The sequence below is a fragment of the Cerasibacillus sp. genome (assembly GCF_036516575.1).
Taxonomy (GTDB): Bacteria; Bacillota; Bacilli; order Bacillales; family Amphibacillaceae; genus Cerasibacillus.
Genome location: NZ_DATBTY010000033.1, coordinates 1 through 46283 on the forward strand (window position 1 = coordinate 1; position 46283 = coordinate 46283).

Annotated in this window: 39 protein-coding genes; 25 read left to right on the top strand and 14 right to left on the bottom strand. The window is 37.9% G+C overall.

The annotated features are described in order from the left end of the window. The first annotated feature begins 495 nt into the window (after positions 1 to 495). From wrbA to VIG73_RS05575, 4 genes are all read left to right on the top strand, one after another. On the top strand, positions 496 to 1098 hold the full coding sequence (gene wrbA, locus VIG73_RS05560; protein WP_331639800.1) for an NAD(P)H:quinone oxidoreductase type IV: 603 nt from the start codon (positions 496 to 498) through the stop codon (positions 1096 to 1098). 364 nt (positions 1099 to 1462) lie between these two features. Continuing rightward, a complete protein-coding gene (locus VIG73_RS05565; RefSeq protein ID WP_331639802.1) occupies positions 1463 to 2041 on the top strand; it encodes a TetR family transcriptional regulator in 579 nt (192 codons plus the stop codon). 164 nt (positions 2042 to 2205) lie between these two features. After that, a complete protein-coding gene (locus VIG73_RS05570) occupies positions 2206 to 2598 on the top strand; it encodes a multidrug efflux SMR transporter (protein WP_331639804.1) in 393 nt (130 codons plus the stop codon). After that, positions 2598 to 2912: a multidrug efflux SMR transporter gene (locus tag VIG73_RS05575; RefSeq protein ID WP_331639806.1), complete on the top strand. Its 315-nt coding sequence runs from the start codon at positions 2598 to 2600 to the stop codon at positions 2910 to 2912. Before VIG73_RS05570 ends, VIG73_RS05575 begins: the two co-directional genes overlap by 1 nt. Positions 2913 to 2992: 80 nt before the next feature. Here the strand turns inward: VIG73_RS05575 and VIG73_RS05580 are convergent, their stop codons facing one another. Further along, on the bottom strand, positions 2993 to 3997 hold the full coding sequence (locus VIG73_RS05580; protein WP_331639809.1) for an LLM class flavin-dependent oxidoreductase: 1005 nt from the start codon (positions 3995 to 3997) through the stop codon (positions 2993 to 2995). Positions 3998 to 4415: 418 nt separating this feature from the next. On the opposite strand from VIG73_RS05580, the gene rlmN reads away from it, so the two are divergent. The 4 genes from rlmN (at position 4416) to VIG73_RS05600 (ending at position 7497) form a co-directional block, all read left to right on the top strand. Continuing rightward, a complete protein-coding gene (gene rlmN / locus VIG73_RS05585) occupies positions 4416 to 5498 on the top strand; it encodes a 23S rRNA (adenine(2503)-C(2))-methyltransferase RlmN (protein ID WP_331639881.1) in 1083 nt (360 codons plus the stop codon). Between the two features lie 126 nt (positions 5499 to 5624). Further along, positions 5625 to 6149 carry a DUF1700 domain-containing protein gene (locus tag VIG73_RS05590; RefSeq protein ID WP_331639812.1) on the top strand — a complete coding sequence of 175 codons (525 nt, stop codon included), beginning with the start codon at positions 5625 to 5627 and terminating at the stop codon, positions 6147 to 6149. Then, positions 6139 to 6945 carry a DUF4097 family beta strand repeat-containing protein gene (locus VIG73_RS05595; protein WP_331639814.1) on the top strand — a complete coding sequence of 269 codons (807 nt, stop codon included), beginning with the start codon at positions 6139 to 6141 and terminating at the stop codon, positions 6943 to 6945. Before VIG73_RS05590 ends, VIG73_RS05595 begins: the two co-directional genes overlap by 11 nt. Before the next feature lie 18 nt (positions 6946 to 6963). Next, positions 6964 to 7497, top strand: a complete 534-nt coding sequence (locus VIG73_RS05600) for an isochorismatase family protein (RefSeq protein ID WP_331639816.1) — start codon at positions 6964 to 6966, stop codon at positions 7495 to 7497. A 131-nt stretch (positions 7498 to 7628) separates the two neighbouring features. On the opposite strand, the gene VIG73_RS05605 is transcribed toward VIG73_RS05600, so the two are convergent. The 3 genes from VIG73_RS05605 to VIG73_RS05615 all read right to left on the bottom strand — a co-directional run bounded on the left by VIG73_RS05605 (position 7629) and on the right by VIG73_RS05615 (position 12368). After that, on the bottom strand, positions 7629 to 8891 hold the full coding sequence (locus tag VIG73_RS05605; protein ID WP_331639819.1) for a GGDEF domain-containing protein: 1263 nt from the start codon (positions 8889 to 8891) through the stop codon (positions 7629 to 7631). A gap of 321 nt (positions 8892 to 9212) precedes the next feature. Further along, positions 9213 to 10001 carry a formate dehydrogenase accessory sulfurtransferase FdhD gene (fdhD, locus tag VIG73_RS05610; RefSeq protein WP_331639821.1) on the bottom strand — a complete coding sequence of 263 codons (789 nt, stop codon included), beginning with the start codon at positions 9999 to 10001 and terminating at the stop codon, positions 9213 to 9215. Between the two features lie 15 nt (positions 10002 to 10016). Continuing rightward, positions 10017 to 12368, bottom strand: a complete 2352-nt coding sequence (locus VIG73_RS05615) for an FdhF/YdeP family oxidoreductase (protein WP_331639823.1) — start codon at positions 12366 to 12368, stop codon at positions 10017 to 10019. Positions 12369 to 12749: 381 nt separating this feature from the next. On the opposite strand from VIG73_RS05615, the gene VIG73_RS05620 reads away from it, so the two are divergent. After that, on the top strand, positions 12750 to 13283 hold the full coding sequence (locus tag VIG73_RS05620; protein ID WP_331639825.1) for an RNA polymerase sigma factor: 534 nt from the start codon (positions 12750 to 12752) through the stop codon (positions 13281 to 13283). Further along, positions 13276 to 14055: a hypothetical protein gene (locus VIG73_RS05625; RefSeq protein WP_331639827.1), complete on the top strand. Its 780-nt coding sequence runs from the start codon at positions 13276 to 13278 to the stop codon at positions 14053 to 14055. Before VIG73_RS05620 ends, VIG73_RS05625 begins: the two co-directional genes overlap by 8 nt. Positions 14056 to 14121: 66 nt before the next feature. Here the strand turns inward: VIG73_RS05625 and VIG73_RS05630 are convergent, their stop codons facing one another. Both VIG73_RS05630 and VIG73_RS05635 read right to left on the bottom strand, forming a co-directional pair. Next, on the bottom strand, positions 14122 to 15198 hold the full coding sequence (locus VIG73_RS05630; protein WP_331639830.1) for a mechanosensitive ion channel family protein: 1077 nt from the start codon (positions 15196 to 15198) through the stop codon (positions 14122 to 14124). Positions 15199 to 15348: 150 nt separating this feature from the next. Then, entirely contained in the window at positions 15349 to 15519 is a 171-nt protein-coding gene (locus tag VIG73_RS05635; protein ID WP_331639832.1) for a hypothetical protein, read from the bottom strand. Between the two features lie 197 nt (positions 15520 to 15716). Between VIG73_RS05635 and VIG73_RS05640 the strand changes: the two genes are divergently transcribed. From VIG73_RS05640 to VIG73_RS05650, 3 genes are all read left to right on the top strand, one after another. Next, complete coding sequence (locus tag VIG73_RS05640; protein ID WP_331639833.1) at positions 15717 to 15902, top strand: hypothetical protein; 186 nt, start codon at positions 15717 to 15719, stop codon at positions 15900 to 15902. A gap of 108 nt (positions 15903 to 16010) precedes the next feature. Then, positions 16011 to 16505, top strand: a complete 495-nt coding sequence (locus tag VIG73_RS05645; protein WP_331639834.1) for a PH domain-containing protein — start codon at positions 16011 to 16013, stop codon at positions 16503 to 16505. Then, positions 16502 to 17995, top strand: a complete 1494-nt coding sequence (locus tag VIG73_RS05650; RefSeq protein WP_331639836.1) for a PH domain-containing protein — start codon at positions 16502 to 16504, stop codon at positions 17993 to 17995. Before VIG73_RS05645 ends, VIG73_RS05650 begins: the two co-directional genes overlap by 4 nt. Before the next feature lie 645 nt (positions 17996 to 18640). On the opposite strand, the gene VIG73_RS05655 is transcribed toward VIG73_RS05650, so the two are convergent. Beyond that, positions 18641 to 19384 (bottom strand): NAD-dependent deacylase, encoded by a 744-nt coding sequence (locus tag VIG73_RS05655; protein ID WP_331639838.1) that lies wholly within the window; start codon positions 19382 to 19384, stop codon positions 18641 to 18643. Between the two features lie 111 nt (positions 19385 to 19495). Further along, complete coding sequence (gene gdhA / locus VIG73_RS05660) at positions 19496 to 20824, bottom strand: NADP-specific glutamate dehydrogenase (RefSeq protein WP_414648373.1); 1329 nt, start codon at positions 20822 to 20824, stop codon at positions 19496 to 19498. 310 nt (positions 20825 to 21134) lie between these two features. On the opposite strand from gdhA, the gene VIG73_RS05665 reads away from it, so the two are divergent. The 4 genes from VIG73_RS05665 to VIG73_RS05680 all read left to right on the top strand — a co-directional run bounded on the left by VIG73_RS05665 (position 21135) and on the right by VIG73_RS05680 (position 26186). Further along, entirely contained in the window at positions 21135 to 22040 is a 906-nt protein-coding gene (locus tag VIG73_RS05665) for a LysR family transcriptional regulator (protein WP_331639842.1), read from the top strand. A gap of 456 nt (positions 22041 to 22496) precedes the next feature. Further along, positions 22497 to 24731 carry a ribonucleoside-diphosphate reductase subunit alpha gene (locus VIG73_RS05670; RefSeq protein WP_331639844.1) on the top strand — a complete coding sequence of 745 codons (2235 nt, stop codon included), beginning with the start codon at positions 22497 to 22499 and terminating at the stop codon, positions 24729 to 24731. Beyond that, on the top strand, positions 24728 to 25162 hold the full coding sequence (locus VIG73_RS05675) for a flavodoxin (protein WP_331639846.1): 435 nt from the start codon (positions 24728 to 24730) through the stop codon (positions 25160 to 25162). The genes VIG73_RS05670 and VIG73_RS05675 overlap by 4 nt, the downstream gene beginning before the upstream one ends. After that, positions 25143 to 26186 (top strand): ribonucleotide-diphosphate reductase subunit beta, encoded by a 1044-nt coding sequence (locus VIG73_RS05680; RefSeq protein ID WP_331639848.1) that lies wholly within the window; start codon positions 25143 to 25145, stop codon positions 26184 to 26186. Before VIG73_RS05675 ends, VIG73_RS05680 begins: the two co-directional genes overlap by 20 nt. A gap of 49 nt (positions 26187 to 26235) precedes the next feature. On the opposite strand, the gene VIG73_RS05685 is transcribed toward VIG73_RS05680, so the two are convergent. The 3 genes from VIG73_RS05685 to VIG73_RS05695 all read right to left on the bottom strand — a co-directional run bounded on the left by VIG73_RS05685 (position 26236) and on the right by VIG73_RS05695 (position 29757). Then, complete coding sequence (locus VIG73_RS05685) at positions 26236 to 27510, bottom strand: hypothetical protein (protein WP_331639850.1); 1275 nt, start codon at positions 27508 to 27510, stop codon at positions 26236 to 26238. A 115-nt stretch (positions 27511 to 27625) separates the two neighbouring features. Then, positions 27626 to 28678: a C45 family peptidase gene (locus VIG73_RS05690; protein WP_331639852.1), complete on the bottom strand. Its 1053-nt coding sequence runs from the start codon at positions 28676 to 28678 to the stop codon at positions 27626 to 27628. 71 nt (positions 28679 to 28749) lie between these two features. After that, positions 28750 to 29757 carry an N-acetylmuramoyl-L-alanine amidase gene (locus VIG73_RS05695; protein WP_331639854.1) on the bottom strand — a complete coding sequence of 336 codons (1008 nt, stop codon included), beginning with the start codon at positions 29755 to 29757 and terminating at the stop codon, positions 28750 to 28752. A 157-nt stretch (positions 29758 to 29914) separates the two neighbouring features. Between VIG73_RS05695 and eutH the strand changes: the two genes are divergently transcribed. Beyond that, entirely contained in the window at positions 29915 to 30994 is a 1080-nt protein-coding gene (eutH, locus tag VIG73_RS05700; RefSeq protein WP_331639856.1) for an ethanolamine utilization protein EutH, read from the top strand. Positions 30995 to 31153: 159 nt separating this feature from the next. Here eutH and VIG73_RS05705 read toward each other — a convergent pair whose 3' ends face one another. Both VIG73_RS05705 and VIG73_RS05710 read right to left on the bottom strand, forming a co-directional pair. Beyond that, the gene (locus tag VIG73_RS05705; protein WP_331639858.1) at positions 31154 to 32398 is read right to left on the bottom strand and encodes an ABC transporter permease; all 1245 of its coding nucleotides are present in this window, start codon (positions 32396 to 32398) and stop codon (positions 31154 to 31156) included. Further along, the gene (locus VIG73_RS05710) at positions 32391 to 33317 is read right to left on the bottom strand and encodes an ATP-binding cassette domain-containing protein (RefSeq protein WP_331639860.1); all 927 of its coding nucleotides are present in this window, start codon (positions 33315 to 33317) and stop codon (positions 32391 to 32393) included. The genes VIG73_RS05705 and VIG73_RS05710 overlap by 8 nt, the downstream gene beginning before the upstream one ends. A gap of 259 nt (positions 33318 to 33576) precedes the next feature. Here VIG73_RS05710 and VIG73_RS05715 point away from each other — a divergent pair, with 259 nt between their 5' ends. The 3 genes from VIG73_RS05715 to VIG73_RS05725 all read left to right on the top strand — a co-directional run bounded on the left by VIG73_RS05715 (position 33577) and on the right by VIG73_RS05725 (position 39078). Then, positions 33577 to 34182, top strand: a complete 606-nt coding sequence (locus VIG73_RS05715; RefSeq protein ID WP_331639863.1) for a superoxide dismutase family protein — start codon at positions 33577 to 33579, stop codon at positions 34180 to 34182. 457 nt (positions 34183 to 34639) lie between these two features. Then, positions 34640 to 35836, top strand: a complete 1197-nt coding sequence (locus VIG73_RS05720; protein WP_331639865.1) for an MFS transporter — start codon at positions 34640 to 34642, stop codon at positions 35834 to 35836. 68 nt (positions 35837 to 35904) lie between these two features. Beyond that, complete coding sequence (locus VIG73_RS05725; RefSeq protein WP_331639867.1) at positions 35905 to 39078, top strand: DEAD/DEAH box helicase; 3174 nt, start codon at positions 35905 to 35907, stop codon at positions 39076 to 39078. A 510-nt stretch (positions 39079 to 39588) separates the two neighbouring features. Here VIG73_RS05725 and VIG73_RS05730 read toward each other — a convergent pair. Further along, a complete protein-coding gene (locus VIG73_RS05730; RefSeq protein ID WP_331639869.1) occupies positions 39589 to 40863 on the bottom strand; it encodes a hypothetical protein in 1275 nt (424 codons plus the stop codon). A gap of 163 nt (positions 40864 to 41026) precedes the next feature. Between VIG73_RS05730 and VIG73_RS05735 the strand changes: the two genes are divergently transcribed. The 4 genes from VIG73_RS05735 (at position 41027) to VIG73_RS05750 (ending at position 45835) form a co-directional block, all read left to right on the top strand. Continuing rightward, positions 41027 to 42070 (top strand): nitronate monooxygenase family protein, encoded by a 1044-nt coding sequence (locus VIG73_RS05735; RefSeq protein WP_331639872.1) that lies wholly within the window; start codon positions 41027 to 41029, stop codon positions 42068 to 42070. Between the two features lie 173 nt (positions 42071 to 42243). After that, on the top strand, positions 42244 to 43233 hold the full coding sequence (locus VIG73_RS05740) for a TAXI family TRAP transporter solute-binding subunit (protein ID WP_331639874.1): 990 nt from the start codon (positions 42244 to 42246) through the stop codon (positions 43231 to 43233). 84 nt (positions 43234 to 43317) lie between these two features. Next, positions 43318 to 43836 carry a DUF1850 domain-containing protein gene (locus VIG73_RS05745; RefSeq protein ID WP_331639876.1) on the top strand — a complete coding sequence of 173 codons (519 nt, stop codon included), beginning with the start codon at positions 43318 to 43320 and terminating at the stop codon, positions 43834 to 43836. Next, positions 43829 to 45835, top strand: a complete 2007-nt coding sequence (locus tag VIG73_RS05750; RefSeq protein WP_331639878.1) for a TRAP transporter permease — start codon at positions 43829 to 43831, stop codon at positions 45833 to 45835. The genes VIG73_RS05745 and VIG73_RS05750 overlap by 8 nt, the downstream gene beginning before the upstream one ends. Positions 45836 to 46283 lie beyond the last annotated feature (448 nt).

A 46283-nucleotide genomic window follows, 5' to 3' on the forward strand; every position in this document is an offset into this window, starting at 1 on the left:
GCCTTTTATTTTTTCGAAGTCTAGTGTAAAATTAATTTGAGTCATCATAAATTCCTCCTTGAATGTTTTTTGGGTTATAAACATTGTTCCAGGAATTGTGATGGCTCATTCTCTTTTTACACAATTATATAGACTTAATCCCGTGAGAGGCTGTATTGGAGCTTCAATGCGTTGTCTCGTTGTGTTTTTTATCCCCGAGAGGCTGTATTGGAGCTTCAATGCGTCGTCTCGTTGTGTTTTTCATCCCCGAGAGGCTGTATTGGAGCTTCAATGCGTTGTCTCATCGTGCGTTTTCTTCCCGAGAGGCTGTATTGACGCCTCCGATGCACTGCGATTTCTGGGTCTGTTTCTCATATTAGGTCGCTTAAACTCCCCCTTGCCAAAACATTGTTCCACCATAAAAGATGAAAAATACAATAAGCCATGTTGCATAAGTATGCCAGAATGGGGAAACCTGTCATAAGAATAAATATTTCTAAAAGGAAAGTGATATGAATGGGGCAAGTCAAATTAGCTTGTATTTATTATAGTTCGACAGGGACGAACTACCAGATGGCAAAATGGGCTGAAGAAGCAGCAAGAGAAGAGGACGCTGAAGTAAGAGTTGTCAAAGTAAAAGAACTAGCTCCTGAAGAAGCAATTCGTTCCAATCCATCATGGCAAACTCATACTGAGGAAACAGCTGATGTGAAAGAGGCGACATCTGATGATATTATTTGGGCAGATGCGATTATATTCAGTACCCCAACCCGCTTTGGAATCATGTCCTCACAGATGAAGCAGTTTATTGATCAGCAAGGTGGTCTTTGGGCAAAAGGCCAAACAATGAATAAAGTTGTCAGTGCCATGACAGCTGCGCAAAACGATAATGGTGGTCAAGAAGCAACGATTTTATCATTTTATACTGCCATGATGCATTGGGGTGCGATTATAGTAGCGCCAGGATATACAGATTCTTCTATTATAGAAGCAGGTGGGAATCCTTACGGGGTAAGTGTGACTGTTGACCAAGATGGATCGATGCAAGAAAATGTAGAAGCAGCTGTCAAGCATCAAGCGCGCCGTGTCATTCATGTTGCTAAAAAAATGATGGATTAGTATTTAAGAGTTAAGAGTATCTAACTGACGATTTTATAAAAAGATAATTAGAATATATTTGTACTTCATCGCCCTAGACATAACAGCAGTGCTTCCGCTACGGATACTATAGAGAAAAACCTCACTCGAAGTCCCCGCGGAGCCACTGCCACGGGCACTAAATGGAAAATTCATTCGAAGTCCTCGCAAGCCATTGCCACAGTTATTCAAGAAACCCCATCACCTAATTCCCCGCGGTGCCCCAATAATGCTCTCTGCCTTTTTTCATCGATTCTTTTTGCTTTTTTCAATTCTTTCCGGTATAATGAATGACTGTCAGTCACTTTCGGTTTTAGATTACGTACATGTGGAGGGAAGACGTGGCATGGCGGATAAAAAAGGACGTATTATCGATTCAGCGATTGAGGTATTTTCCGAGAAAGGAATCGACAAGACAAAAGTTTCAGATATTGTGAAACGAGCAGGAATAGCACAAGGCACATTTTATTTATATTTTTCTTCTAAATTGGCAGTTATGCCATCCATTGCGGAAGTGATGGTTGAAAAAATTTTAGAGGAAGTAAAACAACATATCGATCAAAAAGCATCATTCTCAGAACAGCTGAAACAAGTGATTAATATTGTTTTTAAAATTACGAAAGATTATCGTGACATTTTTGCATTAATTTATGCAGGTCTAGCGTCTACGGAATATCTACAAGAATGGGAAGCCATTTATGCCCCGTACTATGAATGGATGAGTGTTTTCTTAGAAGATGCACGTAACGAAGGTGTTATTCGTCAGTCGATTCATCCTGACCAAACAGCGGTGTTATTAATCGGACTTATCGAATCTGCGGCTGAACAAGCATACTTATATTCACATGGAGACCAGGATGCCGCATCATTAAAAAAGCAAGAACTACTTCATTTTGTAGAACATGCTTTAGGATTAGCAAAGTGAATGACTCACTACTAAGCATCACTTGAAGTGAGAGACTTCTTGGCTAAGTATGTTGAAAAATGCTTGGGTTACCAAGCGTATTTTTATTAATAAAATGACTGATAATCAGTCAATCAATTATAGTAAAATATCTTGAATGAATATTAAAAGGAGCGAAAGCAATCATGGTAGTAAAGAAAGAAAGTAAAGCGAAATATTGGATATATGTCGCTTTAACGAGTTTCTTTGAATTAGTTTGGATTTTTGGTTTCAATGTTGCTTCTGAGTGGTGGCATTGGATTTTCATCATTTCATTTATCTTTTTAGACCTCCATTTCCTGGCTCGAGCAGTTGAAGGGTTACCGGGTGGAACCGTGTACGCAGTATTTGCAGGTGTTGGAACGATTGGAACATTTTTAATGGATGTGTATTTATTTGGTGAACATATTAGCTTAGCTAAAATCTTCTTCATCGCCCTCATCATCGTCGGTGTAGTGGGCTTGAAGTTGGCTGATGATGAAGCAGAAAAGAAAGAACTTAAGCAACAAGTTACCCGTGTGGAAGGAGTTGAGCAATAATGGGTTGGGTATACGTATTACTTGCTGCAACTGCCGAATTAGTCGGTGTATGGGGCTTAAACTTATTTAGTCAAAAACGTAATCTGAAAAACGCACTCATTTATTTCGGGGGATTAGGTTTATCATTTGCGCTCATTTATATGTCGTTTAAATACTTGCCAGTCAGTATCGCTTATGCTGTCTTTATGGGGTTAGGAACAGCAGGAGCAGTTATTATTAATATGCTATTCTTTGGTGATTCAAAAAGTTGGTCCCGTGTGGCTAGCTTAACCTTAATTATTGCAGGTGTCGTTGGATTAAAAGCTCTTTCGTAAAAAATAAATAGGGGAGTCTAAAAATCCCCTAAATTAAAAACAAAGCGGAGAAACAAGTATCTGTTTTCTCCGCTTTGTTTTTATGACTCCATGAACTCAGCGATAATTTCATATGAACGAAGTCGTGCCTGATGATCATAGATTTGTGAATGAATAATGAGTTCATCGGCATTTGTTTTTGCAATAAAATCTTCTAATCCACGCTTCACGGTCTCTGGGTTACCGACAATCGTTGAACCTGATGTCAATGTGTTTTCAATGGCTACTAATTCAGAAGGTGTACAAACGTCTTCTAAGTTAGACACAGGTGGTTTAAGAGGTGTTGGACGACCACGGCGTAAACTCAAAAATTGTTGTTGGGAAGACGTTGCGAGATATTTAGCATCCTCATCTGAGTCTGCTGCGATGACATTTAAACCGAGCATCGCATATGGTTTTGACAATTTGTCTGATGGCTCAAATAAATCACGATAAATGTTAAGCGCTGGGATTGTATAGTCAGGAGAAAAATGACTTGCAAACGAGAAAGGCAGTCCTTTTTCTGCAGCTAATCTGGCACTAAATCCACTTGAACCGAGTAACCAAATTGGAATATCTAAACCTTCACCTGGAAAGGCACGCACGATTCCCGTACCGGCAAAATACGCTTCTAACTCTTCTACTTGATCAGGGAATTCTTCGACACGTTGTTTTAAATCACGTCTTAAAGCATAAGCAGTCATTTGGTCAGAACCTGGAGCACGACCGAGACCGAGATCAATTCTTCCTGGGAATAGTGATTCAAGTGTGCCGAATTGTTCAGCAATCACAAGAGCGGCATGGTTTGGTAACATAACACCACCAGCACCAACACGCAAATGTTCTGTTTTTTCCGCAACATGGCCGATTAGAACAGATGTCGCCGAGCTAGCAATGCCAGGCATGTTATGATGCTCCGCCAGCCAATATCGGTTGAACCCCCATTTGTCAGCATGTTGGGCCAACTCTACCGTTTCTAATAGCGCATCCCTTGCAGCGCCCCCTTCTTTAATCGGTGCAAGATCGAGGATAGATAACGGGATATGTTGGAATGTTTTTGTTGTCAATGAAAATTCCTCCCTTAAAATAATAAGTTTATCTTCGCGGCGTTACTAAGACTCCTTCTGGCAGGGGAAGGTAGGCTAAAAGTGCCACGTCCTGTGGCAACGCCTGGGACTGCGGTTACTCGTCCCACTGAAAAGCGTTTGCATTTGCACGTCCTATGTTGCGCAGGTTAAATACGCGACGTTCTGCCGCAACGCCTCCACTAGTACGTCCTGGACGTCTTAAGTGCGACTAAGGTTCAGGAGGAGTAAAATCTCCATCTGACCAAGTCTACTTTATCTTTATTATGCAGAATACGCATATATCAGACAAATTTCTTGATTTTGGATAAATGTTTAAGTTGCGTTCAAATGATATTTTGATACTATAGATAGATGGTATACGTTTTTGCAGTGAATATGAGAAAAGAGGTTTTTTCAAATAATGAAACAGTCCATTTATGGCCTAGCATATGAACAATTACAGCAGTGGCTTGTTGAACATGGTGAGAAAAAGTTTCGCGCGCAGCAAGTGTGGGATTGGCTTTATAAAAAGCGTGTGAAATACTTTTCCGAGATGCATAATGTCAATAAAGAATGCATTGCTCTGTTAGAAGAACATTTTCAAATTGAAACGCTTGAAGAAGAACTAAGACAAGAGTCCAAAGATGGGACAATCAAATTTTTATTCAGGTTGGCGGATGGCAATTTAATAGAAACGGTCTTAATGCGATTTAACTACGGTTTATCGGTATGTGTGACAACACAAGTTGGGTGTAATATCGGTTGCTCATTCTGTGCGAGTGGTCTGTTAAGTAAAAGTCGTGATTTAACTGCTGGTGAGATTGTTGGACAGATTATGAGAGTTCAGGCTCATCTTGATCAACAAGGGAAAGATGAGCGCGTCAGTCATATTGTCGTTATGGGAATTGGTGAGCCATTCGATAACTATGACAACCTCATTAACTTCTTAACGGTTGTTAATGATCAAAAAGGTTTGTCGATTGGGGCGCGCCATATAACGGTATCAACGAGTGGTCTTGCTCATAAAATATATCAATTTGCTGATTTAAATTCTCAAGTTAATCTCGCCATTTCACTCCATGCACCAAATAATGATTTAAGAACACGCATTATGAAGATTAATCGTGCCTTTCCAATTGAAAAGTTAATGGATGCGGTACACTATTATTTGGATAAGACGAATCGTCGGATTACGTATGAATATATTATGCTTAGAGATGTGAATGACCGAGAGAAAGAGGCATTAGAACTTGCTGAATTATTAAAGGATCATCGTCATTTAGCCTATGTTAATCTGATTCCGTATAATACAGTCGATGAGCATAGTGAGTATCAGCGTAGTCACTCGGAGACAATCCAAGTCTTCTATGAAACATTGAAAAGAGAGGGTATCCCATGTGGTGTTCGCTGGGAAAATGGTGCTGATATTGATGCGGCCTGTGGTCAACTCCGTAGTAAACAAATTAATAAACGACGTCCACCAAGTTGTGGTAGAGTTTGATTTATAATCGGCGTAACAGCCGATTTTTTTGTTTTAATACGGAATGATTAAGATTGATGTTGTAAATAGTTCCCAATTGACATATATTTAAGATAACTAGTAAAAAAGTAGTTAGAAGGTGCACGTTTGAATAAAAAAATGTTCTTACAACGATTAAAAATGGAATTAGCAGGTAGGGCACCAGAAGAGATTGAATCTATTATTCAGGACTATGAAGCTTATTTTCATGAAGCTGAACAAAAAGGTTTACCAGAAGAAGAGGTTATTAGACAACTCGGAACACCCCAAGACATCGTCGATAACATTCGAAAAAATGAACACCATCAACCAGGCCAAGTAGTTATAAAAGTAATTTTACTCATATTTTTTAATATAGCGATTATGCTACCGTTATTTGCTACGGGGATTGCCTTTTTAGTCGCTTTAGTAGTCACGGTTTTCGCTGGTATCATTTCACCTCTTTTTTCCATGATTGATTTATTAAGGGGATATGGCGAACGTTTTGATTTCTTTCTTTCACTATTATTTTCAGGAGTCGGATTACTCTTTTATCCATCTTGTATAAGCATGTTTAAAAAAGTCCCTCCACTTGTTAATCGATACTATAAATGGAATTTAAAGATAGTAAGAGGTGAGCATGATGCGTCATAAAACTAGATTAATAGCGGGTATTCTAATCATCATAGGGTTAATCGGAATTATTATTACAGGAGGTGATTTATTCATGTCAAATAAAGAGCAAAGTGGTAAAGAAGTTATATCTGATGCAAATATTAATCAGGTACATATCAAAAGTGATGTAGCAACAATCAATCTTTTGCCATCAGCTTCAGATGATATTGAAGTTGCTTGGGAAGGCTCTAAGACGAGACAGCATAACCTAACAATAAGGCAAGATGATAAGACACTTGAAATCGTAGTAGAAGCAGATAGAGGTTTTTTTAGCCGTATATTTTCTTTTGGATTTTTTGATTACTTCTTAAATGTTTCTATCTATTTACCTGAGCGCCATTATGAACACGTGTCTATTAATAGTGATGTCGGTAATGTCTCGATTACTTCCTTAGATGTTAATCACCTCGTTAGCAAAACCGATGTTGCTAATATGACAATTAAAAATATAAAAGCGGATGTTATTGATGTGAAGACCAATGTTGGTAATGTCAACTTATCTAACGTCACAGGTGCGATTAATGCACAAAGTGATGTTGGTAAACTCGATTTAAAACTAAAAGAAATAACCGACCATATCCAATTAACATCTGATGTCGGTAAAATATCAATGAGTTTACCGGAAATACCCAATAATGTAAGCTTTATAGGATCATCTAATATTGGCAAAATATCCATCTTTGGGCAAAACGGAAACTATATGAATTCCCAAGCAGATTTTACTGTCGACATGCGAACCGATGTCGGTAAAATTGATGTCCATACGGCGAGATAAAGAAGTAGGTGTTATGAAATGAAGGCTTTGCTTGTTATTGATGCACAAAATGTTATCGTTAATTTTAAGGATTTTTCTAAAGAACTAGCACTCATAGAATCTGTTATTCATGATTTTAAGCAAAATAATGACCCGGTCATCTTTATTAAGCAGATTGATGAGAAGGAAGACCACCCGTTTTATAGAAAATCTAAAGGTGCCGAACTTCATCAATCTTTGGAAAAACATGTCGATAGTGTTATCGAAAAATCAACGCCAAGTTCGTTTTTTAATACAACACTGCAATCTTTCCTCGAAGAAAAAGAGATTAAACATGTGTTTATCACAGGATTTAATACGGAATTTTGTTGTATGTTTACGGCAATAGCTGCATATGATCGTGGATATCAAGTGACATTCATTGAACCAGCGACAGGGACGGTTAATGACGCAGAAGTCTATGAAATGGAAGGTTTGGATGTAAGAGACTTCGTTGGAACTGTCTTGCACTGGTCAAATGCAATTGAAGTCCTTGATGAAGTCGAGTACGCCGAGAAGTACAAGAATGATTAATTTGGGAATAAATCTTAGTAGGGTTATCATTCGAAATAGAAAGCGTATGATTATAATATTATTTAAACGCTGATGCTCTAATGTCACTTGATTTCGCTTGTGATCAAGTTGGAGCATCAGCGATTCACTTTTTAATCAATCCGTTGTGTAAGAGGCAAATCAATCAGCCCATTTCGGCTACAGAGCTGGTTTTTCCCTTTTCTCTTTGCTTCTAATAAGAGTTGGTCAGCAAACACATAGGCTTTTTGTATGTCCAATGCTTCACATGCTTTATAATAATACATGCCGATGGATGCTGTATGATTAACGGAAATTGTTTTCCCTTTGAATTCCGCAATCGCAGGTGTATTAGCAATTCTTTTGCGAAGTTCTTCTAGAAATGTGATGCTTTCGGTATAGCTCCGCCCGTGTAAGAACAGTGTAAATTCTTCACCGCCACTCCGAAATAGAAAGTCCTGATCAGAAAGGTTTTCACTTAGCATTGCTGCAATATGTTGAATAACCCGATCCCCAACCGAATGGTTATACGTATCATTCACCTTTTTAAAGAAATCAATATCAATCACAACAATCGCTATTTTTTCCTGACAGTGATTGAGTTGGTCCATTGTTTTAGCCATATATGCTCGATTATATACTTCTGTTAAAAAATCTGTGTATGCCATTTGTTTGAATTTATCGCGTTCCATTTTATGCTGCAGACTCTTATGCTTCTCGGAAAAAGAATAACTAACAAGATAGTTTAGTATAAATAAAGCTATAATCATATCCCAGCGTTGCTCCATTAGAAAGACAAACAATAATCCATTAGAGAAAACGGTTTTTCCAAGGTCTGCGATACTTCTCGTCCGGATAAAATCAATCGCTTCACGTACGGTTTTTATTTCGTTTCCCAATATAAAAATAACAATCAAATTAAGATCGGATAATAAGGCAGTTAATGAAACGAGCATAATGATTAATATCCAAAACCCGAAAGGAACGGATGAAAAAGTTGGATATAAATATGTGAATAGATAAAAAGCGAGTGAATGGATAAAGGCAAAAGAACCGATATTGTAAAACGTATGGGCAAATTCATCTTCATCAGCTGTATGAGTAAATCTTCTTGTAAAATATGTAATAAACCGCTGCACAAACTCAAAAATAAAAATTCCCAATGGTCCCGCATATAATCCTAAAGATAAACTATAATGAATGCCATAATCAATGGTTATGTTTCCTTTCGTCATTGACACGTTAAGGTGTGAATAAAGGCTTGTAAATACCCAGTAAATAAGTACAGCCTGCATAAAAACATACGGATCGCCAGCGAATCCCCCATATGTGAGAGCGATAAGTAAAGACGCAATAAAAAGGATTAGTTGAAAACATAGTGTTAGTTTCTTTTTCATAGTCTTTTTTGCTCACCCCCACTTTCAAAACTAGGTATTTAGAACTACTATAATCATAACATAAAACGATTATACTAGATAGGTGAATTTGGAATTGTTTAACAAAGGGGCGTGTAACATCTATCAATGGGTACTAATATGATGATTGGAAGTAATAATACATTGCATTACTTCTCCTAACGCTCAAATCAGATGAACAGCATTGTTAATAAATAATAACAAGCGGGGAAAACAGTTCCCCGCCAATATATTTAGCGAATGATCGCGGAATCTGTCTTGTTCAACAACCTATTATAATGACAGACGCCCTATGTCTACTTTCTAGCCATTGACTATCCGTTCAGGATGGGAATACACATTCATTCTTTCCCCGCGGATAAAGCCAGCTACTGTAATACCTAAATCATTCGCTAATTTAATAGCTAAATCAGTTGGAGCGGATTTTGATAGTAGAATACCGACTCCGATTTTAGATATCTTTAACAAGACCTCCGAGGAGATCCTCCCACTAAACACAATGATTTTATCACGGACGGATATGTGATCTGTTAATATTTTTCCATAGATTTTATCGAGTGCGTTATGCCGCCCAATATCATGGCGCATAAATAGGACTTTATCAACCGTACATAATGCAGCATTATGCATGTTTCCCGTTTGTTGAAAGATATCAGACATCGCTTGCATCCGATTCATTAATTTGTAACAAGTAGATGGCGTAATTGTTAGTAAATGTTTTATTGTCTTGGCTGTTCGAATATCACTTTTAAAATAAAATTGCCGACTCTTGCCACAACATGACCCGATAAAGCGTTTTGAATGATCGAAGTGAGAAGGATCAATGACACGATTTAATGTTACATGGGCAAATCCACGTTCCATATCGACAGATAGTTCTTGAATGTCATCTAAAGTGTATATAATCCCCTCAGATGCCAAAAAGCCGCATACGAGATCTTCCAAGTGGCTAGGGGAACAAACTAAGGTGGCAAATTCGTTTCCATTTAACTGAATCGTTAGTGGTGATTCAACCGCTAACGTATCTTTTTTATGAATAGAGATATTCTCTTCGTAACGTATGATTTCCCAACCATCATGAGTGATTCGCAATTTTTCCCCTCCATTCTAATTCGGCTCTGTTTCAAGTTCAGCAACGCGTTTTTCAACATATTTCGTGTCTTTTTGAGCGTAATATGTCTCGGCTTTTTCTACTATAGCTGGTGCCTGATATTCTGGAATCCCAGCAAATGTTTCATAAACGCCTTTTTCTATAAGAACATTTCCCTCTGGCCAATGTAGACCAACATTTCCTGTTTTAATCGGAGCAAACTTAGCACGTCCTGTAAATAACCCGAGCTTGTTGTAGACAACAATGGCATCGCCTTCTGATATATTGAGTTTTTCCGCATCGTTTTCATTCATCAATACATCATAGCGATCTGCATCATTAAACGGGTCTGTTTCCCCATAAATCATCGAATTAAATTGTTTACCGCGGCGGGTTGTTACATAGAAATGCCCTTCAGGTTTCCGTAGTTCCGGAATTTCAACAGGGATTAAGTTGCCTTTTCCATCTGGTGTCGGGCACACCCCTCCTTCACACAGCCAAGCACCGCCCCACTGAAATACATCGCCTTTTTCTTTTAAATGTTGGATGCCGTCGTAATTAGGTGCCGCCTTGGCAATTTCTTCACGGATTTCTGCTGCATCTTTAAAATCTATTAAATGGGCAGATTCTGGCTTCATGCGTTTGGCTAAATCAACATAAATTTCCCATTCGGACCGGGCTTCCTCAATTCGTGGGCCTTTAATTTCTGGTGAAAAATAGACCATCCGTTCAGTTGAAGTCGATGTTCCACCTCCAGGTTGTTCATAGCGTGTCATAGCAGGAAGGACAATCACGGCTTCTTTCGCATCTACAAATGTTGATGTGTTAAAAATAATATCTTGATGCACACGAATGTCAACTTCAGATAAACACTTCTCTACAAACTCAGGGTCAGGCATCGTTTCTAAAAAATTCCCACCAGATAAATAATAGAGTTTTAGTTTTCGTTCATGGTCTTCCGGTAGAAGGGCATTTTCCAGTGTCACACCAACGATATCACCTTGCCATTTAGGAATCTCAAAGCCCCATACTTTCTCAACTCGTTTGCGGTTTTCTTCATCCATATTTCCACCTGGAAGTACGAACGGGTCAGCTCCCATTTCTCCAGAGCCTTGGACACCTGAATGACCACGGATTGGCATCAGACCACAATGTTCTCGTCCTATAAAACCTCTCAGCAGGGCGAGATTAGCCACTTGTGAAATATTATCCGTACCGAAGCGGTGTTGTGTTAATCCCATGGACCACACGAAGACAGCTGATTTGGCATGAGCGAGTAGTTCTGCTAATTCTTTCATCCTTTCTCGAGATAGACCAGAAGATTTCTCTAGAATCTCCCAATCGTAGTTCATTACATTTTCGCGTAATGCGTCATAATGATTGACATGCTCATTAACGAAGTCATGATTAACGGCTGAGCCATGCTTTTCTTCCTCCATTAAAAACCAATGTTTCATGATGCCATGCATAAAGGCGATGTCACCACCGATATTAACTTGATACACATCGTCGGCAATTTTTGTCCCGAATAATGCCGATTCAGCAACAGAAGGAATCCAATATTTCTCCATGGATGGTTCATAATAAGGGTTAATGATTATAATTTTCGTTCCTTTTCGTTTCGCAGCATACATATATTTCGTTGATACAGGTTGATTATTCGCTGCTACAGAGCCCCAGAATAGGAGGACATCTGTACCAATCCAGTCTTTATAATTGCAACTTGATGCACCAATTCCGAGTGAACGGTTTAATGCTGTTTTTGATGGTGAATGACATATGCGAGACGCATTATCAATATTATTCGTACCGAGAAAGCGTGCGACTTTTGCCGCGGTATAGTACACTTCATTCGTAATGCCGCGTGATGTTAAGTAAAAGGCATATTGCTTCTCGTTAAGCGCTTTCATTTTGTCGGAAATTTTATCCAGAGCATCATCCCAAGAAATCCGTTGAAATCGGCGTTCTCCAGGTCGACGAATAAGCGGATATGGTATGCGTCCCAGCTTTCTTAACTCCGTACTAGAAAGTTGTCGAAGTTCGTCAATGTCTTTATGAATGATCTCTTCTTTCATTGGTCCCATCGTATTTAAACGGAGTACATTTAGTCTCGTTGTACACAGATGTGGTCCTTTTAATGTTTGATCTTTCAGCCCAGAAACACCTAGAGCACATCCATCACAAACCCCTTGTGTTAAAATGCGTGTGGCGTATGGGAGATTACCTTTGTTTTCCCAAATAACTTTTAACGTATCACGCACATGATGCGGTTTAATCTTACCTAAACCAAAGGGCACTTTACTGACCCAAAGACTTGGGTCAGGTTTTTTAGAAAGTTTTATTGGCCCTGTATGTTTTGTTTTTCCCATGTTAACCCCACCGATCAAAGATATTTATAAAGAGAAGGTCTATTATTTAGAATAATACTACAATTAATCTGAAAATGAAACCTTACGAGTAGATTCTTGTTGTTTCTTTTTCAGTTTGTTTAAATCGATTCGAATCCATAAAGAGGCAACTAATGCAATTCTAAAAAGAATCGTGAATATTAGCATTGTTACATTATAACTATTCTACATATCGCAAATGAATGACAGTAACAATGGACCAGCTATTCCAGCCATCCCCCAAGCGGTTAAAAATTTTTTTGTTTTTAATAACATAAATAAAATATTTAAAAACTTTTTGTCTGTTTTACGGGTATATAGAGTGAGAGGGAAGTTTTTCTGATTGGAAAGGAGGCCGAGAGAATGGACCAACAAGAAAAAAAATTACTACGCAAGCTCAAAAAGGGAAATCGCAAATCGTTTAGGCAGTTATATCATTTATATGCTGATTATGCTTTGCGTACCGCCTATTTACTGACACGAAGCCATAGTGATGCCGCAGATGTTGTTCAGGAGACATTCGTCAAGGTTTATCGCTATATCGATTCTTATCAAATTGAAAAGCCGTTTAAGCCTTGGTTTTACCGTATCTTAATTAATGAATGTAAACGCTGCTTAGCTAACCGAAATGATTTACAGCTCGAAATCGATGAGCATATTGATCGACTAGCGGATGATCGTAGCTATGAACAGCATGCCGTCTCAGATTTAGACATAGCACTTAATATGTTAAATGAACACGAACGCACATTATTAATCTTGAAATATATAAACGGATTCACGGAAAAAGAATTAGCAGAATTATTTACGATCAATCAAAACACATTAAAATCACGTCTCTACAAAGCGAGGCAACGCTTAAAAGAAGTTCTTTCAGGAGGTGTTTTAGATGAATAAAGAAAACTGGGAAATGGATGTGAAGCAGCAGCTGATGCAACAAACAGAAGACGTGACAAGACAAAAAACAGCCGTCTGGCTTGAGATAGAAGGCCGGATATTTAGAAAAAAAAGACGATCGATTCGTATTTTGACTACGGCCATTACTGGGGCTGTTATACTCGCATTGTTAGTAATGAGTGTTCTTTACCCACCAAAAGAATCGGACCAAGCGATTGATCCGCCAAGGAATTCAGAACATGTGCCAAAACAAGATCTATCGGAACAATTTGCTCGTGAGAAAACATTAACAATCGAATTAGAGGGACAGTTAGAAGAAGTGGCCGTTCATCTCGAGATAAATGAAGCGTTAAATCATGTGATATATGTAGATGAGGAACGTTATATTTATCAAAGTGACAATCAAATGGCTCGGATTGAGCCAAAAGAACCGCTTGGAGAAGATGTACCGGAAGTCGCGATGGAATTTTTCCAAAAAGATGGGATGACTCAAGAAGAAGTAATCGCCTATACAAAACAAGCGATGGAAGAAGAGCGTATGTCATATCAAACGACGGAAAACGTGTTAACTCCTTTTGAAGCGACACAGCTTGTAGCTTATGGAGAGAGGGAGGACTGGGATATGCCAATCCATCGTTACTACCTTATTGATCGTGGAGGAGGAACATGGCTAATCATTAAACAAAAATATTTCATGATAGCAGAGGAAGGTCACGCAGTCCGTTTTGATTCGATGTTACAGACGCTTGAGTTCATTGAAAATAGCCAATGAAGTAAAAACAATGCGATGTCTCGCGGAGAATCACCTTGAGACATCGCAATGTGCTTGATTATATGATTAACCGTTCTGCGAATCGACTTCCTTATCATTCATCAATAATCTGCGACTTGGAATGGCAATTGTAACGTCTTCGTTATCGATGATTTCTAAAATATCTAGATTAATTTGTTGGCGAATATTTAAATACTCTTCCCAATCTGTTGTATTTGTAAAGAAATAAAGGAAGATATCAATGCCATCTTCTTGATACGTGTCTACGGAAACGAGAATCGTCTCCGGGTGAATATCCGGATTAGATTTTAATAGTTGTTCAATCCGTTGAACAATGCGTTTAATTTTCGAAACTGGGTTATCATATGTCAGGCGAATCGTAAACTTAATTTGCCGTTTGCCCATTTTACTCCAATTGGTAATTGGCTCATTCGCTAATGTCGCATTTGGCACAGTGACAACTGCTTGCGAGAAGGTACGTATTTTCGTACTGCGGAAGGAGATATCTTCAACGGTACCTTCCACACTTGGTGTCATGACCCAATCTCCAATCGTAAATGGCTTTTCAGTGATTAACACGATACCCCCGAAAAGGTTGGCTAATGCTTCTTTAGCAGCTAAAGAAATGGCTAAACCACCGAGCCCGAGTCCAGCGATGAAACCGTCAATTTTATAATCAAGTTCTTGTAAAATGACACTAATTGTTAGTGCAATGACGATAAACTGCAAGATTCGTGATAGGAAGGGAATTAAGATATCATCAATCTTAACCGATGTTGTTTCATTTATTTTTCGAAAGAGATGATGTGATCCAGATGATAAATTAAAGAAACCCCAGCCAATTAATGCGATGATTGATGCACGTAGCAACTTACTAAAGCTAGCACTTTCATGGTTTAAATACGGATAATACCTGACAGCGACATATAATCCGATAATGATAAATAGCCACTGTAGCGGTTTTTTAAATGATTCGAATAAATATGAGAAAAAATCGTTCGGGGCTTTTTTACTTATACGTAATAGGAAAGAATAAATATATTTTGCAAAGATCTTTCGTAACAGAAGGAACAATAAGAATATACCGATGGCAATGCCTAATTTTTTCAAATGTTGCTCTGATAAAAACAATTCCCAAGTCATCTGACACGTCCCCTTTCAATGGTTTAATATGATGAATGGGGTATACACCAATGCGATACCTTTTCTCTTTATGTTCCCTTATTTTAAGGAATCACCTTGTTTTATGTCAAGTATCGGTGTATCGTTCAGATGACTTGATTCTATTATGAATTAATATTTATGAGCAAATCGAAGACGCTCTTGCTCATAATCATAATGCTTAAGCTTAGATTGAAATTTAAGTTGTTTTTGTTTCGGACGCTTTTTATGATAGGTGTAGTTCTTCAACTTTCTAATCCGTTCATGTGTAACACATTTAAATAAATCATATTCGAATAACATGGTACTCCTCCTTTTTTTCAATCACCCTACTATGTCTATGTTAACTTGGGGAAAAAGATTCGTCGTCTGTACATAGTTTGATTTTTTTGTACAAAAAAACAACAGGAAGACCGAGTTGTCATACAACTTTGGATGGAGTCATGAACGTATGGTAAGATATTGTAAGTTATAAAATGCGTTATAGAAAGGAAATAGGAATGGAGAAGTTTTTAATCATCATCGTCATTCTAACATTAGGGTTATCAATGATCTTATTTACAGGGCATTTTATCAAACATGGGATTTCAGGGAGTTTACGTTTAAGTGGTTTATTAAAAGGTGCAATCATTAGCTTTATTATTTATGTCATTACCTTTTTAAGTTATTTGTTTATACTTAACTAAAGTGAGGGGGGTGTCGAAAGCATCCTCTCTTTTTTTGCTGAAATGAAACTTTTTTACTATTTCAATCGTAGCATACGATGTAGATCTTTTTTCACAGGAGTGTTACCTATGTTTACAGTTAATGAACCAACAAACCGAATTTCAAAACGAGCTATTCATGTCTGGCGAATCAGTAACCTTATTGGTCATCTCATCCTTTTAGCTATTTTAGCTGGATTGATTTGGTCGGGGTATCATTTTACGTGGTATCTCTGGATCATTGTTGTCCTTTGGGTATTAAGTGGTTTAACGTTAATATCAGGCATATGGTCTGTTTTCGTTGAACCCCCTTTATTGTATAAGTACTGGCGTTATGGAATTGATGAAGAGTATGTGCGTTTAACTCATGGTGTGATCACCCGAAACCATCACGTCATTCCCATGACAAAAGTGCAATATGTCGGTGCTGAACAAGGCCCGATTCTTAGAAAATACAATCTTTACACTGTAACAATTGGTACGATGCGTTCATCGCATGAGATTCCCGCTCTTCCTGAAGAAGAAGCATTTAAACTTCGGAACCAAATCGCAAGCCACGCCAAGATTAAGGAAGTGGAATCATGATGGTGACGGATATGAAACAAAAACGGATGCACCCGCTTAAAATGTTGGATGCCTTAATCGGGCTTATAAAAGACGCGTTTATTCCTGCTCTCTTTTTGTTTGTTATTGCCAATCCAAATGGTCGATTCATTCCTTATCTCAAACTGATTTTTATAGCCTATTTAGTGATTCGGTTAATCGGAATCGTTATAGGTTGGTTAGTGACAACTTATGAAATAAAAGATGATGCAATCTATATATCAAGGGGAGTTTTTAAAAAGAAAAACCGTACTGTGCCGATTGAACAGGTGCAAAACATTCAAACGAAAACTCCTGTTTATTTTAAACCTTTCCATGTCACATCATTAACGCTTGTCACAAGTGTTTCTGGAGATGAAGCTGCATTGAAAATAGAAGCGGTCAAATGGGAAGAAAAAGAGCGCATCGAAGACCGTATTCTCGCATTTCGTCAACATGAGCGGGATGGCCAGAGTGAACATACCCAGGAAGCGGAGACCTTTGAGACAGCAGTGCCAAAACGCATGATCCACTTCCGACCAACGCGTAAAGATTTAATTAAAGCATCATTTCTATCACTCAGTTTCTTAGCGCTTATTCCTATACTGGCAGCCGTTTTTGAAAAAGCAGAGGATATATTTGACTTAGAAGGGACACTTAATAATATCTATCAATTCATAACGAGTTCATGGTATACGGTTGCATTGACGATTATTATCTTTATTCTTATCTCCATTGGTTTCGGTTTAGTGCGTACGTTTTTAAAATATGGGAAATTTGAGATTGCTTCTGATGCGGAGCGTATTTATATAAAACGCGGTACATTAAATGAACGGACACTATCGATTCGAAAAGACCATGTACAAGCAATCGAACTGATACAAAACCCAATCAAAAAATGGCTTCGTTTAACAGAGGTTAAACTCGTTAGTGCTACAAGTGATGAGGGAGAAGAAGCAGCAGAAATTAACTCGTTATATCCTTTTCTACCGACGAAGCGGGCGTATAGTTTAATGGAGGAATTATTACCAGCGTTCAAATTGTCCCATCAGATGCATCGTTTACCAAAGCGAGCTCTTTATATGAAGTTTTTACGAGTCCCATGGATTTGGCTTATTCTTTCAGGCGTTTTATTTTGGTGGAAACCGTCGCTATGGTATTTATCAATCGTTTTATTTATTTTGACTTATATGATGCGTTATTTTCGTTATAAAAACGCACGCTTTCTAATTCATGATGAGTTTGTCCAATTTAAAATGGGCGGTCTCTGGTCATCTTTATATATAACCAATCGAAAAAAAGTGATTGAAGTTGAAGTAACCCAATCTTATTTGCAGAGGAAATTAAATCTAACGACAATTGGTATAGTGAACCGAACAAATCCTATAAACTATGAAGAAATGGAAGACATACCCATTTCTTCAGCAAAACACTTTCTTACTTGGTATCATAAAAGAAGTGACGATATTCAATTAGAACAAAATGAGTCATAGCCAAGAGAACAGGACATAACAAGCATTAAATACTGATTATTATAGATTGGTACACCATCTTTTTTTCACTGGAGGGAAAGCCGGTATTTGGTAAGACTTTGTATACTTTGTTGTAAAAAATAAATCATCTAGCAATCATTAAAAATATTAATCCACTCTTTTTCTTTAAGGGTGGATTTCTTTTTTTTAGGTGTTATCATTACGGCTCAAAGCACGATTTGTATATCTTTGAATGGTCCAATATGATATAACTTCTATTAAAATCAACGACTTATATACCATTGAGCGCTTCAATGTGAGCTAACTGTACCAAACGTCACTGACATATATACCATTGAATGCTTCAATGCAATCTAACTTTAACTAACACTACTGACTTATATATCTTTAAACACTCTAATGCGATATTTTAGAAGAGACACGATAAAAACGAACAAATCGCCGGCATTGCCGGAGATCTCTCAGAGGCAATTGATAAATCTATCTATCATTATGAAAGGTATCAAGAAAGAAAAAACGGTTCTAGTTCCTTGAATACAGAGCTAAAACCGTTTAAGTCAATTTGTATTATTTCTTCTGTCTACTTGACAGGGGACAGTTCGATTCATTTTGTTCTAGCCTCTTTGGTTATGACTGCTGATAGTTTTAGATATCTTCCAAAGCGCTCCCCTTGATCAATTCATCCCATTCCTGGAGTGTTTGCTTTATCGAGAGGTCACGGATGATGTAATCGGCCATATCATCAAGCGGTGTTGCATCACGATTGACGATAATTAATTTAGCGTCGTTTTCTTTTGCGAGTATAGGGAACATATTAGCAGGGCTTACCGTTAATGAGGAGCCAAAGACGATAAATAAGTCAGCCTGCATCGCTTCGGTCTCAGCTTTCATAAAGACATCTTGTGGTAAGGCCTCTCCAAATAATACAATTCCAGGTCGAATTGTTCCGCCACACGTATCACATTGATCTATTCCATCAAAAAACTGTTGTGGTTGAAAAGCTTTTTCACATGAATGACAATGAAATGTTCGAAACGTACCATGGAGTTCCATAATATGTTTGCTACCGGCGTCGTGATGAAAACCATCAACATTTTGCGTAATAATGCTCTTAATGAGACCTTGTTTTTCCCAATCGGCTAAAATGCGATGTCCTTCATGCGGTTCATACGATTGAATCGCTTGCAGACGGTAACGATAAAAATTGATGAATTCCTCGCGATTATGTTCTAACGCATGCACATTAGCCAATTCATTAGGATTAAATTTTTTCCATAAGCCATCTTTAGCTGAACGAAAATCTGGCAAACCACTTTCCGTTGACATGCCTGCACCAGTAAATACAACGGCATGTTTACTCGACATGATTAAATGAACGATTTCTTTCATTTGCATCACCCCTTATTACCGCTATCGTACACGATTTGAACGCTTATTCCTAGTGAACACCGTTTATGTTAAATAAAAAAACCCTTCTGCAATAAAGCAGAAGGGTGTGTATTAGATCACACCGAGATCAATCATTGTATCGGCAACACGAGTAAAACCGGCAATATTGGCACCGACAATTAAGTTACCTGGTTTATGATATTTTTTAGCAGCTGTGACACATTCACGGTAAATATTTTTCATAATATCCTTCAACATATCATCAACCTGTTCAAAAGACCAGGCAACGCGTGAACTATTTTGCGCCATTTCTAAAGCGGAAACAGCGACACCACCAGCGTTAACTGCTTTAGCAGGTGCAAATGGGATATTATGATAAAGAAATACACCAATCGCCTCAGTTGTAGATGGCATATTCGCACCTTCTGCTACGAGCATGACCTTATTTTCGACGAGGAGTTTAGCTTCTTTTTCATCAATTTCATTTTGTGTTGCGCAAGGCATCGCTATATCACAAGGTATTTCCCAAATATCTGAACAATCTTCTTTATAAATAGCATGAGGATGCTCCTCGACATAATCTTTAATTCTGCGCCTTTCAACTTCTTTTAATCGTTTAACAGTTGCCAGATCGATTCCATTTTCATCATAGATATATCCATTTGAATCACTACATGCAACGACCTTAGCACCTAGTTCCAGTGCCTTTTCTATAGTGTGAATCGCGACATTTCCCGACCCGGATACGATGAGTGTTTTGTTTTCTAATGTTTCTCCGAGGTCTTTTAACATTTCTTGTACAAAATAAATGGCACCATACCCAGTTGCTTCTTTTCGTCCAATACTTCCACCATAATGAAGCCCTTTACCTGTTAAGACACCGGCTTCGTATTTACCGCGTAATCGTTTATACTGTCCGAATAAATATCCGATTTCACGCGGGCCAACACCAATATCACCAGCAGGAACATCAATATCAGGTCCAATATATTTATGAAGCTCTGTCATATAACTTTGGCAAAAACGCATGATCTCAGTATCAGACCTACCCTTTGGATCAAAGTCTGCACCACCTTTTCCTCCGCCAATCGGTAGGTTTGTTAAGGCGTTTTTAAACGTCTGTTCAAAACCGAGGAATTTTATGATACTGGAATTAACTGACGGGTGAAAGCGTAAGCCCCCTTTGTACGGTCCGATCGCACTATTTGTTTGTACGCGATAACCACGGTTAACATGAACGGTTCCCTTATCATCCATCCAAGGCACACTAAAAGTAATTAGTCGCTCAGGTTCAACAAGTCGCTCTAATATATTATATTTAACGTAATCCGTATTTTTCATGAGAACGGGGCGGATAGTAACGAATAAATCCCTTACCGCCTGGTGGAATTCCTTTTCGTATGGATCTCGACTGATCATCTGCTGAAAAACACGGTTCATATGTCGGTTAACGAGTTCTTCCACTTTCTGCATCGATAACTTCGGTTTATTTTTCAATGTCATAGGACACCTTCCTTTAATTCTGTCATAATGACGCCGTATGTATCGTACGGTATGCATGTGGATAGCAAGATAAGTGATTTTTCTAATATGATCATTTTTTCACATACTTACCCTAAGTACCATTTTAACGAATATCATTCATCTAATCAATATTAATAATAGATAAGATCAATGCCGATATGAGATAATAGAAAGGTAAGTCTGTATTAATTAGAAAGAAAGGTGATGCGTTATGGAGTTGAGGCAATTGACATACTTTATAGAAGTTGCCAAGCGTGAGCATATGACGGAAGCTGCAGAGGCATTACATGTTGCCCAGTCAGCAATTAGTCGGCAAATTGCCAATTTAGAAGCTGAATTAGAAGTTGAATTATTTATACGCGATGGTCGTAATGTTCGCCTCACCCAGGTCGGGCAAGTATTTTTAGAACATGCGGAGCGGGCTGTACATGCGATTCATTATGCGAAACGTATTGTTAAAGAACATACAGACCCAGAACGAGGAATGATCCATGTTGGGTTTACGAGTAGTTTGGCCTCACTGATTCTTCCAACCTTAATCTCTGCTTTTCGCAAACAATATCCCCATATAAAATTTCGGCTAAATCAGGCTTCCCATTATGAACTGGAAAAGCGTATCGTGCAAGGGGAAATTAATTTGGCATTGCTAGGACCCGTTCCAACGAGGAAAGAGCGAATCAAAGGGACAATTCTATTTCATGAGAAGATCGTCGCACTATTGCCGGAAGCCCATCCGCTTGCGAATGAAAAAGCAGTATCATTGGATCAATTAAGGAGAGATGTTTTCGTTTTATACCCTGAAGGTTATGTGCTTCGGAAAATGGTGACAGATGCATGTAAACAACTTGGGTTTCAGCCGGAAGTATCTTTTGAAGGACAGGATATTGATACGATTAAAGGACTTGTCTCGGCTGGGTTAGGTATATCATTAATTCCGGAAATAACGATTGCTAATGATATGCCAAAAGGAATTGCTATCGTCGATCTTACAAATCCAAATGTAAGGCGCACAGTGGGCATGATTACACCTACTGAAAGAGAATTACTACCAGCCGAAAAATTATTTTATGAATTTGCCAGAGAATTCTTCGGGCGCCTAGAGCGATTTCAATATCAAAATTTGTCGATTTAGCTTGCTGGTTTAGTAGAAGTATGACGCTTTTAATCATTTTAATAGAAAGAAATTTTAATTAATCGAAGAAGAGGATTTGTTAATTACATCTTGTAAAAATATTCATTTTATGATAAGCTAAATACACAACATCTTGATGGTTTTAAACACCAAAACACCATATGTAGTATGGTTGTCGTGTTAAATTTGAGAATTAAAAAACGGGAAAAGTCATCATAAGAGGTAGGAATGTTGGAGAACAACAGAAATTAATATACCATTTTATACAGTATAATACAAATAAATCGTACCAGAAAAACCAGTTAAACGTTTCACTTCACAAATTAGTAACAAAGCTATCAAAGTTTGAAAGAAGTGAGCGATTTTTTAGTGCAAATTTAGTCAATCTAGACAAGGAAACTAAGTTTTCTACAACAGTTCCTATAGGGACCGTTAAGATTAAGGGAGGATCTATTCATGACACAAACGCTTCAAAAAAATGAGTCGCTTGTTAAAAAGTGGGTTAATCAAGCGCAAGACGGCTTAAAAGTCGATACGGAGAAATACCTTGAGAAATCATTTCGCACCATTACAGAAGAATCAACACCGAGTTTTATTGCAGAAACATTAATTAAAAATGCGCTTGAAAACATTGATGAAGTTAATACAGATTGGACTTTTATGGCTGCGCGGATTTATTTATATGATTTGTATCGAAAAGCAGCTGAAAATCGGGGCTACGATACCGAATTACGTTACGGGGATTTTCATGAATTGATTCAAATCTTAGTTGACAAAGGCATTTATACATCAACATTATTAGAAAAATATTCAAAAGCAGAGATTGCTCATTTGGGTAAGCACATTAAGCCTGAACAAGATCGCTTATTTACATACCTGTCAATATACACACTAGCGACGCGTTATTTAGCGACAGATCATGACAAAAATACATTTGAATTACCACAAGAGCGTTGGATGATTATTGCGATGCATCTGATGCAAGATGAGCCAAAAGACAAACGAACAGCACTTGTCGAAGAAGCCTATTGGGCATTAAGTAATCTCTATATGACCGTTGCAACACCGACAATGAATAACTCTGGTAAAACACATGGACAATTATCAAGCTGTTTCATCGATACGGTCGATGATAGTTTACAATCAATCTATGATGTCAACACAGATGTTGCTAAACTATCAAAGAATGGTGGCGGAATTGGTGTCTATATGGGGAAAGTCCGTGGACGCGGTAGCTCTATTAAAGGTTTTAAAGGCATGTCCAGTGGTGTTGTACCATGGATTAAACAATTAAATAATACCGCTGTTAGTGTTGACCAATTAGGGACAAGAAAAGGTGCGATCGCTGTCTATTTAGATGCATGGCATATCGATATTGAACCGTTTTTAGATTTAAAATTAAATAACGGGGACGAAAGAATGCGTGCCCATGATATATTCCCGGGAATTTGTATTCCAGATTTATTTATGGAACAAGTGGAAAAGCGTGGTGACTGGTACTTATTTGATCCACATGAAGTTCGTCAAGAAATGGGTTATTCTCTTGAAGACTTTTATGATGAAAAAGAAGGCGATGGTGAGTGGCGTAGAAGATACAAAGAATGTATTAACAACGAAAATCTACGCAAGAAAAAGGTACCAGCAATCGATATTATGAAGCGGATTATGATTTCCCAGTTAGAAACAGGAACACCATTTATGTTTTATCGTGATGAAGTCAACCGACGAAATAACAATCCACATAATGGTATGATCTATTGTTCTAATTTATGTACTGAAATTACACAAAACCAATCACCGACACAGTTTATTGAAGAATATGTAGAAGACGAAGATATCATTGTGAAAAAGTACAAAACAGGTGATTATGTTGTTTGTAACTTAAGTTCTGTTAACTTAGGTAAAGCTGTTCCAGATAACGTATTAGAGCGTTTGATTCGTATCCAAGTACGTATGTTAGATAATGTGATTGACATTAATACATTACCAATTAAACAGACAACATTAACAAACCAAAAGTACCGTGCGATTGGTCTTGGCACATTTGGCTGGCATCATCTTCTTGCTTTAGAAGGAATTAAATGGGAAACAGAAGAAGCTGTTCAATTTGCGGACAAGCTTTATGAGAAGATTGCTTACTTAACAATCCAAGCAAGTATGGAATTAAGTAAGGAAAAAGGCCACTACTCTTCATTTGAAGGTAGCCGTTGGAGTACAGGGGAGTACTTCGATTTGCGAGGCTATTCAGATGAAAAATGGACAGACCTAAAAGAAGCTGTAAAAGAGCATGGAATCCGTAATGGTTATTTGATGGCTGTTGCACCAAACTCATCAACATCAATCATTGCGAACTCTACTGCAAGTATCGATCCTGTCTTCCAACCGTTCTATTACGAAGAGAAGAAGGACTTTAAAATCCCTAATACAGCACCAGACTTATCACCAGAAACATATGATGTCTATCGCCGTTCTGCTTATATTGTGGATCAGCGCTGGTCTGTTAAGCAAAACGCTGCTCGTCAAAAGCATATTGACCAAGGGATTTCCTTTAACTTCTATGTACCGAATTCGATTCGTGCATCTGTCCTTTTGGACTTGCATTTACGTGCATGGAAACAAGGATTAAAAACAACATATTACGTTCGTTCAACATCAACAGATATTGAGGAATGTGAGTGGTGTCATTCATGAGAGCTCTAATCGCATATCTATCGTACAGCGGGAACACAGAAGAAGTAGCTGAAATCATTGCGGATAAGTTAGTTGCAGATGGTATGGAAGTGGAGATGCATTCGATTGGGATTGATCCCCCAATCGATCCATCTCGTTACGATTACTTCTTTTTCGGCACATTTACTTGGGATGTCGGTAGTACACCAGATGAAATGAAAGATTTTGTGTTAGAAGTGGGTTATAAACCGGATAATGTAGCTGTCTTTGGCTCCGGCGACACACAGTTCGGTGGCGATGATTTGTTTTGTAGAGCAGTTGAACGATTAGCTAAGTTTTATAATAGTAGATGGGATGGTTTAAAAATTGAACAATCCCCAAGAGGATCACAAGAAGTATTAGTTGAACAATGGGTGGAAGGAGTTTTACATGATGTCAAAAGTCTTGCTTGAGAAAGCGAAAACGTTAGAACCACGTTTTCCAAATAAATCGAATGGTTTATTTGGGGGAGAGTCAAGTGGGATTTTAAATTGGAATGATATTGCTTATCCACATTGGTATAAAATGTATAAGCGTTTAGTCGGTAATTACTGGCAAGCTGATGAGGTGAATATGGGAAGTGATGTTAAACAGTTCCCAACCTTGTCTGAAGCGGAACAGGATGCCTATTTAAAGATTATTGGATTACTTTCAACATTAGACGGTCCACAAACACGAATTGCATTATTAATCTCTTTATATGCAACAGACCCGTCTGTACAGTCAATTATGGCTGTTATTGCTCAACAAGAAGCCGTCCATAATGAAAGTTATTCCTATGTCTTATCATCCGTCGTATCACTTGATGAACAAAATAAATCATTCAACTTTGGACGTAAAGACCCGGTACTTCTAAAGCGTAACGCACGTATTATGGAGCATTATAATAACTTTGCTAAGGAACCAACAATCGAAAACATTTTAAAAACAATGGTCTATACGGCACTTTTAGAAGGCTTATTCTTCTACTCTGGTTTTGCGTTTTTCTATAATTTAGCACGTAGTAATAAGATGGTCGGAACATCAACTATGATTAGCTATATTAACCGTGATGAATTAGAACATGGGCGTTTTATTTCTGAATTATTCCGTGCAACACTCGCGGAAAATCCTGAATTAAATAACCCTGAATTTATTGATTGGGTCTATGACCAATTCCGTACATCGGTTGAATTAGAAACTGAGTGGTCTGAATATGTCTTGAAAGATATAGAAGGCATTGACTTAGATGAAATGGCTGGCTATGTCAAATACCGTGCCAATAAAATGCTCCGTATGATGGGATTAAGCGAAATCTATCCCGATTATGTGGACAATCCAATGAAATGGATTCGGGCTTATGTAGATAACTTTGATGGAACGAAAACAGATTTCTTTGAACAGAAATCACGTCAGTATACAAAAACAAGTGATTTAAACGGTTTTGACGATTTATAAATAGAAGAAAACGAGCTCCCCGGGGGCTCGTTTTTTTATTTATCTTGATTCATAATTCGTTAAAGGCAAACATTTCCCCTGTTGTAGCATCTACACCATAATGGCAATCGATTTTGCCACAAAGAAGGTAGCTATTTTTAGACTTATCATAGACATAGACAGGTGTTACTTTAATATATTTGCGAAGTTTATCAAGCGCATCTGCATGGGAGATATTTATTTCATTCGCATCCTCATAATCCTGGAAATCAGTAAATAACATACTTGAATCAATATAATTCACAACATTTTTTGTTTCACTGTCAATAAAAATATTTATTTTGTGACTAAATATATGTGTGTCAGTCGCTGGTTTTAATAATGCCACTAAAAAACCTTGGTCACGTCGAATTTGTTTTAAGTTCCATTTTCTAGAAACTGCGGGATACTGCTGCCGTAAAAACAGTGTTGTTGCATTGATGCAGGCCGTTATGTCATCCTCCGTAATCGGTGCCAAATCAGGATGAGGCTCATGTTGAAGTGCCTGCTCTAAATCAATTTCTTCATAAACAAATATGGGCTCTCCGACAAATTCATTTTCTGATTGAATCGGTTCATCCCATTCAATCAGATGATTGAGCTCCACATATTGTCCATCTGATTGGAAGATCTCAAATGGAATCGTATGCTTTCCGTCATTTGTAACAAAAAGCTCTTCAATCGCATAGAATGTACGCCATTTCTTTTGGTCTATATTTGGAAACTGAACGCGTTGGCACTGTCTTTCAATAAATGTTTCGACCATATCAGGAAGTAAATTAAATGGTTCCCAATTAACTTCCTCGTCTTTTGGGAAGACACCGTTTATGGAATAGCCAGTAAATTGATCTGTATTATTAAATTGGACAGATATGACTGCACTTGGATAAACCGGTATATTGTCAATGACCCCTTTAAAAAGGAACTCCCCATTTTTTTCATGTACAAGTTGAAATTGTTTGCCCCATGTAAGTCCTGTCTCGTTTTCAATCCATTCAATCACATGGGTTAAATCACGTATTGGGAAAGCATCTCTTTTCGTCGCATAGGTGACACCACCAACAAAAATAATCGAGTGAACTGCTTTAGTATGTAAATGAACCTCTATTGCAGCAGTACCTTCCGGATTTTCTTCTTCTTTGTCCCTGTCTTTATATTTATTTGGAAACCATTCCATTGATAAATAGTATGATGTTTCCTGATGACTGTTTTTATCACGATAGAGATGATATCTGCCTAAATAATAGTCTTCTAGACCATATGTTGTTTGTGTTTCATCAACGATTTGTTTCAGCTCTTTTTTCATAGCACACCTCAATTTACGTTGTTTTTTTAGTGTAACATATTGTAAATAAGTGATATATTAGATTCACTAGAAATGTGTATAAACGAAGACAAGCTATTCCAATCGAATAGCTTGTCTAATCGACTTCTTCCATATTAACAAACGGTTCATTTGAACTGATTTCTCCTTTGATTTGTTTGATAGGAAAGTCGTAGCCTTCTAACCAGTCATCGAAGGGGAGAATAAGTGGTTTTCGATCACCACCGAGTGCGAACCAAACAGACATATCTTTAGGGAAATATCCAGCCGTATGTAATGTACCAGCCCATGCCCCATATTTATTGGAGTAGACACCATGCTCTGAATGATTGAGTAAGCGAAAGGCAGAGTAATGATCTGTCACATGGATTTGTCCTTCTTTCAGCGCTTTTTCTCGTTTTAAGGAATCATCTAAACGATAGCGATTTTCCTCACGAAGCCGTTCAAAATGGTTCGTACATATATGTCCTCGCCGAATTTTCACTTGTCGTGAAGATGCCTCAACAATCACACTATCCCCGCTCTGGTCGAGTACAATATAACTAAAAGAATGCCGGTGGGGAATGTTTTTTAATAGTGTCACAGCTTCTTCGATCGTCGCGCATGTTTGTAAAATAATGCGCCCAATCATATTACAAACAAACCCATCGTTAGACCCGACACGGTTTGTAAAGTTATAGCCCATTGCCAGACCCTTCTCGTTCATGCCATCTGTTCGTCCAGTGATTTGCATCGTTGGTCCAATCGTCGCATAACCACCATCTGTCGGTTGAAATAGAACAAATCGCCCCTCATAAGAAGCGGGTGCATTATCGTAATTACGCATCATATAATCTGAGCTTGTAAAGACGGAGCAACCACTTTGCCCATATTCTAGATAGTAGCCCCCGAATTCGCGCAACGCGGTCTCCATATCGTAATGAAGAGCGTCCGCTAATCCTTGAATTTCGTCCCAAATCGGTGAAGCGAATTCAAATAAAGTCCATTTTATCTGGTCGACATCAACAATAAAATGTCGCTTATATTGCTTTTCCCATTGTTTACGCCGATTCAGTAGAATGAAAGACTGACGAAGCTGTTCGCCTTGCCAATAGCCAAAATCATAATGTGACCCTCTATACTGTAAGACATCACTATATACTTGTTTCATCAAAGGGCTTCCTTTCATGTGAATACTAACTTAACTATACTTTAATATGTGCTGATATGAAAGAGGAGCGCTTAACTAGTGTAAAAGTATTGATTAAGCCCTTGGACGATCGCTTCGGCAACTTTTCTCTTATAGTCATTCGTTTGGATTAAGCGAAAATCATCGGGATTTGTTAGAAAGCCCAATTCAATTAAAATGGCTTTTTGATTGTTTTCTCTTAACACGTAGAAGTGATCATGCTTTACACCACGGTTGTTCATACCTGTCTGTTTAATTAAATGCCTTTGTATAGTATGAGCGAGTTTTTCAGATTTACGATCTGAATAATAAGTACTCAAGCCTTTCACGCGTGAATCAGTATAAGCATCAAAATGAAGACTAATAAAAGCATCTGCCTTTCTTTGTCTTCCCAAGTTGACGCGATCTTCTAAGGTGAGGAAATGGTCATTTGTCCGTGTTAGGGTGACATGGGCACCGGCATTTTCTAAATGATGTGCAACTTGTAGTGCTGATTTTAATGTTAAGTCCTTTTCTAGTATGCTGTCATGCGTGGCGCCAACATCTTTCCCACCATGACCAGCATCAATGACGATATGGAGCTTATCTAATGATGTCTCTGTTGTTAGTGTATCTTTAGATAGTTGAACAGGACGTGGTTTTACAATCTGTACACCTGTGTCCTCTTGCTCTGGTATAAACTCATTGACTATAGGGTCATGGTTTTCTACTTCTGTTTCAAATCCTTCATCTTCTGATTCAGAATGATGATTCGTTTCAGTTGCTTCGTGTTGCGTATTTGTTTCGATTCGTTCAATAAATTTACCGGAAACCCATACAGGCTGTCCATTAAAAAACGTTTTCACCCAACCATCGATTTTTTCAAAAATCATTAATTCGCTTCCGAAGCCAAGTTGACCAACGATTTCTGCTTCTTCTGATGGTTGGGTGCGCATATTTAATTGTGTAGATTTTACCTGATAGACATCTCCTGACTCTGCTTGTACTTTAGCAGTTGGAATAAAGACAAATATTAAAATAAATATAACCGTCATAAAAATAAAGAATCGTAAATTCCCCATCTATTTCTCCTCCTATAAAACTCTTAATCTTGCAAACTAGTATGAACAAAAAGGGAAAGAGATATACCTATTATTTTTGAAAATGGGTTGAAAAAACTTGTAGATACCGTTATTTTTAATTAGACTGTTTTATTAATTAAGGAATGGAGAAAGAAATATGGGAATCAATGACATTATCGTCTATATCGTTATATTTTTCTTGATCATCGGTGCCGTCGATAAGATATTAGGTAACCGCTGGGGGCTTGGTGAACAGTTTACAGAAGGATTTAAAGCAATGGGCCCATTAACATTAGCGATGGTCGGAATCATTTCCCTTGCTCCGGTGATTGCTAATTTGCTGACACCGCTAATTACACCGATTTATGGCTTAATTGGTGCTGATCCAGCCACATTTGCAAATACGATTCTAGCGATTGATATGGGGGGGTATGCCCTTGCCAAAGAAATGGCGCTAACACCTGAAGCGGAAATCTTCTCATGGGTGTTTTTAGGAACGACAATGGGCGCAACTGTCGTTTTTACCATTCCGGTCGCATTAGGAATGATTCAAAAGAAAGATCATCCGTATTTTGCCAAAGGGATTTTAATCGGTATGATGACCGTTCCAATTGGTAGTTTAATTGGGGGACTAGTTGGTGGCTTAAGCATTCAAATGATCATCATTAATCTTATTCCGACATTACTGTTTTCCTTAATCATTGGTTACGGTTTATGGAAACATGCCGATAAAATGATTACAGGGTTTACGCTGTTCGGAAAAGCAGTGGAAATTATTGCTATCCTTGGTTTAACCATTGCAATTGTTGAAACACTAACAGGCTTTGTCATCATTCCAAATATGACTCCTTTAAGTGAAGGTATTCAAATTGTCGGTCAAATCGTTATTTTCTTAGCAGGTGCTTTTCCAATGGTTGCCTTTATCCAAAAAGCTTTGAAAAAACCATTAACGAAGCTAGGGAATGTATTAGGGATTGACCATACAGCAACAGCTGGACTTGTTGCATCATTAGCTCATAGCATCCCGATGTTAGCGATATTAAAAGATATGGAACCAAGAGGAAAAGTGATAAACGTTGCATTTACTGTAAGTGCAGCCTTTGTACTAGGAAGTCATTTAGGGTTTGTCGCTGGTGTCGAAAAAGATATGGTCTTCGCGATGATTGTTGGGAAGTTAGTCGGAGGGTTAGGTGCAGTTTTCTTGGCGATGCTTACTTTTCGAACATCGAAAGTATAATGACATGAGTCGTACAAACAATAGTCTCGATAGTTTGTACGATTTTTTGATTGAAGTACGCAATGGTTTCTACACAAAATGGACATTCAGCCCAACAAAAAAGCGTTATGTCGAGCTGATGAATCAACATCGACATAACACTAGGGGGAACTAAATTAATTAAGCTCTAAGCCATTTCCACATCTCTTTAAGGGAGGCATTTTTTCCGTACATTAAAATCCCGACTTTGAATATCTTTCCAGCTAACTTCATCATCACAGCGGTACTAATAACTAAAATAGCAAGTGCAATGCCAATTTCAACCCAAGGCCATTCTTCCATAACGGTTAAGCGCATGAGCAGAACACCTGGCGAGGTGAATGGGAAATATGTGCCCACTTTCGCGACGATGCCAGTTGGATCCATAAATACGGATGTTGCAAAGATAAACGGTAAAAACGGTAACATTAATACTAAACCTTGGAAGTTTCCAGCTGTAGAAACATCCGCCATCGTTGCTCCAATTCCAACATAGAGAGCAGCAAACAGTAAGTAACCAATAACCGCAATGAATACAAGCAACAATGTTTCTGGTACGAGTAAGTATTCAATAATTGGAATATCGGTTTTCCATAAAGCGACCGGAATCGCAAATGCTAATAAGACAACAGCTTGCAGTAAGCCTAATACGAAATACCCGATAATCTTACCTTGCATAAGTTCGCCAGGTGTAACAGATGATAAAATAATTTCCGCGATTTTATCTTTCTTTTCCTGGGAAGCACTTTGGAAAATATACATACCAGCAACAACGATAGAAAAGAGTATGATTCCGGCGAAAATACCTGGTACGACCTGCTTAAATGGATCTTCTTCAAGTGCGCCACTTTCATCATCCGTCGCTTCTTTATTGTCTACATCTTCACCAGCTATTTCTTCTGAAAACATTATAGGCGTCGCTACCTTAGCAAGCTGTTCTTTTGATAAACCGAGCGCAGCCATTTGTATCGATTTTAGTGGCGATTCTAACACCATTAACTCTGTTGTGAATAAATCGTAAATGGTATCACTTGTATAAACAGGAACAATGCCTTCACTTAAAGCTTCCTGATTTATAAAAATATACGCCGTGTCTTCAGTATCTTCTAATGCTTCATCAACTTGATCTTGTGCAAGATCAGTTTGTTGAACCTCCCAATCTAACTCTTGGGCATCAACTGTTTCTTTGAGAGCATCATAGACACCAACTTCATCATTGATAAACACGGTTGCGCTTGAACTAATTTCAGCATCTTCACCCATTAACGATCCTAAAAACCCAAATAACAAAATAAGTGCAGGAGTAATAAAAAGTCCGATTAAATACGTTTTATTTTTTAAATTTCGTCTAATTTCCCAGCGAGCGACTTTTAAAGCGTTACGCATGTTGTTCACCTACTTTTCCGTTTGATTGATTACTATTCGCTATATCGACGAATATTTCATGAAGTGAAATTCGATCGATTGATAATTCCTGAATATGCAACTCAACAGGTAAGCTTTTCAACCATGGGGCCGGTGTGACATCGCGATCTAGGTACAAAATGGCTCGGTCAGGATTATGATCAACCCGTTGTACTTGTGGAAGTTGCTCGAGAACAGCTAAGTCATTATGACCACGAATCGTACATTTAAAATTTGCATACTCTGTTTTGACATCATCTAAAGAACCGTAGATGACTTTTTCACCTTGTTGAATCATAAAGAGTCGATCACAAATTTCTTCTACTAAATTCATTTGATGTGAGGATAATAAAATGGCTGTCCCTTGATTAGCTAATTGACGAATTTCATCCTTAAAGATATCTTGACTGACAGGATCCAATCCGGAAAACGGTTCATCTAAAATTAATAATTCAGGTTCATGCAGAATCGATGAAATGAACTGTACTTTTTGGTTCATTCCTTTTGATAATTCTTCTAAGTTAACGTTTTCTTTTCCTTTTAAATCGAATTTTTCTAAGTAGGCAAGTGCACGTTCTTTTGCTTTTTTAAGTGGATAGTCCTTTAAGTCAGCTAAGTAGAGGAGCATATCCATCACTTTAACATTTTTATAAAGTCCACGTTCTTCAGGTAAATAGCCAATTTTGTGACGAGGAATATCTTTATATTTATGGAAAATGACTTCACCCTGATCAGGATAAATTATGCCCATAATATTCCGAATTGTTGTTGACTTTCCAGCTCCATTAGGACCAAGGATGGCCATAATTTCACCTTTTCTTACTTCAAAGGAAATACCTTTTAATACTTGTTTGTCCTTAAATGTTTTCTCTAAACCTTGAATGGATAATACAGTTTCCATCTTAGCACCCTCTCTAATTTGCTTTCTAAACTAAATTATTATGATGATCCAATCATTTGTCTAACCTGTAATACGTAAACAGCCGATAAAAGGTTTCCTTATTAGTTTAATTTTTATCGTTTTTTCATGGCAGTAATAATACCGAAAAATAAATTGAATAAAAGTTAGCGTGCTCAGATATGACAACAATCTTATTGCTACGTTTATTCCGCTACATTTCTGTTAACAATAGAGAGGAAAAAAGAATGGAGGGATCACTTTGTATAGAAAACAGTGGATGACAGCATTGGCTCTCCTTTTTCTTTTAGGAAACATAGTCGGCTGTCAAATGAATACAGAAGAAGGCAAAGGTGATGAACAAAGGGAACCTGGCATGGAAGCAGTTGCCCCTACAGGTGAAGAAGGAGCGGAGGCCCCTTTAAAAGTTATGATGCAGAATACGAAAGGTGAAGAAATCGGAGAAGCAACATTAAGTCAAGTTCAAGATGGGGTACTTATTTCGTTAGAAGCAGGCCATTTACCACCTGGATTGCACGGCTTTCATATTCACGAGAAGGGCATTTGTGAAGCGCCTACTTTTGAGTCGGCTGGACCTCATTTTAACCCAACAAATAAGAAGCATGGGTTTGAAAATCCAGAAGGTCCTCACGCAGGTGACTTACCGAATATTGAGGTGAAAGAAGACGGCACGGTTCAAGTTGAAATCGTAGCAAAAATGGTGACGTTAGAAGCAGATAAGGAAAATTCTTTATTGCAAGATGAAGGTACGTCCCTCATCATCCATTCTGAAGCAGATGATTATTACTCGCAGCCAGCAGGTAACTCTGGAGACCGAATCGCTTGTGGCGTTATTAAAGGAGACTAAACAGAGAGGGTGGGGCAAAAAGTAATATGACCAACTCAAAGACGAACACTGTGCTATTTTAGCGGAAGAAATATATGTAGAGTCCTGGTCGGCTAGGTCCGGCCATGTCCTGTGGCCTACGTGGCACTGTGACGTACAGTCCGTCGTGGGAAAAAGGCAACGGTGAGATCCTTAGAGTGCGTTAGCACGAGGTTGATGACAATCGTCATGTCCTGTGACGTCATCGACACTAGCACGTCCTGTGCGTCGGAGGCTCACCAGCCGCCCGCTAAAAAGCGAAGTATATTTCCGAAAAGCGGCATATGTACTTCGTTCGGATTTTTCTTTGATAAAACACTTTTGTCCCAGTTTCTTTGGAAACATTAATGTGATTGAAAAATAAACAGAAAGATTCATTTCAGCATAAAACTCATGTATAATAGAATATACTTCGAATAGCGAAAGAAGGGATAAGAACATGAGTTTTTCGTCTAAAGCAGAATCCATTCCGGCGTCAGATAAAATTTGGACGCGGGATTTTATTTTAGTTTGTCTGGCTAACTTTTTTGTTTTTATTGGTTTTCAAATGACTCTGCCAACAATTCCTTTGTTCGTTAAAGAACTAGGTGGAAGTGACCAAATGATTGGCGTGATTGTCGGGATATTTACTTTTTCTTCGCTGATTGTTAGACCATATGCAGGTCATGCCTTAGAAACAAAAGGGAGACGATTTGTATATATATTTGGTTTGTTTATTTTTACTTTGTCATTAGGTGCTTTCGCCTGGATTACGAGTATCGGTCTATTAATTATGATTCGACTTGTTCAGGGAGTTGGGTTTGGCTTTGCATCAACCGCTACGGGAACAATTGCAACTGATTTAATTCCACCGAAGCGACGAGGGGAAGGAATGGGGTATTTTGGTTTATCGGGAAATCTTGCATTAGCTCTTGGTCCATCTCTAGGACTGACCTTAGCAGGAATGATCACCTTTAAACAGTTGTTCCTTATAACAGCAATAACCGGAGTTATCGCATTGCTCCTCGCTACAACAATTCGCTATAAAGAGGTGGAACCAGCACCAAAAGTAGAATCAACATCGTTTAAATTTGATGTATTTGAAAAAACAGCTCTCAACCCATCAATTCTTTTATTTTTTATTACCATTTCTTTTGGAGGAATCGCTTCATTTCTTCCTCTTTACGCCGCACAGAAAGGTGTGTCAGGGATTGAAGGGTATTTTTTAATGTATGCTTTATTTCTGATGCTTTCTCGAGTGGTCGCTGGACGAATATATGATTTAAAAGGTCATATTTATGTCTTTTTACCAGGAGCAATCCTTATCTTTGTAGCATTATTATTACTTGCTTGGTTGCCGAATACATTTACATTGTTATTTGCAGCTTCGATTTATGGTTTCGGTTTTGGTAGTGTTCAACCCGCATTACAGGCGTGGGCCGTTGAAGAAGCTGCACCTAACCGGAAAGGAATGGCCAATGCAACATTTTTCTCTTCCTTTGATTTAGGGGTTGGAGTAGGGGCAATTGCTTTTGGTCAAATGGCTTATTTATTCGATTACGGTGTGATTTATCTCGCAGCAGCTGGATCTGTCATGATTGCGATGTTGTATTATGTGATGATTTTATTTCGTACGTGGAAAAAGACTAAAAATTGAACAGTATTTATGTTACTCTTAAAGTGAACATAGACGTGAGCAAACGTGAAAAGGGAGGTTCTTTTAAATTGAATAAAATAGGTAACACGGACATCCGACATTTATTTCCCTCCTATGTATTTAAACGTGGCTTAGATTATTACAATAATGACCGAGTTGAAAATTTATCGTTTGATATCAATTTCGATACATGGTCAGCTAGTGTTAGCGGAAAAAATGACGACTATTTCGTTGAGGTTGATATAAGTCACATCGACCAAAATAAAATAAGTACAGACTGTTCATGTCCAGCGTATGCAACGTATGGACCTTGTAAACATGTGGCGGCTGTTTTACTGGCGATTCAAAATAAGGAGTCATTAACAGTAGATAATGAAATCCCATCGTTTCGCTATGAAGTCACAGAAAATTTTATTCGTTCTATTTCAGCGACGCAACAGACTGAGAGCCCTGTTGAAATTTTACAAAACAAAATCCCGCTTCGTTTTGAGTACTTTTTACATCGTCGATATGATAAACGACTATTAATAGAATTTAAAGTCGGACCAGAGCGTACATTTGTCGTGAAAGATGTGAAAGATTTTTTTAGAGCGATTCTTAGTCATGAAAGCTATCCATTTACAAAAACATTTACATACTCACCAGAGCAACACTATGTCTTAGAAAAAGATTTAAACATTGTAAAGATAATCTATCAGATGATTGAAAGTACGGAAATGTCACGAAAAGATTATTATTATGAATCAAGTACGTTTGATAGGAAGCGGTATTTGACGATTTTACCAATTATCGCGAAAGAGCTGTTAACACATCTTTGTGAACGTGACTTTCGGTTAAAAAAGGAACATACTGTACTAGACCGTCTTGAGATAAGAGAAGGACAACTCCCATTTGAATACCAATTAGTAAAAGATGAAGCCGATCATTTACTGCTTCAGCTTGAAAATAATTCAGAAATGGAATATTTGTCACCATACAATATGTTAATGGATAGAGGAATAATCTACTTTTTAAATTCTGAACAACAACCGATTATTGATCAATTATTTAGGGTGAAGGAAATTAGAGAATTGCCCATTGCGAAAAAGCAGGCGGATCAATTTATTTCGGAAGTTCTTCCGTCATTAAACAAGGTGGGACATGTTCATATATCAGAGCCTGTGGCATCTGAAATCGTTCAATTTCCACTAGTCGCTAAACTCTATTTAGATATGCAAGACGGGGTCATTTCGGGGGATCTAAAATATCATTATGGTCCAGAGGTCTTAGATCCATTTAATCCGAGTTCAAAGGAAAAAGACGTCATAATAATCCGAGATGTTGAAAGAGAACGGAAAATCATGGAATTAATTGAGCATGCTAATTTCCATTTCAATGGTAAAACGTTGTATATTCAACCAGATGAAGAGAGATTGTATGAATTTCTATATTATATGTTGCCGGTTCTTGATGACTATGTCGAACTGTTTTTAACATCGCATTTACGTGATATGATGTTCGATCAACAAGTAAGACCAAATACATCCATTCGAATCGATTCAGAAACAAATTTATTAGAGATTGGGTTTGAATTGGATGGCATTGACGAAGAAGAAATTGACGCTATTTTAAAAGCTGTGATTGAAAAAAAGCGCTATTATCGAATGCCTTCAGGTGAAATGCTTTCATTAGAAGGAGAAGAAATCTCATCGATTAACCGCTTTTTCACAGATCTTGATTTAAATCATTCTGACCTTGAAGCAGGTCAAGTAAAAATGCCTGCCTTCCGTGGGATGCAAATCGATCAATTAATTGAAACTGAGAAATCATATGACACATCTTTTAGGAAATTATTACAACATCTTAAAGCACCTGAGGAACAAGTATATGAGTTACCGGAAAATTTACAGGCAGAGTTACGCAATTACCAAATGACTGGCTACCAATGGTTTAAGTCATTAAGTGAATATCATTTTGGTGGTATCTTAGCAGATGATATGGGATTAGGAAAGACACTACAAAGCATTGCCTATATAGCATCAGAACCGAGTGAGTTACCTCATTTAATCGTTGTTCCGTCATCTGTCGTTTATAATTGGAAAAACGAGTTGGAAAAATTCGCTCCAACATTATCGACCATCGTGTTAACGGGAACTCCAGAAGATAGACGTGAACGAATGGCTAAGGCAGATGGTATTGATGTATGGATTACATCCTATGCGACATTAAGACAAGATATTGATTTTTATAGTAAGCGCACCTTTCGAACGATGATTCTTGATGAAGCCCAGTACATTAAAAATTATGCAACGAAAACATCAAAAGCTGTTCGAGAAGTCATAGCAACCCGCAAATTTGCTTTAAGTGGCACGCCAATTGAAAACTCAATTGACGAATTATGGGCGATCTTCCAAGTTGTTTTACCAGGGCTCATGCCTAGCCGTAAAATTTTTCGTCAATTGGAACATGAAAAGATTGTGACATTAACGAAACCGTTTATTTTACGCCGACTAAAAACAGATGTCCTTAAAGAACTACCTGAAAAGATTGAATCTGTTTATGTGTCAGAACTGACTCGTGAACAAAAAGAATTATATGTCGCTTATCTCCAACAACTACAACAAGAAACAGCACAAACATTTAAAGAAAACAGTTTTCAAAAAAACCGCATGAAGATATTAGCAGGTCTTACTAGACTACGACAGCTTTGTTGTCATCCGTCATTATTTGTTGAAAATTACACTGGACAGTCTGGGAAATTAGCACAATTGATGGAGACAGTTCATCATGCTTTGGATAACGGTAAGCGTATGTTAATTTTCTCACAGTTTACGAGTATGCATGAGTTGATTGCCGAGAAATTAGAACAGGAAGGAATCGACTACTTCTATTTGCATGGGCAAACACCATCTATAGACCGTGTCGACATGAGTGAACGTTTTAATAAAGGCGAAAGAGATGTCTTCCTCATTTCGTTAAAAGCTGGTGGCACAGGCTTAAACTTGACAGGAGCCGATACGGTTATTTTATATGACTTATGGTGGAACCCAGCAGTGGAAGACCAGGCGACAGGTCGGGCCCATCGCTTTGGCCAAAAAAATATCGTACAAGTGATTCGTCTTATTGCAGAAGGAACCATTGAAGAAAAGATTTACGAATTACAGCAAAAAAAACGCGAGCTGATTGATAAGATCATTCAACCAGGAGAGACGATGTTGTCTAGTATTAGTGAGAATGATATTCGAGAAATTCTCAATGTCTGATTTCAATAAGGGAGCTCGTGCGTTAGCAACCCAATGCGTTGTCTCGTACTGTTTTTCATCCGTGAGAGGCCGTATTGAAGCATCAACGCGTTGTCTCGTTACGCTTTTCATCCGTGAGAAGCTGTATTGAAGCCTCAATGCGTAGTCTCGCACTGCATTTCATCCACGAGAGGCTGTATTGAAGCTTCAACACGTTGTCTCTTCAAGCTTTTCTTGAGGCCACTGAAAAGTCTCCCGACAAAGAATAAGAAATAAGATGAAAAAGGAGGCTTTTCATTCGATGAATCAGATGAAAAGCCTCCTTTTTTTCTTTGAATTTATGCTTAGCTAAAAAAGCCTTCTCTTTTAAGTGTACTTATGCGTTAGCACGAGTAGACTCACCAGCCACCCACTAAAATCGAAGTATATTTCCGAAGCGGGATATATGCACTTGATTTGAATTTCTCTTGGATGAAATACTTTTGTCCTAGTCTATTTCATTACTAGAAAACGGGTACTACTAGCCTACTATTATTCCACTTTATACAATTTCCTCGGTCGCCCTCGTGTGTATGGTTTTTCTTCACCGACAATTTTAATAACATTTCCAGATAACAACTTGTTAATCGTTCGTTCTGCACTTCGCTTTGTCACTCGATAATAATCAGCCACATCATGTGATGAGAATGGTTCATTATTTCTTAACGTTATAAAATCAATAAAATGATAGGATGTTTCATTATTAAGCCGCGCTTTATGAATGAGTGCTTGATAAAGTTTCGCAGTATCGACATGTTTTTTAACCCCAATGGGTCCAATCGTTTCTTGTTGATCATTAACTAAATAGCAACATGTTTTTGGAGATTGTCTACATGCGTCAAGTGCAAGTTTGGCATGCATTTCCGCTTGTTTAGCATTTAACCCAAGACCAAATCCACTATCGATTGGCATCGCTACATGTTGTTTCAAATCCTCAAGTAAAGGGAATTCGCGAAAGTTCCTTTTAATATATTGTAAAATCTCCTCTGTACCGAACATAACATATTCGTTTTGACTGATTTTTACAAGTGATGCATGTGTCTGTTTAGCAAATTCTCCGAGAATCGTTTGAAGGTTGTCATATGGTGTGCGTTCTTTCGGTGGCGAATGCCCTTGTTTAACTCGAAAGTAACCTGCAACAATTTGCCCATTTGTTTGTTGATTGAGTTGAACTAAAGATACACAGCGATCAATCGCATCCTTGATGTTGATTATTGGAACCGGAATTCGTTTATTCGGGATATTGAGCGCATTTAATCGTTCAGAAACGTCATAAACGGTTGTCAAAACATAATCAATTTTCCCTTCGTTCCAGAGTTCTTGATGGAAAGATACGATACGATCGACATCAGCTGGTGATGATTTACCATAATCAATCGAATAGATATCTGTTGATTGGATATTTAAGTCCTTAAGTACCTTTTTTACTTGTAATCGACTAACAGCATCAATAGAAAGACGTTTTAATGGTGCTTTTCCTTCTAGTAGTAAGTGAAACAGGGATGTTAATAACATATATTCATCGTAGACAACAGTAACAGTTGGTAATCGTTTGTCTTTTACAATATGTTCAACGAATCGATACGGAAAAGCTTCCGTGAATAAATAAACATCATAATAAATAACGTGATCAATCAAATCTGCTATTTCATTCACATGATGATATACAATTGGAATAATTTCAATATGACTATCATCTTTTGTATACGATAATAGCCGGTCAATACTCTCCTTTCTACCAAAAGCAGCAATTTTAATAATACCCACATAATTCCCTCCCCACGAACATAGCTTATTTTAATAAAACATGATAAACGAATCCTGATTATTAAAAACTACTATAGTGAATTTTCGTAATATTGTCAAGAGGGATATTGGTGAAATTTTACAAATTAAATGTGATATGATTGCCTTAATATGAGGAGATGATATGATGCGACGTTCTTTCTTAAATCAATTGCAAATAAATTATCCAATTATTCAAGCCGGTATGGCTGGCGGAATTACAACTCCTGAACTCGTAAGTGAAGTGTCACGTGTAGGGGCATTAGGTACAGTTGGAGCCGGTTATATGAGTCCGGCTACATTAAAGAAAACGATTCATGATACAAAATTATTAACGAGCCGTCCATTCGCGGTAAATGTCTTTGCGATAAATCTATCTGTGAATGAAAAGAATATTCGTCAACCACAGCAATTTCTAAATCAATTTAGGGATGAACTTGGTTTAGAACACGGTTCGGAAATCGTTAAAGCCCCTGATTATTTAGAAGAAAATATTCAAGTCATCATTGAAGAAAAGATACCGATTGTTAGTACAGCATTTGGCATATTACCGACACAATTGATCAAGCGATTAAAAGCAGAAAACATATTTCTTATTGGTATGGCAACCAATGTAGAAGAGGCGGAGAAACTCGTTGAAGCAGGTTATGATGCGATTGTTGCTCAAGGAACGGAGGCGGGTGGACATCGTGGTACATTTGATGTTGAAACATATCCAATGGGATGCCAAATTGGGTTATTGCCTCTCGTTGAACAATGTTTAGCGGAATTTTCAGTTCCGATTATTGCAGCAGGTGGCATTTATTCACGTAACCAAGTGAAATCCTTATTAGCAATGGGAGTGAGTGCTGTTCAAATCGGGACACGTTTTTTATTAGCAAAAGAAGCGGGAACAAATGATTCTTATCGTCAAGCCCTGCTTCAGGCGAAAGCAGAAGATACGGTTATTACAAATGTATTTTCTGGTCGACCCGCAAGAGCGATTCAAAACCGCATGACAAAAGAAGCAGAAAAGAATACAACTATCATTCAATCATTTCCAATCCAAAACGCACTAACACAGGATATTCGTTCTAAAGCCAAACAAAATGAAAACAAAGACTACCAATCTTTATGGGCAGGGCAGGGTGTCGGTGGATTAACAAAGGAAGAAACAGCGGTTTCGATTATAGAAGATTTAATTGAATAACAAGTCGTCTAACATAAAAATAATTTTTTTATGATTGATAAGTAGCTAAATGACAGACTTTGTAATCAGTTTAGTCTGTCAATTTTGAATGTAAGCGCTTGACATTATTGATCATTGTTATGTAAACTATCTATACTTATATTTTTTTGATAAAAATAAGGGGGAGTTATCAAATGAAAAAGAGGAATTTTCTCATTACGATGGTGCTGTTATTGGCCGTTTCACTCGTTTTAGCAGCATGTGGTGAAGAGAAAACTGGCGGAAATGAATCCAAAAGTGGCGATAAAAAAGATGAGAAGTTTATGAAGTTTTTAACAGGTGGAACGGGCGGTACCTATTATCCATTAGGTGGGGCGATTGCAAAAGTGATTTCAGATGAAACTGATTATCAGCCTGACGCGATCTCATCCAACGCTTCTGCAGATAATGTGGCGGAATTAGCAAAGGGAAATGCTCAATTAGCATTCGTTCAAACAGACGTGATGTCATATGCGGTTGAAGGAATTCATGCATTTGATGGTGAGCCGGTTGATAATGTCTTAGCTCTAGGCTCATTATATCCAGAAACCATTCAGATTGTGACAACACCTGGGTCAGGTATTAAATCTGTTGAAGACATGAAAGGGAAAAAGATTTCAGTCGGTGCGCCGGGTTCAGGAACGTATATTAACGCAGAACAGATTTTGGAAATTCATGGCATGACAATGGAAGATATTAAAGCGCAAAATCTTGACTTTGATGAGTCGACAAGTGGCATTCAGGATGGAACAATCGATGCTGCATTTATTACGGCAGGAACTCCGACAGGATCTGTTGAAGGTTTATCAGCAACAAATGAAGTATCAATTGTACCGATTGAAAAAGATAAAGTAGATGAATTAGTAAAAACGTATCCATTCTATGCTGCAGAAACCATTCCAGCTGGAACATACGGATTAAAAGAAGATGTTGATTCTGTTGCTGTTCTAGCGATGGTTGCTGTTGTTGATAGTTTATCTGAAGATGCGGTATATGAAATGACAAAAGCATTGTATGAAAACACAGATAAAATTGCCCATGATCGCGGGGAATCAATTACATTAGAGACAGCTCTTGATGGAATAGGTATTGATTTACACCCAGGGGCAGAGAAGTACTTTAAAGAAGAAGGGTTAATTGATTAATTCTAAGTTTATATCTTCTTAAATGAGTGAAGGCCAGTTGCTATAGCCACTGGCTTTCTTTTAATAAGAATGTGGTGGTAATACATGAAGAAGCGCATTTGGATTGTCCTTATTAGCATTATTTTGGTGATGAGCCTTTTTCATATTCCTTTTTCGAAGGCACTCGTTTTTTATCAAGGGCAGCCACAGAAATTGTTGGCATATTTACCACTACAAGATGGTGATACATTTCAAATTATCTTTACCCATTCCATCCACTTATCAGATGTTGTTGAAAAATATAGAGTGACTACTGAAGATGAAATTCAACAATATGAAATGGTTTATGAACAATATGGGATTGGGATGCCTTCCAATGCGGAAAATGAAGAAGTGTTTGTTTATGAAAATGGAAAATATCATATAAAAAATATGCATCGGGTTTTTCCAGTTATTAAGTTAAGAAATGGAAAGACCGTATCAAAACATCGTCTTATCTGGGGAGAAAACGCGGAACATCAAGTTTTTTTCAATGATTATTTTTCTCCGGGAGAATATTTGACGATTCAAGTATCCCATTTATCATTATGGGAGCGGTGGAAAGGAGTGAAGATTCATGACTGATTCAAAAATAAATCAAGAACTTTCACAAGAGGAACAAGATAAATTACTAGAGAAATATGATGCGGAAGCAAGAACTCGCCAATTAACGGGAATTGCAGCGGGAATCATTTTCGCCATTTTATTAGGCTTCTCATTATTCCAATTGTACACAGGTGCATTTGGACAACTAACAGCCTATTTACAACGAACCATTCACTTAGGATTTGCGCTCGTCTTGATCTTTTTACTTTATCCAGCACGTAAGTCAGCACCAAAAAGAAAGATCGCCTGGTATGATTATGTGCTCGCCCTTTTAGCAATCATTGTAACGGGTTATTGGCCAGTTTACTATGAAACGCTTGTCCAACAATTTGGTGGGATTACAGAAGCGCAAATGGTTATTGGTGGTTTAGCGATATTGCTTGTTTTAGAGGCGACAAGGCGTGCGGTTGGATTGCCGATTATGATAATCGCGATTGCCTTTTTGTTGTATGCTTATTTTGGGCCTTATATGCCGTCTGCGATTGCTCATGGCGGTTTGAATTTGGAGCAATTAATTCATTCGATGTATTTTACAACAGAAGGTATTTTAGGGACACCATTACAAGTATCGTCCACCTACATTTTCTTATTCCTCCTTTTTGGAGCGTTTCTTGTCCAAACAGGAGTTGGAAATTACTTCAATGATCTAGCTATATCAATTGCGGGAAGACGAACAGGTGGCCCAGCGAAAGTTGCAATTTTTTCAAGTGCGTTACAAGGAACGATATCTGGAAGTTCAGTCGCAAATACGGTAACGACTGGGTCGTATACGATTCCATTGATGAAGCGACTCGGTTATAAGAAAAATTTTGCCGGTGCCGTTGAAGCGGCTTCATCTACTGGAGGGCAAATTATGCCACCGATTATGGGGGCAGCAGCATTCCTAATGATAGAATTTGCTGGTGTTGGTTACTGGGAAATTGCAAAAGCTGCACTAATACCAGCCTTATTATATTTTTCGGGCATTTGGATTATGACACATCTTGAAGCAAAAAAGCTTGGGTTGTTAGGACTTCCTGAAGCGGAAATCCCACCTAAGAAAGAAGTGTTTAAGAAGGTCCATTTACTAATCCCTATTTTGGCGATTATTTGGTTCCTCTATCAGGGATTCAGTATTGAAAGAACCGCTCTATACGGAATATTAGCAGCTATTATTGTGAGTTTATTTTTAGAAGAAACGAGAATTACACCGAAGAAATTTATTCTTGCGTTAACATCTGGAGCACGTACAGCTCTGGGAGTTGCAGCGGCAACAGCTGCGGCGGGGATTATTGTCGGTGTCGTAACGAAGACAGGACTCGGTCTAAAAATGGGTAATAGTTTAGTAGGGTTGGCTGAATCGATTACATCTTCCCCGCAAGCCTTATTATTACTAACATTGTTCTTTACGATGATAGCTTCATTAATTCTTGGAATGGGCTCGCCAACGACCGCCAACTATATTATTACATCAACGATTGCTTTACCAGCGATTATCGCACTAAATGACCAATTTGAATTTGCGATTCCAATTTTAGCGGCTCATATGTTTGTCTTTTACTTCGGTATTGTGGCTGATATTACACCACCTGTTGCATTGGCTGCATTTGCTGCGACGGGTATTTCTGGAGGAGAACCAATTCGAACTGGATTAAACGCATCTAAATTAGCGATTGCTGCTTATATCATTCCATATATGTTTGTATTACAGCCCCAACTACTAATGATTGATACGACGATAATGGAAATTATTTGGATTGTATTAACTGCTATAATTGGAATGATTGCTATTGGGGCGGGTTTAATCGGATATTGGTATCGTAAACTTCACTGGATTGAAAGAATCATTTCAGCCTTAATTGGTCTCATGTTGATTTATCCAGAATCAATCACAGACTTCATTGGAATTGGTGCCTTTGTTGTGATGCTTATTCTACAACTTGTGATAAAAAAAGACCAACATAGAGATCAGAGTGAGAAGCAAACTTTACAAGCATAATATTTAAGAAGAAGAAGCCGGGATAAAATGAACTGTCCCCTGTCAAGTAGACAGGCAAGATAATAAAACTTGGTTTAAGCGGTTTTAGCTCTTTACTCAAGGGGGCTAAGACCGTTTTTCTTTCCTGATTAGCTTTTTATAATGATAGAAGTTAATGTATTTATCAATTTCTTTTGGGAAATGCTCGGCCATATGCTAAAGATTTGTAAGCTTATAGCGTGTTTTTTCTGCAATATCGCATTGGAGTGTTCAATGGTATGTAAGTCAGTCCGGGATGCTCCGGTTAGCTCACATTGAATCGTTCAATGAGTCAAGTCCATATTTATGTGTAAATTCGATTTTTCCCAGACAATGTTTTAACCACTATTTTTATTGTGAGTTTCAATCAGCCACAGCTTTGCTGCTTGCCATTGATGTCGTGTTCGAATCTTGGCATTCGATGGAAGGG

Bases quoted from the DNA above. Each gene is read 5' to 3' on its own strand.
- wrbA (WP_331639800.1), top strand. From the start codon at position 496: ATGGGGCAAGTCAAATTAGCTTGTATTTATTATAGTTCGACAGGGACG.
- VIG73_RS05565 (WP_331639802.1), top strand. From the start codon at position 1,463: ATGGCGGATAAAAAAGGACGTATTATCGATTCAGCGATTGAGGTATTT.
- VIG73_RS05570 (WP_331639804.1), top strand. From the start codon at position 2,206: ATGGTAGTAAAGAAAGAAAGTAAAGCGAAATATTGGATATATGTCGCT.
- VIG73_RS05575 (WP_331639806.1), top strand. From the start codon at position 2,598: ATGGGTTGGGTATACGTATTACTTGCTGCAACTGCCGAATTAGTCGGT.
- VIG73_RS05595 (WP_331639814.1), top strand. From the start codon at position 6,139: ATGCGTCATAAAACTAGATTAATAGCGGGTATTCTAATCATCATAGGG.
- VIG73_RS05600 (WP_331639816.1), top strand. From the start codon at position 6,964: ATGAAGGCTTTGCTTGTTATTGATGCACAAAATGTTATCGTTAATTTT.
- VIG73_RS05605 (WP_331639819.1), bottom strand. From the start codon at position 8,891: ATGAAAAAGAAACTAACACTATGTTTTCAACTAATCCTTTTTATTGCG.
- VIG73_RS05615 (WP_331639823.1), bottom strand. From the start codon at position 12,368: ATGGGAAAAACAAAACATACAGGGCCAATAAAACTTTCTAAAAAACCT.
- VIG73_RS05620 (WP_331639825.1), top strand. From the start codon at position 12,750: ATGGACCAACAAGAAAAAAAATTACTACGCAAGCTCAAAAAGGGAAAT.
- VIG73_RS05625 (WP_331639827.1), top strand. From the start codon at position 13,276: ATGAATAAAGAAAACTGGGAAATGGATGTGAAGCAGCAGCTGATGCAA.
- VIG73_RS05630 (WP_331639830.1), bottom strand. From the start codon at position 15,198: ATGACTTGGGAATTGTTTTTATCAGAGCAACATTTGAAAAAATTAGGC.
- VIG73_RS05635 (WP_331639832.1), bottom strand. From the start codon at position 15,519: ATGTTATTCGAATATGATTTATTTAAATGTGTTACACATGAACGGATT.
- VIG73_RS05640 (WP_331639833.1), top strand. From the start codon at position 15,717: ATGGAGAAGTTTTTAATCATCATCGTCATTCTAACATTAGGGTTATCA.
- VIG73_RS05645 (WP_331639834.1), top strand. From the start codon at position 16,011: ATGTTTACAGTTAATGAACCAACAAACCGAATTTCAAAACGAGCTATT.
- VIG73_RS05650 (WP_331639836.1), top strand. From the start codon at position 16,502: ATGATGGTGACGGATATGAAACAAAAACGGATGCACCCGCTTAAAATG.
- VIG73_RS05655 (WP_331639838.1), bottom strand. From the start codon at position 19,384: ATGAAAGAAATCGTTCATTTAATCATGTCGAGTAAACATGCCGTTGTA.
- gdhA (WP_414648373.1), bottom strand. From the start codon at position 20,824: ATGAACCGTGTTTTTCAGCAGATGATCAGTCGAGATCCATACGAAAAG.
- VIG73_RS05670 (WP_331639844.1), top strand. From the start codon at position 22,497: ATGACACAAACGCTTCAAAAAAATGAGTCGCTTGTTAAAAAGTGGGTT.
- VIG73_RS05675 (WP_331639846.1), top strand. From the start codon at position 24,728: ATGAGAGCTCTAATCGCATATCTATCGTACAGCGGGAACACAGAAGAA.
- VIG73_RS05680 (WP_331639848.1), top strand. From the start codon at position 25,143: ATGTCAAAAGTCTTGCTTGAGAAAGCGAAAACGTTAGAACCACGTTTT.
- VIG73_RS05685 (WP_331639850.1), bottom strand. From the start codon at position 27,510: ATGAAAAAAGAGCTGAAACAAATCGTTGATGAAACACAAACAACATAT.
- VIG73_RS05690 (WP_331639852.1), bottom strand. From the start codon at position 28,678: ATGAAACAAGTATATAGTGATGTCTTACAGTATAGAGGGTCACATTAT.
- VIG73_RS05695 (WP_331639854.1), bottom strand. From the start codon at position 29,757: ATGGGGAATTTACGATTCTTTATTTTTATGACGGTTATATTTATTTTA.
- eutH (WP_331639856.1), top strand. From the start codon at position 29,915: ATGGGAATCAATGACATTATCGTCTATATCGTTATATTTTTCTTGATC.
- VIG73_RS05705 (WP_331639858.1), bottom strand. From the start codon at position 32,398: ATGCGTAACGCTTTAAAAGTCGCTCGCTGGGAAATTAGACGAAATTTA.
- VIG73_RS05710 (WP_331639860.1), bottom strand. From the start codon at position 33,317: ATGGAAACTGTATTATCCATTCAAGGTTTAGAGAAAACATTTAAGGAC.
- VIG73_RS05720 (WP_331639865.1), top strand. From the start codon at position 34,640: ATGAGTTTTTCGTCTAAAGCAGAATCCATTCCGGCGTCAGATAAAATT.
- VIG73_RS05735 (WP_331639872.1), top strand. From the start codon at position 41,027: ATGATGCGACGTTCTTTCTTAAATCAATTGCAAATAAATTATCCAATT.
- VIG73_RS05740 (WP_331639874.1), top strand. From the start codon at position 42,244: ATGAAAAAGAGGAATTTTCTCATTACGATGGTGCTGTTATTGGCCGTT.
- VIG73_RS05745 (WP_331639876.1), top strand. From the start codon at position 43,318: ATGAAGAAGCGCATTTGGATTGTCCTTATTAGCATTATTTTGGTGATG.
- VIG73_RS05750 (WP_331639878.1), top strand. From the start codon at position 43,829: ATGACTGATTCAAAAATAAATCAAGAACTTTCACAAGAGGAACAAGAT.